Below are 57,671 nucleotides of genomic sequence, written 5' to 3'. Positions count from 1 at the left end.
AACTTCGGATCGGAGCTTCCGAAGCTCGGCCAGGATCTCGGCGTTGCCGGATACCGTGGCAGGAGGAATTAAGGGCGCCGGGGCCGTCGGAATGGCAGGTGTTTGGGCCGTAGCCGAATCGGGCCGGCCGCTCGCGATGAGGGCGACGACGAGTCCTCCTAGGATCCCGAATCCACGAAACGTCCTCATCCCCGCCTCCCCGGAGCCTCCACGGCGGCACGGTCGTCCGACCTTAATCCTATATTTCGGTCGGGCGCGGAACTGTCTGGAATAAATGGGTTTGAATAAAGATAACGATTCGCGAGGAGGGGTTGATTTATGGCGGCTTGCCCTGGATAGTCTAGCCATTCAGGGGGCAACCCGCAGGGTTCCGATGGGGCGGGACCCGTCGTCCGGAGTGGTTCGCGCATGGCCGATGCACACAGCGCCACTCGAGGCGCCGTCCTGGTCGTTTTGCGGGGTGTCGGGCAGATCATGTTTCAAGGGCACGCCGGGACCGGCGCCTGCTTCCTGGCGGGTATTGCGCTCGCATCGCCCTGGATGTTGCTCGGGGCCATTCTCGGAGCGATCATCGGCCCGCTGACGGCTCGACTTGGCGCGTTCGGCCGAGACGAGATCGGACAAGGTCTCTACGGCTTCAATGCGACTCTCGTGGGCCTGGCGACCCTGGTCTTCCTCCGCCCGAGCGTTCCGACTTGGGTCCTCCTCGCCCTCGGTTGTGCCGCGTCGAGCGTCGTGACTTTTGCCTGTCGGCGGTTCTTGAGCTTCCCGACTTATACGGGCCCGTTCGTCGTGGTCACCTGGGCCGTCCTGACGATCGCCCGCGCGGCGAGCGGGTCGATCGAGGTCGCGTCGGCTCCCCCCGAGCTCTCTGCGTTCGGTTTCCCGTTCGACGTGCTTCGCGGTCTTGCCGAGGTCATGCTCGGGGCCGGGGTGCCCACGGGCGTCTTGTTCCTCGTCGGCATCGCGCTCAGCGATCGGCGGCACGCCGGGATGGCCCTGCTCGGCTCGGTCGTCGGGACGGCGGCTGCGCACTATCACGGGGATGAAACGAAGGCGATCGCCCTCGGCCTCTACGGGTATAACGGGGCGCTCGCCTCCATGGCGCTCTCTCTGCGGAAGCGCTCCGTCATCGCGCCGATCGCCGCCGCGCTCGTCGCGACCGTCCTCACCGAATACTTCCCGAAGTCGTGGGGCGTCCCCGCGCTCACGGCGCCATTCGTGGCCGCCTCGTGGCTCCTGCTTGCGGTCGTCCTCGCGGAGGAACGACTCTTCCGCGACGGACGTTGACCCTCCCGACAATTCCCAAGGAGGTTCGCTCGTATGCACCTGACCCCTCGCGAGCTGGAAAAACTGATCATCCACCAGATGTCCGACATCGCGTTGAGGCGGAAGGCCAAGGGGCTGAAGCTCAACCATCCCGAGTCGATGGCCGTGATCTGCGCAGCCGCATTGGAAGGGGCGCGCGAGGGAAAGACCGTCGAGGAGGTGATGAAGGACGCGGCGACCGTCCTGACCCGGGAGGACGTGATGGAGGGAGTGGTCGAGCTGATCCCCTTCGTCCAACTCGAGGCGATCTTCACCGACGGCAGCCGCCTCGTCACCGTCCACGATCCGATCAAGTGAACCCCGAGCACGTACCCGGAGGCGATCATGTCCGAATCCGAGCATGAGGGCGAGATCCACGGCGTCGGCGACTGGAAGGGGCACCCGGACGCCTCGCCGCACGTTTCCCCGAGGACCAGGAAGGTCCCGGTGGGCGGGGTCGTCGTCGCCAACGGCGAGATCGAGCTCAACGCCGGCCGACCCAGGACCACGCTGAAGGTCCGAAACACCGGCGATCGACCGATCCAGGTCGGCTCGCACTTTCATTTCTTCGAGGTCAATCGATACCTGGAGTTCGACCGCAGGGCGGCCTTCGGCAAACGACTCGACATCCCCGCGACCACCGCCATCCGCTTCGAGCCCGGGGACGAGAAGGAGATCACGCTCGTCCCGATGGGGGGCAAGCAGTTTTGCTACGGGTTCAATAACCTCGTGGACGGTTGGACGGGCGAAGGTCCCACCCCGGACTACCATCCGAATTTCGACGCGGCGATGAGGCGGGCGAAAGAGAACGGTTTCAAGTCGACCGACTATTGACCGAAGGGGACCGACGCATGTCGAGGATTTCGCGGAAGCAATATGCGGACCTGTTCGGCGCGACCGTCGGCGACAAGATCCGCCTTGGCGACACCAGCCTCTTCATCGAGATCGAGAAGGACCTCCGCGTCTACGGCGACGAGCTCGTCTGCGGCGGCGGCAAGACGCTCCGCGAAGGGATGGGCTCGGACAACATGCTCACCCAGGAGTCGGGCTGCCTCGACCTGGTGATCACGAACGTTACGGTCCTCGACCCGATCCAGGGGGTGGTCAAGGCCGACGTCGGGATTCGCAACGGGAAGATCGTGGGCATCGGCAAGGCGGGCAACCCCAGCACGATGGACGGCGTGACCCCCGGCCTGAGCACCGGGGCCTCGACCGACGCGATCTCGGGCGAGCACCTGATCCTGACCGCCGCCGGCTTCGACACTCACGTCCATTACATCTGCCCGCAGCAGATCTGGTCCGGCCTCTCGAACGGCACCACCACGTTCTGGGGCGGAGGCATCGGGCCGACCGACGGGAGTAACGGCGTCACCAGCACGAACGGCCCCTGGAACCTCGAGATGATGCTCCGGGCGGTCGAGGGACTGCCGGGCAACTTCGGATTCCACGGGAAAGGAAACGTGAGCTCCCCCGGCCCCTTGATCGAGCAGATCCGCGCCGGTGCCTCGAGCTTCAAGATCCACGAAGACTACGGGACCACGCCGGCCGCGATCCGCTCCTGCCTGAGCGTCGCCGACGAATACGACGTCAGCGTCTCGGTCCACACCGACACCCTGAACGAGTCGGGCTTCGTCGAGGACACGATCGCCGCGTTCGACGGGCGCACCATCCACACGTACCACTCCGAAGGGGCCGGCGGCGGTCACGCACCCGACCTCCTCAAAGTCGTGGGCCAGCCGAATGTGCTCCCGAGCTCGACCAACCCGACGCTCCCGGTGGGCGTCAACTCGGTGGCCGAGCTGTTCGACATGATCATGGTCTGCCACAACCTGAACCCGAAAATCCCCTCCGACGTCGCCTTCGCCGAGAGTCGCGTCCGGGCCGAGACGATCGTGGCCGAGAACGTCCTGCACGACATGGGCGCCATCTCGATGCTCGGCAGCGACTCGCAGGCGATGGGCCGCATCGGCGAGAACTTCCTCCGCACGATCCAGACGGCCGATTCGATGAAGAAGGCTCGCGGCCCCCTGCCCGAGGACGCCCACGGCAATGACAACTTCCGAGTCCTCCGCTACCTCGCCAAGGTGACCATCAATCCGTGCATCGCGGCCGGCATCAGCGATACGCTCGGCTCGATCGAGCCGGGCAAGATGGCGGACCTCGTCCTCTGGGAGCCGGCCTTCTTCGGCGCGAAGCCGAAGCTGGTCCTCAAGGGGGGCTTCATCGTCTGGGCCAACATGGGAGATCCCAACGCCTCGCTCCCGACACCCCAGCCGATGATGTACCGCCCCATGTTCGGCGCATACGGCTCGGCCCTGGCGAAGACGAGCATCACCTTCGTCTCCCAGACCGCCTACGATCTCGACGTGAAGTCGAAATACGGCCTCCAGCGCATCGTCCAGCCGGTCTCCAAGACCCGGGGGCTCACCAAGCATCACATGGTCCGCAACGATTATCTTCCCAAGATCGACGTCGACTCCCAGACCTTCGCCGTGAAGGTCGACGGCGTTCACGCGACGGTCACGCCCCCCAAGTCGATCTCGCTCAACCAGCTCTATTTCTTCTGCTGATGGCGACACCCCAATTCGTCAGCAATTCGTCGGGTGGGCATCGCCCACCGGCATTGCGAAAGGCTGGTGGGCGGTGCCCACCCTTCGGGGATGGGATTCGCGGAAAAGACTCAACGATTGCGGAGACGAGCGTGATGATCCTGGTGGAGAAGCCCCTGGGCAACGCCGATGACCCGACGTGGGCCGGCCGACTCGAGGGGGCGACCGTCGACCCGCTGCCTCTCGACCAATGGCAGGCGCAGAAGAACCGCTTTCGTCTGAAGTCCGAGGGAGGGGTCGAGATCGCCGCGGCCCTGGACCGGAACACCCACCTCCGCGATGGCGATATCCTCGTCTGGGACGAGGCCACGCGAACGGCGGTCGTTGCCAGGGTCAGCCTCAACGACGTGATGCGCCTCCACCTGGACGAGTTGCTTGCGAAGTCTCCCGAGGACCTCGCCCGCGCCTGCGTCGAGCTGGGCCATGCGTTGGGCAACCAGCACTGGCCGGCCGTGATGAAAGGAATGACGGTTTACGTCCCATTGACCGTCGACATCAAGGTCATGGCCTCGGTGATGAGGACGCATGCGTTCGAGGGGGTCACGGTCGAGTTCGTCCCCGGCTCCGAGGTGATCCCCTACCTCGCCCCGCACGAGTCCCGCCGGCTCTTCGGCGGGGCCGAGGCGTCGACCCATTCCCACGCCCGTGCATTGGCCGCGAACGGCGCAAGCGAGACGACGGAGTAAGCCCCTTGGCGACGATTGCGGAGCTCATGCGCGTCCTCCAGTTCGGCGACTCGCTCCTGCCGGTGGGGGCGTTCTCGTTCTCCAACGGGCTCGAGTCGGCCGTGCAGCTCGGGGTCGTGAGCGACCTGACCACCCTCCGCGAGTTCGTGAGGTCCGCCGTCGAGCAGGCGGCCACGTCCGACGGTGTTGCGGTCCTCTCGGCCTTCCGGGCCTCGGAGGCGGGGGACATCCTAGGGGTCGCTCGCGCCGATCACGCCGTATTCGACCGAAAGCTGAACGAGGAGATGCGGACGATGTCGGTGCGGATGGGGAAGAAGCTCGCCGAGACGGCCGTCCGCGTCATCGGGCCTTCGTCCTCGACCCTGGCCGATTGGCTCAGGAGGATCGCCGCCGGGACGACTCCGGGGTGTTTCCCCGTGGGCCAGGCCCTGGTCTTCTCGGCCCTCGGGCTATCGGAGCGCGACGCCTTCGCCGTTCACCAGTACGGCGTGGCCGCGATGATGCTCAACGCCGCCTTGCGGCTGATGAAACTGCATTACCTGGACGCCCAGGCGGTCCTCTATGAGGTCAACGCGGCCGCCGAAGCGGACTACGGACGTATCACGGGCCGATCGCTCGACGACATGGCGGCGTTCGCCCCGGTCTTCGACGTCCTGGCCTCGCTCCACGTCCGGGCCCACGTCCGGATGTTCATGAATTGAAAGGCACGTCATGGCCAAGAAGATCACCCGGATCGGCGTCGGCGGCCCGGTCGGGTCGGGGAAGACGGCGATCATCGAGGCGATCACGCCCAAGCTCCTCGGCCTGGGCACGCGCATCCTCATCATCACCAACGACGTCGTCACCACGGAGGACGCCAACCACGTCCGTCGTGCGCTCAAAGGCGTGCTGGTCGAAGAGCGGATCATCGGCGTCGAGACCGGCGCCTGCCCGCACACGGCGATCCGGGAAGACCCGAGCATGAACCTCGCCGCCGTCGAGGACATGGAGGCGCGGTTCCCCGACACCGACGTCGTCCTGATCGAGAGCGGCGGCGACAACCTCACGCTCACCTTCAGCCCGGCCCTGGTCGACTTCTTCGTCTACGTTATCGACGTCGCCGCCGGCGACAAGATCCCCCGCAAAAACGGGCCTGGCATCACGCAGTCCGACATCCTCGTCATCAACAAGACCGACCTCGCCCCGTATGTGGGAGCGAGCCTCGAGGTCATGGATCGCGACTCCCGGATGATGCGCAAGGATAAGCCGTTCGTATTCACCAACTGCAAGACCGGCGAGGGGATCGACCGCCTGATCGACTTGATTCGCGAGAACGTCCTCTTCGACCTCGCTTTCGAGGTGGCCCCCCGGTGAGCGACACCCGCGTTCCCATCGAGCTGGCCCCGTACCTCGACGAGACTCCCCAGCACCCCAGCGGGGCGTTCGGCAAGGACGCCCGATTGCGCCTCCGGTTCGAGCGTCGGGGCGACCGCTCGATCCTCGCCACGATGGAGCGTCGGGCCCCCCTGCTCGTCCAGAAGGCTCTTTATTGCGACGAGGGGATGCCCGACCTCCCGGTCGTGTTCATCATCACGAACTCCGGCGGGATCATCCAGGGCGACCGCTATACGATCGACATCGCCGCCGGCCCTGACGCGTCCGGCCACGTCACGACCCAGGCGGCGACCAAAATCCACGAAATGGACGTCAACCACGCGAGCCAGTCCCAGGAGATCACCCTCGAAGAGGGCGCTTATCTCGAGTATCTTCCCGAGGCCGCGATCCCGTTCGCCCGGTCCCGGTTCCTGAGCCGCACCCGCATCCGGATCGCCCCCTCCGCGACCCTCCTCTACGCCGAGACCCTCGCCGGCGGCCGGAAATACTACGGTGACGGCGAGCGGTTCCAGTACGATCTCTTCTCCTCGACGGTCGCCGCCGAGCGTCCCGATGGTACGTCCCTCTTCGTCGAGAAGTTCCGCGTCGAGCCGCATCACTCTCCCGTCTCCCGGCCCGGCGTCATGGATGACTTCGACGTCTTCGGCAACGTCCTCCTCTTGACCCCTCCCCCCGTCGCCGACGTGGTCGCCTCCCAGGCCGTGTCGGCCTGGAACCGCGACGAGGGGTGGGCCTCGGGCGTCGGACGCCTCCCCAACGGCGCCGGGCTCGTGTTCAAGATCGTGGCACGGGAGACGAGCCAGGTCCGGGAACGCATCCGCGAATTCTGGTCCATCGTCCGTCCCGCGGTCAACGGGTGCCCGGTTCCCCCGGAATTCGCCTGGCGATAAACCATCGCAGGCTTGTCGCCGCTTAAATATTTGGTGATGACTTCCGGAGCAGGGCGTCGACACCGCCGGCGATCAGGTGTTGCACCAGGTTGTAGACGATGATCGGGAGCATCACCAGCGGCTGGGAGCCCATCGCCATCGAGGCGAGAACGAGCCCGGTTCCATTGTTGTTCATACCTAGTCCGAACATCAGGGCGACGCGCTGGCCGCGATCGGCGCCGACAATTCGGCCGACGGCGTGACCCGCGGCGAACGTCAGCAGGCAGAGGCCCGAGACGAAGACCATGACAATGCCGAGGAAGTCCCAGTCGGGATTCCCCAGGGCCTGGGGCAAGCACGACGAAGCGTTCGCGTAGCAGAGCACCAGCAGCACGATCGGCGCGACGACCTTGAGCCGGGACTCCACCGCCTGGGATCGGGCTTCTCCCAAGGCCGAACGCGCGGCGATGCCAAGTGCCGAGGGGATCAGGACCCAGGCGAGGAGGAATGACCCCGTGTCGCCGCCGGCGAGTTGGTGGAGTCGTTCACCGTAATGCCCGGGGGCCAGGAGCCCCAGGGCGTGGAGCGATGCGGGGGTCGTGAGCGGGCTCAGGAAGGTGGAGCCCAGGACCAGCCCGAGGCTCAGGGCCATATCTCCATCGGCGGCCTGGGCCCAACCGGTCGAGGATCCGGCGATCGGCATCGACGTGACGAGGGCTAGGCCCACGAGCACGAGCGCAGCCTCGTCGGGGTTGTGCCAGATCCGAAGAGCCGGCACCATCAAGGCGAGGAATGCCAGCGGGACCACCAAATTGGCCGCCAGGCCGGCGAGCATCATCCCCGGCCGTCGCACGAGTTGTTCCAGCCGCCCGCCTCGGACGCGGAGCCCGGCGTTAAAGAGCAAGACCCAGAGGAGGAGCTTCGGCGCGGTGACCGAGGAGAATCCCGCGAGGCCGACCAGGTCGAGGATCGCGCACTCCTTGAGCCAAAGCCCTGGGCCGGGGAAAACGGCGGCGAGACCGTAGCTCAGGATGATGAGTTTGAGAAGGTGGCGGTGGAGGAAATGCGACACATGGGACATCGTGTCCTGGACCGTGGTCATCGTCCCGTCCCTCGAGCTGGCATCGGTATTCGTCGAGCGAGAGCCCTACGTTGGCTCCCGACCGTCGAAGCATACGAGCCAACCCTGAGTTCCTCGTGAGGGCCGGCTAAGATCGTTCTTATCGCGGTCTCACGCTCCCCTCATGGTCGTCCGGATACGATGCCCAACGCCCTCGGAGAACCCCGGCCATCGCGGATGCCGCCGGGCGAGATTTCATTGTCGAAGGAGGATCGTCATGAAGGTTGCCATCCTGTCGCTGGGATTGCTCGTCGCTGCCGGAGTCGTCGCCCGCGCTGACGATGAGGAGACGATCGCCGTCAAGGACCTGCCCAAAGCCGTGACCGACGCCGTCCATGCCAAGTTTCCCAAGGCGAAACTGACCGAAGCTTCCAAAGAGAAGGAAGACGGCAAGACCGTGTACGAGGTCGGCCTCGAAGACAACGGGGTCAAAATCGACGTCGCCGTCTCCGCCAAGGGCAAGATCCTCGAGATCGAGAAGACCATCGCCAAGGACTCCCTACCCCCCGCCGTCCTCGCCGCGATCCAGGCGAAATATCCCAAGGCCCAGGTCAAATCTGCCGAGGAGATCGCCGAGTTCGAGGAAGGTGAGGAGGGCGAAGGCCCTGAGACGTTCTACGAAGTCGACCTCTCGATCGCCGGCAAGCCCAACGTTGAAGTGAAGCTGACGCCCAAGGGGAAGATCGTCGAGGACGAGGAGGACGAGGAGGACGACGAAGACGAGAAGGACGAGAAGGACGAGAAGGGCAAGGCCGACAAGGATTGAGCATCGCCGAGTCGAACCGCGTTGGTTCAAGGGGCGAATTCGATGATGGAAGCGGCGTATCAGGGGTCGCACCGGTTGGAACATCCGGTGCGACCCGGATGACGCACGGGCGATACCACACGGCCGACGCAGGTGACAGCACCGATCTCGGTTCGTGAGCCAACCCGGTCTTCACGAAAGGCCGGGTTTCAAGTTCTTGCAGAAGTGACGGGACGGCCCCTGCCCTGCTCTCGGGACTGGGATCGACGACCCGAGATCGCTACCCTTCGAATGGGCCAGCCAAGTGAAACTCGGCGCAAGTTCAGCGGCCGGGGTGCGATGACGAGGGGGTGTCCGCGATGGGGATCCGGGTCCTGGTGATTGAGGATGACGCGGAGATCGCCGACTTCATCGTGCGCGGTCTGCGCGAAGAAGGGTTCACGACCGAGCGTGCCGCGGACGGCGTCGAGGGGGAGCATGCCCTGGAGCACGGGTCCTGGGACGTCATCGTGCTCGACTGGTGGCTGCCGGGCGCCGACGGCCTGACCTTGCTTCGCCGATTCCGGAGAATGGGGAATATCACCCCGGTCCTCTTCCTGACCGCCCGAGACGCCGTCTCGGACCGGGTCCGCGGACTCGACGGCGGCGCGGATGATTATCTGTGCAAACCTTTCGATTTCGAGGAACTGCTGGCCCGGGTCCGCGCACTGTCGCGGCGGCAGATCAGCGCGGTGTCCAACGTCCTGAGTTACTCCGACGTCCGCGTCGATCTGGTCTCGCATCGGGTCGAACGCGCCGGCCACCGGCTCGAGCTCACGGCGAAGGAACAGGCCCTGCTCGTCTTCTTCATCCGCCACCCGAATGAGGTCCTCTCGCGCACACGCATCTATGAGCACGTCTGGGACGAGCGGTACGACGGGATCTCGAACACGCTCGAATTCCACGTCATGCAGTTGCGCAAGACGCTGGAGTCGCGAGGCCCTCGGCTCATTCACACCCTCCGGGGCCGAGGCTACCTCTTCGGCACGGATCCCGTCGAGAGACTCGACTGATGCCCATGCGACTCGGGACCCGGCTGGTCATTTCCTACGTGACCGCGATGGCCTTGGTCCTCGTGGGATTCTCGACCGCACTCTATGTGCTCGCCGACAAGCACCTCCATCGCCAGGTCGACGAACGGCTCGAGGGGGCCGTCCATACCCTGGTCGCCGCGGCCGAAGTCGGGCCGTTGGGGGTCGAGTGGGAGCCCGAGGAACGGAGCCTCTCCTTCGGCCGGGAAGCGATCCAGGGACAATTCGCCTGGCGCGTCGGCAACGAGAACGGCACTCGCGTGGATGGGTCCGCGACGGGCGTCATCGACGAGCTCCTTGCCAAGCTCGGGACGCGAGTTGCCCCGGCGCGGGATGTGGCGTCGGTCGTGGACGAGTCGGGCACACCGTGGCGTGCGATGAGTCGTCGCCTCGCACGGCCGACCCCCGATGCCAAAGCCGGACTCCCCGTCACCAGCCCTCGTCCCGGCCGTTACGAGGCACTCGTCCTGGGTGCCGCGACATCGCTCGAAGGGGTCAGGGCCACGCTCCGCAACCTGGCCCTGGCGTTGGGCGGACTCTCGCTGGCCATCTGGACGCTCGCGCTCGTCACCGGCCGACGGCTCTGTCGGATGGCACTCCGGCCACTCTCCGAGATGGCGGAGGCCGCCCATTCGATCGGAGGCGACGAGCCAGGCCGGCGCTTGCCGGTCCCCTTGAGCGACGACGAGCTCGGCGAACTCGGCCGCTCCTTCAACGGGCTGCTCAATCGTCTCGGCGAATCGTTGGAGCGGCAGCAACGGTTCACGGGCGATGCCTCGCACCAACTCCGCACCCCACTCACCGCGCTCCAGGGGCACGTCGACCTCGCCCTTCGGCAGGAACGATCCCCGGACGAGTATCGACGAGTCCTCGCCTTGGTGCAGTCGAAGACGAGGCACGTCCGCCAGATCGTCGAAGGGCTGCTATTCCTCTCCCGGGCCGACGCCGAATCGCGCCGCCCTGCCCTGGAAGAAATCGCCCTCGACGCCTGGGCCCGCGAGCATCTCGACTCCTGGCCCGACTCTCGCCGAGCCGACGTCGACTTCGAGCCGGAGACTCTCAATCGTGAGGGCTATCGAGTCTTCGCCCATTCGCCGTTGCTCGGCGAGTTATTCGGGAACCTGCTCGACAACGCCGCGAAGTACAGCCCGGTATCGACCCCGATCCATGTCCGGCTTAGGCACCAGGACGGCGAGGTTCAACTGTCGGTGACGGACCATGGACCGGGGATCGATCGCACCGACCTCCCTCGTCTTTTCGACCCCTTCTTTCGCACGGAGGCGGCCCGGACCCGAGGGCATCAGGGGGTCGGCCTGGGCCTCTCTGTCGCGGCTCGGATTGCCGCGGTCTTCGGCGGCCGAATCACGGCGGAGAGCACCCCAGGGCTCGGGGCGACGTTCACGATCCATCTCCCGGCGTGTGTCGAGTGAGGGGCCACTGCCTCGACCACTTCGGCGGGTTGACCCGCCAGGACCAGGTCGGGACGCCGGCTTACCCAGTCACGACTCGCGGATCGTCATCGGGCTCGATCGTGCCCATCGTGCGATCTCGTCTTTGCGGGCGAACCAGACTCCCTTGTGCTTCGAGGCGTAGGTCAGGAACTCGCCGAGCACACGGACGATCTGCGGCGTGCCGCCGATCCGGTCGTGGGTGCTGATCGACATCAGCCGACGCCGGCTGCCGGCCTCCTCGTAGAGCTGGTCGAACTCGTCCTTGAGCTGCTGGGCGAAGTCGGCCGTCGAGAAGTGCCGGCCTTCGACCAGGAGGATGTCATTGCAGCGGAGTGTATACGGCACGACGACGAAATCGCGGCCGTCGACCGGGACGAGAAACGGCTCATCGCGGCTCACGTCGTCGATGTGGTAGAGGAAGCCGAGCTCCTGGAGGATCGAGAGTGTGTTGACGCCTCGGCGGAGCCAGTTGCAGTTGTATCCGATGGGCGTCTGTCCCGTGGCCTCCTTCACCGCCGCCACGCCTTCGGCGATGAATGCCTTCTCCTGGTCTCGAGGGAGGGCGTATTGCGGCTGCCAGGTCATGCCGTGCGCCGCGGCCTCATGGCCTCGTTGGACGATCTCCTTGGCGAGCGCCGGGTTCTTGCGGACAGCCGCACCGACCATGTGCGACGTCACCTTCACCTTGTGCTTGTCCCAAAGGTCGAGCAGTCGAGGGATCCCCTCCTTGTAGCCGTACTGGAACCACGTCGAGGCCGGGAGGTCGGGGTATCCCTTCGGAAGTGGATTGCCGGAGAACGGGCTGTCGGCCCCTTCATCAGGCTGGCCCCCGGCTTCGAATTGCATCGACACCGAGACGGCCAGGCGTGCCCCGTCGGGCCAGAACGCGGTTGCGGGCCCTCCAGTTCCCGAGTCCCGGGCCTCGGCCAGTCCGGTCGTCGCACCAAGGGCGGCGCCGGCGACCAGCCCGCTCTCGAGGAATCGTCGTCGAGTTGTCATCATTCCCAAGTCCCTTCCTAAAAGTCGGCAGGCATGACTTTCAAGGCTGCGTCGCGAAGGAGTCCGCGTGTTCCTTGAGCAGTCGACCCGCGGCCTCGCCATCTCCGACCTCGAGCGCGTCGACGACGGCGACATGCCAGTCGGCGAGCGTCACCAGGTCGTGCGTCCCTTGAGCAAGGACCAGGCGGGTCCTCGTCTCGAACGCGAGTGATTCCCAGGCGTGGAGCAACGTCCGGTTTCCGGCCGCGGTGACGATCGCACGGTGGAGATCCAGGTCGTGCCGGGCGTATCCTTCGCGGTCTCCGGATCGGGCGGCTTTTCGGAGACCGGAGAGCGATCGCCGAAGCCCGGCGACATTGCCCTTGAAGACATGGGCCGCGATCTCCGCCGCCATCCGCTCGAGCACGCCTCGGACCGCATAAGCCTCGCCCATCTCGGCCACGCCGACCTCGCGGACTCGGGTCCCTCGATAGGGCTCGGACTCGATTAGGCGGAGTGACTCCAGCTCACGTAACGCCTCGCGCACGGGGGTCTGGCTGGCGCCGAACTCGCGGGCGATCTTGAGCTCAACGAGTCGCTCGCCGGGTTGCAACGCACCGCTGATGATCCGCTCGGCGAGGGCCTTTCGGATCTGGTCGCTCAGACAGTCTCGATCCAGGTCCAAGAGGCCTCCTGTGGGAACACGACGTCGTCGTTGAGGATCGTCTCGCGGTCGAGCAAGGAGTCATCGTCCAGGCCACGAGCGAATCCTATATAATCGATTATGCAGGGTCAAGGGTCGCGGCGATCCGATGTTCTTGGGGATTAACGTATGGCGGAGCTGCGGACGAGAGGAGGGAGCCTCCTGGCGAGGCCGTGTTCGCCGTCCACCAGTGATGGCATTACGCGGCGTAACACGGGATGGAGGCGAGGTCCAAGTCGGGTGAATTACGCCGCGTAACACGAGATCGGGGTGGGGTCTCGATCCGGTGTTACGCCGCGTAACAGGGAGCACGGGTGGGGTCTCGATCCGGTGTTACGCCGCGTAACAGGGGGCACGGGTGTGGTCCGAATCCTGGATGTTACGCCGCGCAACAGGGGGCAGGGGTAGGGTTCAGGCTCGGTGTGTTACGCCGCGTAACGGGTGAGTTTCGCGGTCGCACGTGTCGCGAGACGAGGGCCTCCCCCGGGGTTGTTGGCCGGGGTTTGCTGACTCATGTTACGCGGCGTAACGCGCCGATAGAGGGAGCGCAGTAACGCCGAGTAACGCCCAACTCAACGGGGGCATGGCCGTGCGAACGATCGCGTTCTTGAATAAGAAGGGGGGGGTCGGCAAGACGTCGACCTGCCACCACCTGGCGGGCACACTCGCCCGACGAAACCTGCGGATCCTCCTGGTGGACGCCGACCCTCAGGCGTCGCTGACCCAGGGGTTGCTCGGCCCGGAAGTGGCTCGAGTGCTCAAGCCCCGAGAGACGATCGCGGGGCTCTTCGACGAGTCGTGCGACGTCGAGATGGCCGACCTGATCCGGCCGGCCACGATCCCCGGCGTGTCGCTCGTGGCGGGTTCGGGCCGTATGGATCGGTTCAACGCCCTCGAGCCCTGGACGACGGGCGAGTCGCAGTACATCCTCCGCGACGCCCTCGGCGAAGTCGCCGGCGACTATGACCTCGCGCTCCTCGACTGCCCTCCCCATATCTACCTCTGTGCCTGGTCGGCGATGGTCGCGGCCCAGGGGATCGTGGTCCCGCTCCAGGCCGAGGACTACGGGGCGCAAGGCGTCGCCGCGATCCAGGACTCGATCGACCACGTCCGCGCCGGGGCCAACCCCCGACTGACCGTCCTGGGTTTCTTGCTCACGATGTTCAACAAGTCACTCGCGGTCCACACCAACTACGCGGGCGACCTCCGGGCGATCTACGGCGACGACGTCTTCGAGACGAGCGTCCCCCTCGCCAAGGACTTCAAGGAAGCGGTCATGCTCCGGAAGCCCGTGGTCGACTACAAACCTCGCTCGGCCGCCGCGAAGGCGATCGAAGCCCTCGCCGATGAGCTCCTGGCAAGGCTGGACGCTCGGGTCCCGTCGAAGCCGAGGAGCGGGGCAGGGGCGGTCTCCGAGGACGGTCCTGAGGATGAACCTCAGGATGGATCCGACACCGACGATTCGAGGAGGGTGGCCTGATGAGCCGGGCGAATCTGACGGAGGAAGCGAGGAATAACCGCCTCGCGTCGATGACCCGGACCGCGGCCCCTGCCGACGTTGAAGGGGTCGGCTCGGACCCGGACGCCCGGCTCTTCGAAGGACGCTCACGGCTCAAGGCGGCATGCGAGATCCGGCTCGACCGGATCGTCGCCGACCCGAACCAGCCCCGCGTCGAGTTCGAGCCCGACGCCCTCCAACGCCTCGCGGCGAGCCTGACCCAGCGCGGCCAGCTCCAGCCGATCCGGGTGCGTTGGGACGACTCGTTGGACCGCTACATCGTGGTCGTCGGCGAGCGACGATTTCGGGCGGCCAAGCTCGCCGGGATGACGTCCATCGCCTGCGTCGTTGCGTCCGGGAACGCGGCCCCGGAAGACATCCTCGAAGATCAACTTATCGAGAATTGCCTTCGCGAAGACCTCCGGCCGATCGAGCAGGCCAGGGCCTTCCGCGCCCTCCTGTCGCGACTCGAGATCTCGCAGCGCCAACTCGCCGAGCGGCTCCAGGTCAGCCCGCCCACGATCACCCGGGCCCTGGCCCTCCTCGAGCTCCCCGACGCGATCCAGACCTCGGTCGACGCCGGCGACATCGCACCCCAGACTGCCTACGAGATCTCGAAGATCGAGGACCCGACGACCCAGGCCGAAGCGGCTTCGAAGGCCGCCCAGGGGCAGCTGCGTCGCGACGACATGCGATCTCTCGTGACCAAAGCCCCGAGGTCGAGCAGGGCAGGGGCGCCCAAGCCCTGGGTCCACGAGGTCGGCGGCCGGGTCAAGGTCACCGTCACGTCGCTCGTCGACGAGGTCGGCCAGGACGAATTGGTCGAGGCCGTCCGCGCCGCCCTGGCCGCCCTCCGCAAGAAGGGGAAGGGCCAGGCGGCCTGATCGGTCGGAGCACGGCTTGGGGCACGCACCCAACACAAGCCCGAATCGCCGGCGAGTGAATGTTCCTCGATCCTTTGCGAGGAGGATCCACTCGCCGGCGATTCGGGCTTGTCTCAGGAGTACGGGGCGCTCACGAATCGGGAAAGAGGGTCTTTTGGGCGGCGGCCTTGCTCCCCGACGCGAGCTGCTCCTCGAGCGCCGAGAGGCAGAGGGGCTCGAGCATGGTTTTCCAGCGGGTCAGGCCGGGATTGGCGGCCCGGACCGAGGCGCGGATCGCGTCGCGTTCCGCCTCGGGCAACTGCTCCCAGGCCTTTCTCAGCGCCTCCTCGCGGGCTTCGGCGCGGGCTGACTCTTCCTTGGCCCGCTTCTTGTCGAGGACCTTGGCCGCTTCGGCCTCGCGGTTCCCCTCGGCGGCCTTAGCCACCGCGTCGGCCTGGGCGAAGTCGCCGGGGGCCTGGTAGTCGGCCCGAATCGAGGCCACGAGATATCCCGCCGGGTTCTTGCCGATTCGCTTGTCCTCGTTCTTCAAGAGCCAGTCGAAGACGTCGAGCTTGGTGCGAATCCGGGCGTGCGCATGGGCCTCAACCAGCTCGGTCGCCACCTTGACCGTCACGCCACGCGTCTTGAGGGCTTCGACCAGGTCCGAGGTCTCCTGGGACGTCGCCTGTGCCGTCGCGGGGGCTGACTCGGCTTGCGGGCCGCGCCCTCGGATCAGGATGATGCGCCAGCACCCTCGTTTGACATAGGAATAACGCTCCTCGGGCGAGAGCGGCTCGAGGAACCCGAGCTGCTCGAGCTCCTCTAGCGCCGGCTTGAGCCGTCGCTTCAGCTCGGTCGGGGCATATGAACGACTCATCCCGATATGTTCACAAGCGAGAATTTTCAAGTCGAATTCGAGGCGGCTTCGGCGGTAGAACCGCTTGTCGAGGAACCGGAACATCCGTTTGGTCGTCGGCAGGCGGAGCCGCAGGTAGAACTCGAGGTCGAGCTGCTTGAGGTTCCCGCTCTGGAAGCTCTGGAAGATCACCTCGTTCCAGCGGAAGCTCGAGAGGGGCAGGGGGGTCTTGCCCGGCTTCGGGGCCTTGCTCGATCGGGCGGCCAGCTCTCGCCGCTCGCGATCGTAGAGCGTGACGTTGTCGAGGACGTGGAAGTTCTCGTCGACCCAGCTCTTCGCCGCGTTGTCCCACCAGGCGTTCTCGTACATCAAGACCACGCCGACCCAGCGGTGCAACGCCTCTTCGATCCGGCGATAACTCTGCCCGCTCCTCGGCCAGCCGAGCAGTTCGATCAGTTCGTAGCGCGAGAACTGGACCTTCTGGTCGGTGAAGTTGCTCCGACGCTTGGTGAGCTGAATCAGGCCAACCAGGACCTCGTCGTCCATCGAGGTCGGCAGTCCGTGCTTCGGGGTCCCCATGATCGTCAGCCGGCGGACGATGGGCGCGCTGTCGCGCCGCTCCATCTTGTCCTCGAAGACCAGGGTCGTCTGGCCGTCCGGGATCCGGTCGGTCAGCGCCGCGATCGGGAACTCGGCAAGGTTGAGCTCGTCTTTCCAGCCGCCGTCGACCGCAAGTCCGTTCTCTTCCGTCAGCGTCAAGCCTCCGGACTCCTCCATCGGCTCGTCCCATTCGTCCATAGTGGTCCCCGGTGCGAGGGTGACGATCGAGGTTGGACTCTTTCTTCCGGTCGAAACAAGAATAACACCAACAAAACGTCCGAGTCGCTGTTGTTGTCTTTCTAGTCTAAACAAGAGTCTAATACAAATTCTCTGCGCCGCAAGTGGTTTGAAAATCAGAAGTTACGAGGGCTAAATATGTCCCGTTAATCGGTAGTGGTATGTCCGGTTAATCCTGAGTGCAGGCCCGAAGTATGTCCGGTGCATCGGTAGGAGTATGTCCGGGCAATCGGTAAAACGCCCCCAAACCATGTCCGGTGCATCGGTATGGACAAAAAGGCACTACGGGCGGAAAATCGCTAGCCAAACGCTCACCGATTTGGCCTCGATCTACCTATGTCCGGTGAATCGGTATGTCCGTCCGTTCACGGTAACCAATCCAGACTCAAGGTCGACCGACTCGACCATTCCCAAAGGCCCGCACGGACCCTCGAATGTCGGGTGATCGAGGCCTACGAACCCCTCGCTTGACTATGTCCAGGGAATCTCTGTATACTCATGTTCACTGGATAGGTTGCGGGAGTATCACGGCCGGAGTATGTCCGGTTAATCGGTAGTTTTCGCGGCCGTGGGTGGAGGACGGTGTTAGGCGAGAGGAACTATGTCCGGTTAATCGGTATGGGGACGCATTTGGGGTTCACCCAGGCTCGTTTGCCTGACTATTTCACCCAATTTCCATTAGAGAATGCCTTCCGCCCCTTGGTCGGGAGGGGGTGGGAGTGATTGTTGGCGCATGGTGGGAGGGGAGACGCGACCTCGGGGTTACCGATCGTTTTTCGGGAGTGCCCCGATGCGGTTGATCAGGTCTCTCCAGGCGGAGTGATTCTCTTCTTCGAGGCGGCCGACCCGATCGAGCAGCCAGGTTGCGGCGGCGTTGGGATCGACGTTCTGGGGGATGTTCCGAGGGATCCGCAGTGGTGCGACCTCGGGAGGTGCCGGCAGCGAGGCGGGGGAGGGGGGAGGGGCCGGCAACCGGGTCGGGAAATGCCGGGAGAACTCGGCGCGTAGGGAGGCCAGCTCGTGGTCGATCTTTTCGATTCGCTCGAGATGGGCCTCGAGAATGGCGGCGTTGCCCTGCTGGATCTGGCGGACGACCTCGCCGAAGAGGTCACGCATCTCCTCACGCTGACGTTGCGCCGAGATCTGGGCCTCGCGGACCGTGTCGATCATCCAGGCGATCATCTCATGCCTAGGCTCGGCGGGGACGTTCGCCAGATCGCTGGACGTCTCCACCGGCACTCGGTCATCGACCTCGGAGCTGACATCGACATCGACATCGACCTCAACTTCGACGTCGGTTTCGGGATGGATGACGCGGGCCACGAGGTTGGGAGCGTCGTCATGGCCGGTATCCTTGGCCTTGCGAGTCTTCGGGGGGACGACCCGTACGGTGAACTTGGTCGAGCCGATCGCCAGCGTCTGGCCATCCGCGAGAATCGAGGCACCCGGGACCTGGCGACCGTCAAGGCGGGTCCGTCGACCGCAGAAGTCGACGAGGTAGGCCGCGTCGGCCGTCCTGACGAAGGCGCAATGGATCTTCGAGGCCGCCTCGTCCTTGACCTGGATCCCGCAGGAGCCGGACCAGCCGACGAAGACGAGGGGCGAGCCAAGTTCCCAGGGTTCGCTGCCGGGCGTCGCAATTGGCTCCAGAGCCACCGAGACGAAGTGACCCGACTCAGCGTCGCCCAGCAGGTCGTCGTCGCAAGGGGGGGGCGTGATGGATTTCCCAGCGATCTCGGCGCGGACGAGCTCGATGGTTCGCCCGGCGACCTGGAGGGTGTCGCCGGGGGCGAGCCACCCGGAGGGCGTGCCCCGCCCGCCGACCGCGGTCCCTGCGCGGGTCGCAAGGTCGACGGCGAAGACCCCCCGGCGATCGAGGTGGAGGTAGGTGTGCCGAGCGTTGACGTTCGGGTCGTTGATGCGGATGTCCGAGTCGTTCGCGAGGCCGATGAGCCCGAATGGACGGCGGATCGAGACGACTCGATCCGGTTCAGGGCCGAATCCTCGGACCCGAAACGTCATGCCGCCGACGACCCAGAGCGGGTCGTCGGCGTCCTCGAACGCGATGTCGGTCGCGGGGCCCGATCTCGTCATTTCTCCATGACCTGTTCCCAATCGGCGAGCTCCGAGGGTTGAAGTTGCTCGGGACGTAGACCCGCGTCCTTGGCCCGCGCCCGGACCTTCCGGAAGTCGTCTTCCCTCCCCTTCAAACGATACGCTCTCGCGAGGTGGTAGAGATACGGCCCCGTCGGGATCGCCTTGGCGGCGATCTCGAGGTCGGCGATCGCCTCGTCGAGCTTCCCGAGCCGGATGAGGATGACCCCACGTGTGTCGAGCAGGTTGGGCTGCCGCCCGACCTTTCCGACCATCTCGTCGGCACGCTCGAGGCCCTCCTTGGGCCGGTCGAGGTTCTCCGAGAGGGTCCACGCCATCTCGTTGAGGAACGTGACGTCGGCCGGCTTCTGGTCGATGATGGCGTGGTAGATCGAGATCTGGTCGTCGTAGCGACCCTGGAGGTACCGGACACGGGCCTGTTGCTGGAGCACGTCGGAGGATTCCGGCATGCTCTTGGCGGCCCTGGCCAGCAAGCGGTCGGCGATCCCGAGCCACCTCGGGTCGTTCTTGGTTTGATAGGCGAGCGTGAGGGCGGCGTTGCCGGCGTCGAGGTCATCGCCCGCCTTGGATGCGGCCTCGATCTTCGCGGCCGCCTCGTCGTGTCGACCTCGGCCGCCGAGGAACATCGCCTGGATGCACAACCCCTTGGGGCTGAGGGCCCCCACCTTGGCGGCGACCCGTTCGGCGGCCTCGGGCTGCTTCAGGCGAAGGAGGAGGCCGATCATCTTCTCCCCGACGGCGAGGGCGTCCGGCGTCTTGGAGATCTCGGCGTACGACTTCTCGAGCACGGCCCCGGCCTCTTTCTCCTTGCCCTGGGCGATGAGGAGCTTGGCGCGCAGCTCGGCGACGGCGGGGTTACTGGGATTCACCGTCTCGAGTCGCCGGACCTGCTTCTCGGCCTCGTCGTTCGATTTGGTGTCGAGCAACAATCCGGCGTAGACCAGGACGGCGTCGGGCGTTGCGTTGTTGCCGGCGGCCTTGGCCGCGTGCGGCAAGGCCTTCTCGAGCTGGCCCGTGGTGCGGAGGAGCCTGGCGAGCTGCTCCTGGACCGTCGCCGAGTTCGGGGCGTCGGCGGCGAGTCCTTCGAGGATCTCGACCGCCTTCTCCCGATCCTTCGGGTCGGGGCTCTTGCCGTAGATGCCCGCACGAGTCAGGCGGTCGTCGGGGGTGTCGTCCGAGCTGGTCGCGGGGCCGATCAGGGCGATGGCCTCGTCCCAGGCGGCCCGGTCGTTCTCGTGGCTGGACAGGCTCAGGGCGAGGGCCCGCGTGGCCCAGCCGAGCGCGGGGTCGAGCTTCCGGACGTGGCGGAGCGTCGCCTCGGCCTCGGCACGCTGGCCGGTCTGCTCAAAGTAGGTGATTGCGGAGGAGAGGACGGCGATGTCGTCGGGCCAGCGCTTGAGGGCGTCACGGAAGCAGACATCGGCCCGAGCCTTGTTGCCCGCGACTCGGTAACACTGCGCCCACATGAGCTCGGGTCGATCCGACTTGACCTGAGTGCGAATCTGCTCGACGGTCTCGGAGGCGTCTTTGATCTGGTTGCGTCCGACCTGGAACATCAGGAGTCGGACGAGCGGGGCGGCCTCGCCGGGGCGTTGTCGGACCAGGAGCCGGAGCGCGGCCTCGGCTTCCTTGGGCTTGCCGAGCTGGTTGAGGACCTCGGCCTGCCAGACTCTGGCATCGAGCCCCCGGGGGTTGCCCTTGACCATCATCGCGGCGAGCTGCTCGGCGCGGTCCTTATCGCCGACCTCGATGGCCTTGACCGTGGCGAGGCGCTCGACCTCGGCGGGGATCGTCACCTGATCCTGGCGGAGTCTGGCGAGCTCGTCGTCACGCCCTTCCCGGACCAGCAAGCCCATCAGCGGGACGAGGGCCGCGCGGCCGCCGCGCTGGGCGAGCGCCTTTTCATAGGCGGTGATCGCCTTGTCGACCCGCTTCCGTTTCTCTTCGAGCCGGCCTTCCAGGAGATAAGGGGTGGGAGAGTGGGGCTGGAGGTTCTGGAGCTCGCGGACCAGCCGTGCGGCTTCGTCGAAGCGAGCGGACTCCTTGGTCTTGTCGGCCTCGGCCGGCCGGTCGCGGAGGAGCTCCTCGACGCGGGCCATGCGCCAGAAGGGGGCCTGTGTACCGCCGATCCCCTTCATCGCCTCGACGTCGGCACGGATGAGCTTGTCGTCGCCGGCGGCCATGGAAAGGGCCAGCAGCGCCGAACGAGGTTCGGGGCTGTCGGGCCGGAGGCGGGCCCACTCGCCATAGGCGGAGCGCGCCGCCGCGTAATTCGACTGCCCCTGGTAGAACTCGCCGAGCGCTTTCCAGATCAGCGGTTGTTGATCGCGGGGGACTTGGGCGAGGGCGTCGAGGAGCGAGGTGCGTGCCTCCTTCACGTGCCCCTGGGCGATCATGCCCGCGGCCCTCGGGATGATGAGGCTGGATTGGGGATCGGCCCTGATCGCACGGTCGAGGAGGGCGGTCGCTTCGGGGGTCCGGCCGAGGCGTTGCAAAAGGTTGGCCCTGGCGAGCACGAGCGAGGTCGACTTCGGATTGATCTTCGAGGCCTTCTCGAGCACCTGGAGGGAATCGGCCGACTTGTTGATGCCGGCCAGGTAGTCGGCCTCCACCAGGGCGAGCTCGACCGAGTTGGGGGCCACCTTGCGGGCCTTAGCGAGGACGTCTTCCAGCTTCGTCCAGGACCGTTTGCCCGCCTCGAGCTGGGCCTGCTGCCGCCAGAGGATCAGGGCGAGGTTGACGAGGAGCTTCGCCTCCTCGGGGTTCGCGGCGATCCCTTCCTCGAGGACCCGGACCGCGTCGTCGAGGTTCTCCGGCCCCTGGAGGTTGGCGATCTCGACCCAGGGGGAGACCCACCGGGAATTTGCCTTCGTGGCCAGGCGGTACGCGGCCAAGGCCCTCGACGTATCTCCGACACGCTGATAGCACTTGCCCAGCACGTCGTAGAGGTGCGGCTCGAGCCCTTTGGGCACCTTGAAACGGAGCGCCTCGAGCGTCTGGATCGCCTCGGAGGGGTGGTCGTCCTTCAGGGCCGAGAAGCCGGTCAGATAGCGATAGTAGACGTCGGGCTCTTCGCCGCCGACGAGCCGACGATACTGGGCGATGAGGGGCTCGGCCTCTCGGGTCCGCCCCATGTCGAGGAGGACCTGGGCGAGCCTCCAGGTGAGCTCGGCGTTGTTGCCACCGGCCTTCACCAGTCCGGCCCGCCAGCTCTCGACCGCGGCGTCGGGGCGTTGCTCGTTGAGTTCGATCATCCCCTCGATGAGCTTGATGATGAGGTCCCCCCGCTGGTCGGCGGGGATGGCCTCGAGGAACTTCCTGGCCGCGGCGGTGTCGCCCTTCTGATTGGCGGACTCGGCCGCGGCGAGGACGACTTCGCGGTCGCGTGGGTCGGCGACGACGGCCTTGTCGATCTCGGCGGAAGACGGCTCGAGCTGCCCGGCGATCGCGAAGTATCGGGCCCGTGCGAGGTGCGAGGCCGCCAATTTCTGGGGGGATTTCTGATTGGTCGCCACGAGCCGATCGAGCACCTGGAGCGCCTTCTCGGGCTCCTTGAGCTTGTCGCGGTAGAGCAGGGCGAGCCGCTCATTGCCCCGGACGTCGCCGGGCTCGATCGCCTCGGCGGCGTCGTATTCGCGGCCCGCCTCTTCGTAGGCCTTGGGGTCGCCCCCCTCGCCGGCGCGCTCGAGCGCCTGCGCGAGGAGCCGATGCGCTTCGGCGTCCTTCGCACCTCGCTTGATCAGGTCGCGAGCGAGCGCCACGGTCGTGGTGGCCTTCTCGCCGACGTCGAGCTCGAGCTTGAGCAGGCGTCGACGCGTCTCCTGACGCTTCGGTCCGTCCGGGTCGCGGCCGAGGACCTGGTTGTGGAGCTTCAGGGCGTCGAGCGCCTGTTCGGCCGTCCGGACCTCTTCGGCGAGGATCTTGGACTTCAGGTCGAGCGCGTCGATGTCGTCCGGGACGAGCGCCAAGTATCGGTTCAAGAACTGGAGCGCGAGGTTCGGCTGCTTCTGCTCGAGGCGTTGTTCGGCCTCGCGCAAGAAGAGGGCATTGTTCTGTCGGCCTCGAGAGGATTTGAGGACGACGATGGAGGCGACGGTGATGAGCAGGCCGGCTCCGAGGATGATCCAGGCCCGTCGATTCAGGCGACGACCGCCCAAGGCCCCGCTCCGCTGGCTCATTTCCAGGTCCTCCAGGGCGGGTCTTGGAACCCTACCCGACCAATTTGCGCTAAGAAAGGGATGGAATCGATTCTGGGGACTATACTAGGCATGTGTTCCGAGGTGCTGCAATCCGACTCATCCCCTCATGCGAGCGTTGTGGAAAATCAACCATCGGGCCCGAACGCGGGGGGATTTCTGGAATTTGGGATGGGTGGGGTAGGGGGTTGGATTTCACCCTTGTAATCGTCGACCCGGGCCGCCCATGATACCAGAAAGGATCGTCGTGATTATTGCGCCTCGGTGTTCCCCCTCCTTGCGACGGCCTCCCACGGCCGGCCTCTGTCAAGCTTACGTCAGCCTTGACCGCTCTCGGTCGGATTTCGGGTCGATACCCGGTGAGGTGTACGTGGCATCGGCCGGTGACCGAAGGGGTAGAGCCTCGCGACGACAGGTGTTGTCATGAGCACCATCCAAGTGCCTGCCAAGCCCGAACAACCCGCGCCGACCTCGGCGACTCGGCCGGCGTCGAGCTCGAAGACCTGGGCCCGCGTGGCGATCGCCTGCCTGATCCTGGCCGCGTCGGGTGGGATCCGGTGGTGGCAGTCGCTCCGGGTCGAGACGTTCCTCCGGGACGCCAGGACCGCGCCGTTCCCGCTCAAAGACCTCCCGATGAATGTCGGTTCCTGGAAGGGGGAGGTGGCGACGCTCGACCCCGAGATCGTCAAGGCGACGGGGGCGACCGACCTCATCACCCGGCGCTACGTCGACCAGAAGACGGGCGCGGCGATCGAGGCCATCGTGCTCTACGGCCCCGCGGCCGAGATCAGCCTGCACCGCCCCGAAGTCTGCTACCGCAACGCCGGCTACGACCTGGTCGGCGGGGGGAACACTCGGATGGTGAAGTCTGGCTCGCTCGAGACGCCGTTCCGGACCCTCGTCTATTCCAAGCGTGGAGGACTGGCCAACCTCCAGGAAGTCTACTATTCCTGGCGCTTCAACCGGCATTGGTCCCCCGAGCTCGATATTCACAAACAACTGGAACGAACCCCCGGGATGTTCAAGGTCCACCTCGCTCGTCAATTGACCGAACGCGAGCGTCGCGACGTCGGCAACCCGTTCGAGTCGTTCCTCGAGTCGATGATCCCCGAGATCGAGTCCCGTCTGGCCCTCGCGGCGGCCCCCGCCCCCGCTGCGGCCGCGCGTCCGACGGGAGGAGCCGCGCGATGAGTACCCTTCCCGAACCGGTGGGAGGCCCCTTGGGCGGGCCCCTCTATCCGAAGAATGGTCGGTTTCCCGGCGAGTTGGAAATCGACCTCGAGGACGGCCAGAAGCCGAAGCAGGAGAAGTTCTCGCCCCAACTGATCTGGCGTGCCTTCCGTCGGCACTGGTGGCAGGTCCTCGCGGCCTGGGCCGTGGGGTCGGTCGGCATTGTTTACATGGCGAATCAACGGATCAAGACGGCTTACGACGTCACCGCCCGCGTGCGCGTCGAGCCCGGCGATCAGCCGTTGCACGTGAACAAGAGCATCATGGGCGGCAGCGACCTCGCCGAGTTCCGCGAGGTCCAGATTTCGACGGTCACCAGCCCCGTCGTATTGAACCTGGCACTCTCCGACCACCCCGAGCTCTACCGGTTCGGCAGGCTCCAGAATACCGACGATGCCGAGGGAGCCCTTCGAGGCTCGATCAAGGTCGCGCCCGTCATCAAGACGCCGCTCATCGAGATCTCGATGACGTCGAATTCTCCCGACGAGGCCGTGGGCATCGTCAACGCCGTCGTCGACGCCTACCTCAAGAACGCCGCGAGCATCACCAGCGACGAGACGAAGCAACGCATCGAACAGCTCCGCAAGGGTGAAGAAGATTACACGCGTGAGCTCGAGGAGAAGCGTCGCGAATCGGTCAGGTTGAGCGAACAGTTCGGTGCCGCCGACATCGAAGGGGCCAAGGACAGCAACTCGATCACGTCCGAAGACTACCGCATGTTGAGCGACCAACTCGCCAAGGTCGAAGTCGAACGGGTCACCCTGGAGGCCGAGCTCGAGCACTACAGACGACAGAAGCTGACACCTCCCCCGACGGCGGTCGACAACGGACAGCTCAACGAGGCGGTCGAAGACGCCCTGAAGAGCCACCCGTCCATCCAGGACATTCAGAGTCAGATCGATCGAATCGTGACCCAGCTCGAACACATGGGGAGGACGGCCCGGACTCGATCCGACCCGGCGGGGATGGCGCTGCAACGCAAGCTAATCGCTTTCAGGAAGCAGCTTGCGGCCAAACGGACCGAGCTCAGGCCGAAACTTGCGCGTCAGCTTCGGCCACCGGTCGTGGAAGAGGGTGAGGATGAGGCCGTCAACTCGAGCGAGGCGAGGCTCGCCGCAATCAAGGTGCACGAGGAATATCTTCGGGACAAGCTGAAGGTGATGAAGGTCCGGACCCAGAAGGCCGGGTCCGAGGCGATGCGGTTGCAGTTCGCGAACTTCGATACCAACCGCGCCGCGGAAGTCCTCCACAAGGTCCAGGACTCCCTCCATCAGCTCGAGCACGAGTCGAGGAATCCGCTGGCGCGGGTCCGTCTGGAGTACCCGGCGCGGATGCCCAAGCGTCCCAATCCGAACAGCAAAGGCCGCGTGATCATGATGGGGCCGATCGCCGTCTTCGGGATGGTCCTCGGCCTGTTCGTCCTCCTCGAGCGGCGATCCGCCCGCGTGGCGAACCCCGAAGATCTCCCCGGTCGCGCCCGGCTCCAGGTGCTCGGCGTCGTCCCCCCGTTGCCGACGCTCCGGCAGCCGGCCTGGGCCTCGATCCGAGGCGAAGGGCGGGGCCAACGCCTGCTCGACGAATTCGTCCAGAGCCTCGACCATCTCCGAGTCACCCTCTGCGCCAAGCCTGACCCGTGGGGGCGCGATCGCCACTGCCTGCTCATCACCAGCGCCTGCGGGAGCGAGGGGAAGACGACGCTCGCCGCCCAGCTGGCCGAGCGGTGCGTCAATGCGGGCCTGATGACCCTCCTGATCGACGCCGACCTCCGCAACCCGACGCTCACACGGATGTTCGACTTTGAATCTTCCGATGGACTCGTCAACGTCCTCAGGGGCGACGTCGAAGCCGAGGACGCGATCCGGGTGGTCAGCGAGGCGGGCGGGTTCCACTTCCTCGGCGCCGGGTCTCCTCGGACGGATCCCTCGAGGGTCCTCCAGGGCGAGGCGTTGGGCAAGTTCCTGGCACGGGCCCGCGAGAGCTTCGAGATGATCATCGTCGACGCGCCGCCGGTGTTGCCCGTCCCCGACGCCCTGACGATCGGTCGGTGGACCGACGGGGCCGTGCTCGCGGTCCGGTACGACACGAGCCGCTTCCCGTTCGTCGAGCGGGCCCAGCGCCGGCTCTCCAGCGTCGGCGTCCCGGTCCTGGGCGCGGTCGTCAACGGCGTGCGATCGGGCGAGGCGAACTACGGCGGTTATGCTTACGGCAACATCCCGAGCTCGTCGTCCGCGACCGAGGGTTGAGCTCGGCGGTCGAGCCGAAGATGGCTCGCTCGCTTCGTTGATATCCGGCGAAAATGGCAAGGCTGTAGAAGAAAAGCCACGACCGGTCCGTCGAGCTAAAGTAATCTAGAATGGTGCCGCGACCGTCCCTAGAATGGACGCGGCCGACGCTCATATAAAAGTATCCGTCGCATGTGACTCAATGCCGGACCTTGCGTCGCGCCCTCGGGGCGTGACCGGTCCGCATGATGTGGACTCGTGCCGGGTGTCGTGCGATCGAAGGGGAGTATCCGAAGGTGGCAAGTCAGCCGTTACCTCGTGCGGGACACTGGCGGCCTCGGGCGTCGGACATCGCCGCGGTCGTCCTGGTCGCTGCGACCCTGGGGATCTCCTATGCGACCCCGATCGCGATCCTGGTCGATCGTTGGGTCCGCGACGCGAACTATTCGTACGGCTTCCTCGTCATCCCGATCGCCGCAGCAATCTTCTGGGGGCGGCGGAATCTCCTCGATCGCGACAAGATGAAGCCGAAATGGTGGGGCTTCCTGCCGTTATTCGCCCTGCTGGCGCTGCGCGTCCGGCTCTATGAGCTGAACGAGCAGTACTTCGAATCCGTCACCCTCCCGCTGGTCATCGCATCGCTCGCCCTGGCGATCGGCGGCTGGCACCTGCTACGCGTGGCCTTCCCGGCGATCATATTCCTGTTCTTCATGTTGCCGCTCCCGCCTCGGATCAACTCGTTCCTGGCCAACCCCTTGCAACGACTGGCGACCATCGGCAGCGTGGCGACGCTCCAGTTCATGGGCTTGCCCGTCCTCGCCGAAGGGAACGTGATCACGGTCGGGTCGGAACCGCTGGAAGTTGCCCAGGCCTGCAACGGCCTATCGATGCTCTTGAGCTTCGTGACCCTGATCACCGCGATGGTGATCCTGATCCCTCGGCCGCTCTGGGAGCGGATCGTCTTGATGCTCAGCGCGATCCCGATCGCGCTGGCGTCGAACATCATTCGGATCGTCGTCACGGCCTGGTGCTATCATCGCCTTGGACACAAGGCGGGCGACAAGGTGGCGCACGACCTCGCGGGGCTGGCCATGCCGGTCATCGCGCTGGGGTTGGCCTTCCTCGAACTCAAGTTGATGTCGTGGCTGGTCATCACGGAGCCGGAGCCCGAACCGCCGAGCAAGCCGCTCGCCTCCCTCGCGCCCCGATGACGGGGACCTCCACGCCGGGCACCGCCGGCAGACAAGGCCGCATCGATTGAAAATCGTCTACTTGAACCCTGTTGGGACGATCGGCGGGGCCGAGATGTGCCTGCTCGACATCCTGGCAACGCTCCGGTCGGCGCGGCCGGATTGGGAGCTCGCCGCGATCCTCGGGGATGATGGGCCGCTCGCGACGGCGATCGAAGACCTCGGCGTCCGCTGTTCGGTACTCCCGCTCCCGAAGGCGTTGGCCCGTATGGGAGACTCGGGAGCCCCGAAGGGGAAGGGGGGCCGGGTCGCCGGGCTCGCGAAGCGAGGACCCGCCGCGGCCCTGGCGTCGGCCGCGTACCTATCGCAGCTCCGCCGCCGGTTCCGCGCCGAACGACCGGACCGGATCCAGACGAACGGCATGAAGGCCCACGTGCTGGGGACGTGGGCGGCCCCTCGACACGTCCCCGTCACGTGGCACGTCCACGACTTCATCGGGTCGCGGCCCGTGATGGCCCGGATGCTCCGCGCCACCGCCCGACGTCGGGTCACGGCGGTCGCGGTCTCGCGGTCCGTGGCCGAGGACGCCGGGAAGGTCCTGGGCGATCGGGCCGAGATCCGCACGATTTATAACGCGGTCGACCTGGAACGGTTCGCCCCCGGACCCGAGGACGGTCGATGGCTCGACGAGGCGGCCGGGCTGCCGCCGGCGCCGGAGGGGACGGTCCGGGTCGGGCTCGTGGCCACCTTCGCGGTCTGGAAGGGGCACGACGTCTTCCTCGAGGCCGCGTCGAGAATTTCCAACGACCGTCCATGTCGGTTCTATATTGTAGGTGGCCCTATCTACCAGTCGCAGGGGTCGCAGGTCACGCTCGAGGACCTGCGGGCCCGCGCCGAGGGGTTGGGCCTCGGGGCCGGAAATCGGCTCGGGTTCGTCGGGCACCAGTCCGACCCGGTCCGGGCGTTCCGCTCCCTCGACGTTGTCGTTCATGCGAGCATCCGTCCGGAGCCGTTCGGAAGGGTGATCGTCGAGGGGATGGCCTGCGGCCGAGCGGTCGTCGCGATCGCCGATGGCGGGTCGGCCGAACTGTTCGAGGACGGGGTTTCGGCCCTCGGCTGTCCCCCCCGCGACCCCGCCGCACTCTCCCGGGCGATCGACCGACTGGTCGCCGATCCCGAACTACGCCGCCGGCTCGGTCACGCCGGCCGGCAAGCCGCGCTGGTCCATTTCGATCGCCGGCGACTGGCCGAGCAATGGAGTCAGGTGTATGAAGCCGTCGGGCGCTAAACGCAAGTGGGTCATCACCGGGGGTGCCGGCTTCATCGGCAGCCATGCCGCGGCGCGGTTCCATGAGGCGGGCGACCACGTCGTGCTCGTCGACAACCTCAGCCGACGAGGGGCCGATACCAACCTCGAGTGGCTCCGCCAGCAAGGCATCAACGACTTCATCAAGGCCGACGTCCGCGACGCCGAGGCGATGCGCGAGATCATCGGCCGGCACGCCGACGCCGACGTGGTGCTCCACCTCGCGGCCCAGGTCGCCGTCACGACCAGCGTCGTCGATCCGCGCAACGACTTCGAGATCAACGCCCTGGGAACGTTCAACGTCCTCGAGGCGGTCCGCACCGCCGCCGAGGGCGGACCCGCGGTCTTCTACAGCTCGACCAACAAGGTCTACGGCAACCTCGAACACGTCAACGTCGTCGAGCGTAACGGTCGGTATGCGTATGAAGACCGACCTTTCGGCGTCGACGAATCCGAGCCCCTCGACTTCCACAGCCCTTACGGCTGCTCGAAGGGGGCAGGTGACCAGTACGTCCGAGACTATGCGCGGATCTACGACCTCAAGACGGTCGCCTTCCGCCAATCCTGCATCTATGGCACCCGCCAGTTCGGTATCGAAGACCAAGGGTGGATCGCCTGGTTCTGCGTCGCCGTCACGCTCGGCAAGCCGTTCTCGATCTTCGGCGACGGCAAGCAGATCCGCGACACGCTCTGGGTCGGCGACCTCGTCGAGGGTTACGCACGGGCCTACGAGCGGATCGACGTGGCCGCGGGCGAAGTTTTCAACTTCGGCGGCGGGCCTTCGAACACGCTGAGCCTGCTCGAGCTGGTCGCCATCCTCGAGAAGGCCTTCGGCCGGTCGCTCAACCCGGCCTTCGCCGACTGGCGGCCCGGCGATCAGCGAGTCTTCGTCGCCGACATTCGGAAAGCGGAACGCGTTCTGGGATGGACGCCCAAGGTCTCGACCCATGAGGGAGTCGAGCAACTCCTGCGTTGGGTCCGCGACAACCGCGAGCTCTTCCGGGCCGTGGGCCTCGGTTGAGCTCGGGCCGATCCTCGAGTTCTCAAGGGCGAGTCTCCATACCAATGAGCCGGATCCGCGTCTGCCACCTCGGTAAGTATTATCCCCCGGCCGCCGGGGGGATCGAGTCGAACGTCCGGACCCTGGCCCTGGCTCAGGCCGACCTCGGCCTGGAGGTGCAGGTGTGCTGCATCAACCACCGTCCCGGTCCGACCGTCACCGAAGACGACGGGCCGGTGCACGTGACGCGGTTCAGCCGATCGGCCTCGATCGCCAAGCTCGACCTCTCCCCCACGCTGACTTCGGGCCTGGCGCGGATCGACGCCGACATCCTCCACCTGCACGTGCCGAACCCGACGATGATCCTGGGGATCCTCCTCTCCCGGACCACGATCCCGGTGGTCGTGACTTACCACAGCGACCTGATCAAGCAACGATTTATCGGTCCAGCCTTCCGCCCGATCGAGCGCCTCGCCTATCGCAAGGTCCGCGCGATCCTGACGACGAGCCCCAACTATCCGGGGGGCTCGACGTTCCTCCGCCCCTATGCCGACCGAACCCACCTCTTGCCGCTCGGGATCGACCTGGCCGCCTACCTCGAACCTTCGCCCGAGAGCCGGGAGCAAGGCCTTCGGATCCGCGAGGAGCACGCCAAAGGGGGCCCGCTCTGGCTCTGTGCAGGCCGGCAGGTCTACTACAAGGGATTCATCAACGCGATCCGGGCGCTCTCGCGGGTCCCTGGCCGATTGCTCCTCATCGGCGATGGCCCCGACCAGCCCGAGCTCCGCGCCGAGGCCGAGCGGCTCGGCGTCGCCGACCGGGTGGTCTTCCAGGGCTATTTGAAGCATTACATGGACCTGGTCCCTTACTATCTCGCCGCCGACGCCTTCTGGTTCCCCTCCAACGCCCGGAGCGAGGCCTTCGGGCTCGTCCAGCTCGAGGCGATGGCGAGCGGGTGCCCCGTGATCAACACCCACATCCCCTATAGCGGCGTCGATTGGGTGAGCCGCCACGAGGAGTCGGGCCTTACGGTACCGATCGACGACCCGGTGGCCCTGGCCGACGCCGCCTATCGACTCCTTCGAGAGCCCGGACTCCGCGATCGGCTCGCGATCGGTGCCCGAGAACGGGCCGTGAACGAGTTCGACCACCGCGTCATGGCCGATCGGAGCGTCGCGATTTACCAGCACGTCCTCTCGGGCGAGCCGATCCCCAAGGCCGCCGAGCACGCGACCCTGAGTACCAGCCCAACCACATGATCGCCACCCCCTCATCCCGAGTCGTGGGGTCGCGACGATGAGCATCGATCGCCAGCACCTGGTCACCGGCGAATACCCGCCGCAGCCCGGCGGTGTGGCCGACTACACGTCGCTTCTCGCCAAGGGGCTCTCGGCGGCGGGAGTCGACGTCCACGTGTGGACGTCCGAAGGGCCCGAGGACGCGACGACTTTCGAAGGAATCACCCTCCACCGGATCGCCGGCCGTTGGTCGCCGACCGACCTCCGCCGGCTCGATGACGCCCTCGATGCGTTCGCCCCTCCGCGCAAGATCCTCGTGCAGTACGCGCCGAACGCCTGGGGCTATAAGGGCATGAACCTCCCTTTCTGCCGATGGGTGGCCGGCCGGAAGGCCCGAGGGGACGAGGCCCGGGTGATGTTCCACGAGGTCCGGTATTCGCTCGAGCCCTGGGACAAGCCCGCCCGTTGGCTGCTCGTGGCGGTGCAGTACCTGATGGCCAGGACCCTGGTCGGGGCGTGCAAGACAGTTTACATCTCGATCCCGTATTGGGAAAAGATCCTCCGCAGAGTCGAGCCCTCGGTACGCCGGCCGATCACCTGGCTCCCGGTGCCGAGCAACATCGGCGTGGTCGACGACCCCTCGGCCGTGGAAGAAGTCCGCCGCCGCGTCGCACCCCAAGGCCAGGCCATCGTCGGCAGCTTCGGGACGTTCGGCGGGACGATCGGCCCCATGCTCGAGGAGACGCTTCCGAAGATCCTGGCGCAAGGCGACGATCGCGTTGTCCTCCTCCTCGGTCGGGGGAGCGAACGCTTCGCGGCCCGCTTCGTCACAGCCCATCCCAATCTTGCCGGCCGGGTCGTTGCCTCGGGCGGCTTGCCTCCGTCCGCAACTTCGGCGCATCTCCAGGCCTGCGACGTCATGATCCAACCCTACCCGGACGGCCTGACCAGCCGACGCGGCAGTCTTATGGCCGCCCTGGCGCATGGCAAGCCGGTGGTGTCGAACCCGGGACGATACAGCGAGACGATCTGGGCCGACGAAGGGTGCGTCGCCCTCGCACCAAATCCTGATCCAGGGGCCCTTGCCGGGCTCGTCGGCTCGTTGATCGAGCGGCCCGAGCCACGAGCCAAGCTTGGTGAGGCGGCCCTGGCTACCTACCGACGGCACTTTGCCATCGAGCGGACTGTCGAAACCGTCCTGCGCGATGTAGCACCTTCGGCCGCTCCAATGGCAACCCTTTTACAAGCCCGAAGCGTAAGCGAGTGAATTTTCGTCGCGGGAAAGCGAAAACGATTCACTCGCTTGCGCTTCGGGCCTGCAAGAGGTCGCACTGGATGGCCGCTGATATCTGTAAATCACGTGTGATTGACTCGTAGAACGACCACGACCCGGACATCCCACCGAATCGACGGCCGATCAACATGAAGCGATTCCTGCTCGTCAGCGGAGATTTCGTCAAGACCGGTGGCATGGACCGGGCCAACTATGCGTTGGCCCTCCACCTGGCCCGGCAAGGGCACGAGCTCCACCTCGTCGCGTACAGGGCCGCACCGGACCTCCTCGAGTTCCCCAACGTGACGCTGCACGAGGTGCGTCGGCCGTTCAACTCGTATCTGCTCGGCCATCCCGTCCTCGCCAAGGCCGGCCGTGCCCAGGCCCGGAAGTTCGGCGAGGAAACCCGGGTGATCGTCAACGGCGGCAATTGTCGCTGGGGCGACGTCAACTGGCTCCACCACCTGAACGTGCTCGACGCGCCCCCGGCCATGGGGAGCCCCGCGCGTCGGATCCACCGGCAACTGGGTTACTGGATGTATTCCCGGGACGACCGTGCGTCGTTGAACATGGCCCGGGTCATCATCACGACCTGCGAGCGGAACAAGACCGACCTGGTCAACTGGCTCGGGACCGATCCGAACAAGGTCCATGTGATCTATTACGGGACCGACCCCGACGTTTTTCGCCCGGCCGTCCCCGGCGAGCGCGAGACGCTCCGGGCCAAGTTCGGTTGGCCGACCGATCGGCCGATGTTCGCCTTCGTCGGGGCGCTCGGCGACCGCCGAAAGGGCTTCGACACCCTGTTCAAGTCCTGGGAGTCGCTCTGCCGCGACTCGAACTGGAACGCCGACCTCGTCGTCGTCGGGACGGGTGCCGAGTTGCCTGCCTGGCAGTCCCGGGCGGTCGAGGCGGGGATCGACTCGCGGATCCAATTCCTCGGATTCCGTCGCGATGTCCCGGATATCTTCCGCGCGTGCGACGCCCACGTCCTACCCTCGAGATATGAGGGCTATTCGCTGGTGACCCAGGAGGCCCTCTGCTGCGGCCGACCGGCGCTGATCACGAAGACGGCCGGGATCGCCGAGCGGTTCCCGAGCGACCTCCAGGACCTGTTGATCCCCAACCCGGACGACTCCGTGGACCTGGCCGACCGACTGCGGTCGTGCCGCTCCCTGATCGAGCGACCGAGCCCCGCACTCCAGGCGTTCTCGGACCAGCTCCGATCCGCGAGCTGGGACCAGATGGCGGAGCAGTTCACGGGGGTCGTGGCGGCTACGGCGCCCGGGCGATAAACTCCAGGGACGCCTGCAACGCAACTAGTTCGAGGCCCGACCGTGTCGTCCCCGTACCTCCCACCTCGCCCACCGACGCCCCCGCCCAGGCCGGTCGCCTCGCGACCGACCCCGGCGGACGCCGAGGCTCCCGGAGGCAAGGTGCCCTGGGGGTGGCTGGAGTGGATCGCGATCTCCCAGACATTCCTCCCGGCGCTCCTGTTCGTGCCGGGGTCGTCCCCGCTGCGGACGCCGATCCGGATCGCGGCCTACATGGTCGCGCCGATGGCCTGGTACTTCGTCGCCAAGAAGGGGAAGTTGCAGCCGGGGAGCACCACGTTCCCCGCGATCCCCTGGCTCACGGGATGCTCGATCTGGCTCGCGCTCTCGATCTTCCACCCGAACTCTTACTCGCTCGTGGCCGCGTCCGCGCAGGTCATGCTTTATATCTCGGTCCTGTCGCCCGCGTTCTGGGCCCCCGCGGCGATGACGTCGGGCACTCAGGTCCGTCGCCTGATGGCCATCTTCCTGATCTGCAACGCCCTCAGCGCGATCGTCGGGATCTTGCAGGTCTTCAAGCCGGGGACGTTCAACCCGCCGGTGATCCCGGCGATGAACAACCAGTTCAACGGCGAAGACCTGATGTACGAGAGCGGGGGCATGAAGATCATGCGCCCCTGCGGCCTGACCGACTCCCCGGGAGGCGCCGCCCCGGCGGGCATGGCCGCGGCGCTGATCGGGCTCTGCTGGGCCCTGCTGCCGATCAAGATCTGGCTCCGTGCCGGGTGCGTCTTCCTCGCGCTCGCGGGCGTGGCGGTCATCTTCTACACGCAGGTGCGGTTCACCCTCGTCATGCTCGCGATCTGCGTGATGGCGCTGACCGGGCTCCTGCTCATGCAGCGCGACGTCCGCAAGGCGAGCTTGCTCACCTCGCTCGGGGGCGGCCTCCTGGTCCTCGCCATCTCCTGGGTGGCGATGTCGGGCGGCGACGTCGTGACCAAGCGCTTCATGTCCCTGGTCGAGGAAGACCCGGGGAGCGTCTACAAGAACAGCCGCGGCGGCTTCATCCAGGAGGCGTTCGAAGTCGTCCTCTGGGAAAACCCCGTCGGCTACGGCCTGGGATGGTGGGGGATGATGTACGCCATCTTCGGCAGCCCCAGCCAGCCCTCGCCGATCTGGTGCGAGGTCATGATCCCCGCCTGGATGTACGACGGCGGGATCCCGCTCTTCGTCGGCTACGTCGGAGCCCTCGCCGTCACGATGATGGACCTCCTGCGGGTCGCGTTCGGGTGCCCGGATAAGGAGCTCGCCTACTGGGCGGCCGTCGTCTTCGCGTTCAACCTGAGCATCCTGGCCTCGTGTTTCAGCTTCGTCGCGTTCCTCTCCCCGTTCGGGATCCCTTACTGGCTCCTCGCCGCGTCGGTCCACGCGGCCGACGCCCGGGTCCGCCTCGCCAAGAAGGGGGCGGTCGCCCCGGCCTGACGCCTCCGAGGATGGCACTCGAAGGCCTTCTCCCGGACCTTTAATCGTTCCCGCACCCGAAGCGACCTCACCTTTGCGAACTCGCAACGCCTTATTGAATTTCGGAACGATGTTGTCGTTCACCCTGGTCACCACGGTGGTGGGCCTCTTCGTCACGCGATTACTCGTCGAATGGCTGGGGGAAGACAAGTTCGGAGCCTTCCGGGTCGTCCTCGACTGGCAAGCGTTCCTGAACCTGCTCGAGCTCGGATTGGGGGGCGCGATCGCCCCGCTCCTCGCCCGGGCCTTCGCGCACAATGATGAGCCGAACTTGCGGGGGACGATGGCGGCCGCGACGTGGGCCTACCTCCGCGTCTCGGTCGTGGCCGTCGCGGTCGGCGCGGCGTTGACGATGATCCTCCCCAGGCTTGTCACCAAGCTCTCGCCCGGCGACATTGTCGACCTTCGGACGGCCTGGCTCGTCGGCTTGCTCGGGTTCCTCGCGCTGAGCTTGACCCCATTCCGCGCGGTGCTCGAGGCCAGGCAGCTCGGCTACAGGGTCAATCTCCTCCTCACGGCGCAGGCCCTGCTCATCGCCGGGGTATCTCTCGCGTTCGCCAGCGCCGGTTGGGGGATTACCGGTCAGGCGATGTCCTACGTGATCGGGACCTGGACATTCGCACTCGCCGTGACGTTCCTGGTCTTCCGGAGCCATCCCACGCTCGTCCGGTGCTGGTCGGTCCGGGCCGATCTCGGCACCCATCGAACCCTCTGGACCCTGAGTGCGGCGACCTTCCTCTTCAACGTCAGCGGGCGGGTGAGCCTGATGGCCGACAACTCGATCGTCGGCTCGATGCTGGGGGCGAGCATGGTCACCTCGCTCGTCAACACCCAGAAGCTGACCGTGCTCTCCCAGTCGCTCTTGCAGGGGATCGGTGGGGCGACGTGGGCCCCCTTGGCCGAGCTCCACGCCAGGGGCGAGCATGAGGCGTTCAACCGTCGGCTCATCGAGCTCGTTCGCCTGGTCGCGATCATGAGCCTCGCCAGCCTGGGGCCGATCGTGGCGTTCAACCGACACTTCGTCGGGTTCTGGATGCCCCCCACGTTCCACTACGGCGGCGATGCGGTCGTGATCATCTCCGCCGTCAACGCGTTCCTGCTCTCGCAGCTCTCGCTCTGGGGCTGGTGCTTCGGGGCGACGGGAAAGACGGCGGTCCTCGTCCCGCTCGCAATGACCTCGGCGGTCGTGAACGTCTTCGCGAGCATCACGCTGACCCGACACTTCGGCCTGATCGGCCCGCTCCTAGGCACACTGACCGCGTTCCTCGCGGTGAACCTGTGGTGGCTCCCCCGGCTCATGCGACAGGTTTTCGGGACGTCACGGCTTGAACTGCTCCGGGCCGCGGCCGTGCCGCTGCTCTTCGGGATCCCGCCGACGCTCGGCCTCTGGTGGTTCACCCAGCATCATCGGCCGCCGGGATTCCTGGCGGTCGTGGCCGAGATGGGCGTGGCCGCCGTGGGCGTGGCCATCGTGAGCGGGGCGCCGGTCCTCCTGGATGTGAACGAGCGGCTCCTCTGGCGACATCGCCTGCGGATCGCCTTCTCGAGGGGTTGACGAGACTCGTGCGAGAAACCGACACGACATGAAAGTCTTGATGATTGGGCACTCCTACGTCGTCTCCCTGAATCGGCGCCTTTGCCGGGAACTGGCCCTGGCGGGCGGCTCCGAAGTCGACGTCACCGTGGCTGCACCCGCCACTTTCCAGGGCGACCTCGGGCCGATCCAGCTCGAGGAGGGCCAGGAGGAACCGTACCGACTCGAAGGGATCCCGGTCCGGGCCTCGAAGTCGCCGCACCTTTTCTTCTACTCGAACACGCTCCGACGGCTGCTCCGGGACGGGCATTTTGACGTCGTCCATGCCTGGGAGGAGCCTTTCATCCTTTCGGGCGGCCAGATCGCCTACTGGACGCCCGCGGAGAGCGCGCTCGTCTACTCGAGCTTCCAGAACCAACCCAAGACCTATCCCCCACCTTTCAACCTCATCGAACGCTACTGCCTCCGCCGAGCGTCCGCCTGGCTGGCGTTCGGCAAGACCGTGGCCGAGAACCTCCGCGATCGCGCCGGGTACCGCGATCGCCCCACCAGGACGATCCCCGTCGGGGTCGACCTGGACGTCTTCCGACCCGACCCCGACGCGGGCCGTCGCATCCTCGTGGGACTTGGGTGGAAGGAGCCTGGGCCGGCGGTCGTGGGCTATCTGGGCCGGTTCGTCCCGCAGAAGGGGATAGCCATGCTCATGCGAGCCCTCGACCGCCTCGAACCGGGCACCTGGCGAGCCCTCTGGGTCGGCGGAGGGCCCATGGAGGGCGAGGTCCGGGAATGGTCCGCAAAGCATGGCGACCGGTCGAAGGTGGTGACGGGCGTCGGACACGATGCCGTCCCCGAGTACCTCAACGCCATGGACATCCTCGCCGCGCCAAGCCAGACGACCCCCGCGTGGCGAGAGCAATTCGGCCGGATGCTCGTCGAGGCCATGGGATGTGGCCTCCCGGTCGTCGCCAGCGACTCGGGCGAGATCCCGCACGTCGTCGCCGACGCAGGCGTCATCTTGCCCGAGGCCGACGAGACGGCCTGGGTCGATTCGTTCCGGGGCCTGCTCGCCAGCGGCGAACGCCGGCACGACCTCCGCGACCGCGGCCTCGCACGCGCCCGAGACGAGTTCGCATGGCCGGTCGTGGCTCGGAAGACCCTGGATTTTTACGGATCCTTGTTGAAGTCGAAATCTCACGCACGCGTCTGAAGTCCTCCGCTCCATTGGTATCGGGGACTCGACGGTCCTACGAAATGAATGCCGATGAACTTCGATTCGAATCAAGGTCATGAGTTTCCCGGACCGGCCGAGACTGCGTCTCCCCGGGCGGGGCTAACGCGTGGCTGGATCGGTCTCGCCGTGTTGATGGCGGCCTACGCGGTACTCTTCGCGGCCTTCTATCCCCCGCTCGCGGGGATCGAGGACGAGGTGGGGTTCCTGAATCAGGCGATCGTCTGGTCGCACGGGGCGGTTTCCTCCGAAGGGGCCGGGCTCCAGGTCCCGCACGACTTCATCGAAGTACACGGCCGGCACGTCCCCGCGAGGCACCCGGGACGTTCGCTGGTGACCTTGCCGTTCTTGTTGGCCGGCGGGGTCCGAGCGACCTTCGCCTCGGGGTTAGTGCTCCAACTTGCGACGACGGCCCTCGCGGGCCTGGTTCTCGCCAGGCTCGGGCATTCTCCGCTCTGGGCTGTCCTTGTCCTTTTCCACCCGACCCTTGCGACGTACAGCCGTACCATCACCGCCGACTCGTCGGCCGGCGGGATGTTGTTGCTATCGGCACTCGCCTTAACCTCGACCTCGGCGTTGGCCGGTCCCTTGGCCGGACTCGGCGTCGGGGTCGCGGCCATGATGCGCTACCACGCCGCCCTGGCATTGCCCGTCGTGGCCGCCTCGTTCTTGCTCCCGCCGGCTCGGCCTCGCGCCTGGCGCGACGCGATCCTGTGCGTGGTCACGGCCGCGGCCTGCGGGAGCCTCATCGTCGGCTACAACTTCGTGGTCTACGGCACCGCCACCGAGCCGTTCACCGGAGGACGGGGGACATTCCAGCTCGACGTCTTCGTCCCCCACCTCGTCTTTTACAGCACGGCCCTGGCGGTCCTGTGGCCTGGCATGATCGTCGCCCCGGTCCTGGATCGGTCCCGCTTGCGTTGGATGGTCCGAGGGCTTTGCGGCGTCTTCTTCGGCTTCCTGACGTTCTACTACTTTCACGATAGTGGTTCGAGCTGGGCCGAGACCCTCGTGGTGGGCCAGCGACTGCTCCAGGTTGCGTTGCCGATCTGGATCGTCAGCTACGCAGGCGTCCTCGATGACTGGATCGTCACCCCGATCCGGCGGGCCCTGGGCGGACGCGTCTGGAACGCGCTCGTCGTGGTTTCGTGCGTAGTCCTGCTCGGGGCGATCGGCGTGGTCTTCAAGAAGCATCAAGGACACCTCAGGACCTTGCTCGAAGCCCGCGAGGCGGTCGTCGCGAACGTCCCGCCGAACTCGTTGATCGTCTATGCCGGAGCCTTCTTCAAGCTCGTCGACTTGCCCGGCGAGACGCCAGCCTATCGGATCAGGGAACTCATGTATCAGGATCGACCGAAGGAAGACCCGAAGATCCTCATGGAGGATCTCGGCCGAGAAACCGACTCGTGGTATCTCGCGGCGCTCGGACATCGGAATCGGGCCGAGACTCTATCCGACTATCCTCGGTCGTTGGTCGAACGGTTTGCGATGGTGGAAGTCCCGACGCATTCGTCCTCGCTTTTGCTCTACGTCCATCGAAAGGGGGGCCCGGTGCCGGGCTCCACGCCGAAGCCATGACGCCGACCCGCCTGGCCCTGGTTTGCGACTACGCCGAAGAAGGCTGGCCGAGCATGGACCTGATGGGGGAGATGCTCTTCGCCTACCTCGGTAGGGAGCACTCGGCCGAGCTCTCGGTCACCCCGGTCTGCCCGCCTTACCGACATCGCATGACCCGCGTGCCGATCGTACGAGGTCGAGGAGCCGCGCGGAATGCGGACCGGCTCCTGAACCGATTCTGGGACTACCCAAGGTCGCTCGGCCGACGAGCCAGGCAAGGCGAGTTCGACCTGTACCATCTCGTCGATCATAGCTACTCGCAGCTCGTCCACGCGTTGCCCGACGACCGGACGATCGTCACCTGCCACGACCTCGACACCTTCCGCTGTCTGCTCGATCCCGCCCGAGAACCGCGCCCGGCCTGGTTCCGAGCGTTCGCCCGACGAACCCTGGAAGGGATGCAGAAGGCCGCGGCGGTCGTCTGCGACAGCGAAGCGACTCGGGATGCGATCCTCGCCCATGACTTGTTGCCGGCCTCGCGACTCCACGTCGTCTACCTAGGGACGCACCCCGAATGCTCGGCGGAGCCGAACGCCTCGGCGTTCGACGAGGCCGCGACATGGCTAGGCCCCATCGACCCGCAGGGGCCCCCGGACATCCTCCACGTCGGGTCGACGATCCCTCGGAAGCGGATCGACGTTCTGCTCGACGTCTTCGCCGCGATTCGTCAGGCCCATCCGGGGGCGCGCCTGATCCGGGTCGGGGGCCGGATGACCTCGACCCAGGAGGAGAGGGCACGGGAACTCGGCATCCTCGACGCGGTCGTCTCATTGCCATTCTGCTCGCGAGCGACTCTGGCGGCCGTCTATCGGCGTGCCACTCTCGTCCTCCTGCCGAGCGAGGCCGAAGGCTTCGGCTTGCCCGTGGCCGAGGCGCTGGCGAGCGGCGTCCCCCTCCTGGCCAGCGACCTCCCGGTCCTCCGCGAGGTCGGTGGCGATGCTCCCGTCTACCGTCCGGTCGCCGACGTCCCCGCATGGACCGAGGCCGCGCTCTCCCTCCTCGAGGAACGCCGGGCCAACGATCCGGTTTCGCGTTCGCGACGGGACGCCGGACTCGCCCGGGCCAAGATTTTCAACTGGTCCCACCACGCCGATCAACTCGCCGCGATCTATCGCCAGGTCCTCGGCAATCGCCCGAGGTGAAGTACGCCTCTCGGTCGAAGGGCCGACTCGTAACCGCGACCCCTCAGCGTGTCTGAACCGGGGCAGGGGAGGGGGCCTTCGATTGGAGGCGATAGAAGTTCGCGAGCCCCGGGTTCCCCGACCGCTCGTGGTAATCGGCCACCAGGCGGCAGGCCTCGGGTTGTCCGGGGGTCGCCCTCAGGATCTTCTCGGTCCAGCGCTCCCCTTCGGGACCATGGCCGTGGGCGAACATCCAACCGGCGACCTCGAGTTGGATCGCGACATCGTGGGGGGCGTGGACGAGCTTTTCCTTGATCTTGTTCAGTTCTTCGTTGTCGGCACGCAAGCGTTTGACGATGTCGAGCTCGTCCTTCGACTCCTCCTGACGCCCGAGCCGACCGAGGACCAGGACCCGATCGTATCGCGCGTCGAGGTCGAAGGGGTCGAGCGCGATCGCCCGGCCCAGTCGCTCGAGGGCCGGCTCGAACCGGTCTTGCTTGAGGTCGATCTCGGCGCGTTCGCGTAAGGCTTCGACGTTCTTCGGGGAAAGCGCGATGGCCCGGTCGAAGTGGAGGATCGAGGAGGCGGTGTCTCCGAGCTCCGACGCATTGTTGCCCGCCCCGACGTGGGCCTCGGCATCGTCCGGGCAAAGGGCGAGATAGGCGTCGAATTCCTTCGCGGCCTCCTGGTTGCGATGGAGCTTCAGGAGTTCCTTGGCCAGCCCGATCCGGGCCTTCGTAAGCGTCGGGTCGAGGGCGACGGCCTTGCGATAGTCCGCCAGCAGCCTCGAGCTCTCGCCTGGGACGCGGTTGTCGATCTCGACGCGCCAAAAGTAGGCCTTGGCACTCCCGGGAGCGTCCGCGATCCAACGGTCGATGACCGCCATCGCCTTCTCCAGCTCGAAGTACTCGAGATAGATCCTGGCGACGGCCTCCTTGAGCATGGGGTCGGGCGTCTTCCTCGACTCGTACTCGCGGATCAGGACGGGCCAGGCGTCTCGATAGCGGCTCTGCCGGACCTGGAGCAGGGCCACGACCAGCTCGACCTCGGACTCCGGGGCACCGAGTTCCTTGGCTCGCTTAAAGCTCGACGTGAACTCGTCGACCCGATCGAGCGCGAGCATGGCCCTCGCCTTGGTCAGGTGGGCTTCGGCCGAGCGCGGGGAGGCCTGCAACCAGGAGTCGATGGATGGCAATGCCTTGGTGAACTGTCCGGACGCCATCGCCTTGCGGGCGAGGAGGGCTGCCGGAGGGACGGACTCGGTTCGCAACCAGGAGAGGGCCGAACCTACAGCCGCCACGATGGTTGTCAAGACGAGGACTCGCACCAACGTGAGCCGAGGGGGGGACGCCGGTACCGCCCGGGACGTCTCGGAAGACGACGGTGCCGCCATTGTTGGGATGACCCCTTTGAAACCTTCGCGGGCCGCTTCGCCCGCCCTGCGACCTTAAATACCGACCTCGCCGGACGGGAACCCGCAATGAGGTGATTATATCGATCGGACGATTTCGGAATCCATCCCGGACCGGGACGACGCTCATCGATAATCGATTTGAAGCAGAAATTTATGAATAGCTTAAGCACGTAGGAGGTCGGAGTTCCCGAAGATCGTTTCCTGGGGGTCGTGGCGTGCTAGTCCGACCATGATCCGTCGCGGGGGGTCTGCGGATAGAGGAAATCAACCGGTCGAGTGCACGACAACCTTGTCAAATCACGCACGATTCGAGCTGGTTAACCGAATTCGTTAAAATGTGTAAATCCAAAAGGATGAATTCGGGACGCCGTACTTTTACGGACTTCGTTGACCGAATTTCATAGGGCGGTCCAATGTTCTTATTTGACAAGAGTTACCGGAAATAGCTTGGACGCACGCGGAAATATGGCAAAAATGTGTTGCGCGACTGCGATCTCTATTGTGACGACTATCTCTGCGCCTCACTGATCCGAGGAGGCGTCCAGACCGGCAACCATCCATGAATTCGTTCGAGGTCCACCGCTCCTCATCCCGGGTGACGGCCGAGCGTCGGTACAGTCATCCCTGTCGTGGGGATGGTGCCGGTGGATTTCCCTTGTTCGGATCGATCGATCGGCCGGTGGTGGTTCAGGAGGGGGTGCTCACGCGGCCCCGACGTTGTGGCCGGGGGGCCGGGAGGCGTTACCTGCAGTCCTCCGGGACGTCACCCGTTCCCACTGAAGCTGTCTGATGTGAGGTTGCAGGTCCTGTTTGCGGTCGTGTCCGTCTTTCGAAGAGTCTGGTCGAGGTCGATGTTCGACGTCGGTCATGCCGGAGGCGGCAAGGCCGAGGGATGTTAATCGGCTTATGTATTATTGATCAAACACGGTGCCGTCCGTAGGACGTCATCGGGCCGAGAACCCCACCAGAGCCGGTCGAGGCCGACCGGTTGCCGTAGAACGAATCGTTTTCCCCCTCAAGTACTCAAGGAGTCATCCGATGGTTTTGTCTCGACTTCGGAAGCCCCGCTCGGGCTTCACTCTCATCGAACTCTTGGTGGTCATTGCCATCATCGCCGTCCTGATCGCGCTCCTCTTGCCCGCCGTGCAGTCGGCCCGCGAAGCCGCCCGACGCGCCCAGTGCGTGAACAACCTGAAGCAGATCGGGTTGGCCATCCACAATTATCATGACTCGTTCGACATCTTCGTCCCGGGTGCCATGGCGACCAACCCGAGCCAGGGGTGGGGTGCGTGGTCGAACAACGGGATGTCGTGGCGGGTCCTGATCCTGCCCCAGATGGAACAGAACCCCATCTTCAACTCGATCAACTTCGGCCTGCACGAAGGGGGCGACTCGAGCGCGGCGATGGCCACCGCCTGGTACACGACCGTCAGCGTGTTCCTCTGCCCTTCGGACGGCAAGCATAACAACGGCTTCCTTCCCGCCAACACCTCGACCGGCGTCTACCCGATGTACGGCCCGCCGGCGAAACCGGGCGGAGGCGCGGCGGCCTGCCCGGTCGTGAACTACTACTTGAGCTTCGGCGACAATTACGCCATCGGTGGCCTGACCGGAACCCAGAATCCCTGGGAAACCCCCTGCGGCGCCACCCTCGCCCCCGGCCAGGCGACGATCGGCTTCGCCGGATTCTGGGGCACCAGCTATGACTGCGCGGTCTCGAACGCCAACGGTGGCGGCGTGATGCGAGGCTTCTCCGACTACCGGACGATGCACACGACCAACATGGCCGGCGTCACCGACGGAACGAGCAACACCATCCTCGGGGGTGAAGGCCTCCCGGCCGAAGACCCCAACAGCGAAATGTGGACCGCCACCGGTGCCGCGCTCGGCACGACGATCCCGCTCAACTGGAAGACCGAGGACCCCAACGGCGGCTTCGGGTCCGACGTCTGGACCTCGCGCTTCAGCTACGCGGCCCGTGGTTTCAAGAGCCGACACCCCGGCGGTGCCAACTTCCTGTTCGCCGACGGTTCGGTCCACTTCCTGAAGAACTCGATCAACAAGGTGACCTACGTCAACCTCGGCAGCCGCAACGGCGGCGAGGTCGTCAGCTCCGACGCCTATTGATCGCGACCGTGGAAGGGGAGGGGCCGGTCTCGAATGGCCGACCCCTTTCCTTTCGCACACCGAATCCAATCGACCACACCGGGCCGCCTCGGCGATTGAACGTCCGAGGCGGCTTTCTTTCGATCCATCCCACGGCGGCAACTCCGGAGGGTGCGCGGCGTCGGATCGCCGCTCTCCTCCGTCGCCGCTCCCGAGTTTTCAAGATGACCCACGATATTCCGGCCATGCACGACGTTTCGAATCGGATGCGGCGTCTCGGCCTTCTGGCCACGATCGCCGTCGTCATTTCCGGCTGTTACGACGATGGGCTCTCGAAACGATATCCCGTTTCGGGTACCGTTTCCTATAACGGAAAGCCCGTCGAGAAAGGCGTCATCACCTTCATCTCGGACGGTGGCGATGGTCGTTCGGCCACCGGCACCATCGAGGGAGGGTCGTACTCGCTCACAACCCTGACTCCCGGCGACGGCGCGTTCCCTGGCAAGTACAAGGTCACCGTCGACTCTCGATCGCCCGACATGGCGGCCGCCGAGGCGGCCGGCAAGGCCAAGGGGGCGACGAGCGTGATGATCCCCCAGGACTTCGTCGCCAAGGCTTATAAAAAGGCCAAGAGTGCGGTCCCCAGCAAGTACAACAGCGTCGGTAAGACGGACTTGACCGCGGAAGTGAAGGAAGGGAACAACACTTTTCCGTTCGACCTGAAAGACTGACACCGGGACGGCCGATTCACCTCGCCGGGGCGTCTCACGCCCCCGGCCGAGCCCGGGAGGACTCGGCGTACTCGTTCGACGGCCCGTTCGGAGGACCCTCAGACATGTCCCATCACCATCCCTGCGGCGGTATGAATCGTCGCCACTTCCTGGCGGGCGCGGCGGCCGCTCTCCCCATCCTCTCCGCCAAACGGGTCTCGGCCCAGGAGCCCAAGGCTGCCGCGGCCGATCCCAAGTCGTTCAAGGACAAGCTTGGTGCACCGGGGCCCTTTCCCGGACGGGTCGTCGAGGTCCGCAACAAGGGCATGATCAAATCCGGCGTCAAGAGCCGCGAGGCGATCCGCAAGACCCTCGACAAGGGCATGAAGCAACTGACCGGGGCCGATGAGGCTGTCGACGCCTGGCGTTCGTTCTTCGAACCCGGCGACGTCGTCGGCGTCAAGGTCGTCCCGAACGGCTATCCCCTGGCCGAGAGCTCGCCCGAGTTGATGCTCGAGGTGATCGAGGGCCTCAAGGCCGCCGGGGTCAAGACCTCCGACATCTTCGTCTATGATCGCTACCGCAGCGAGTTCATGGGCGGGAAGATGCACGAGCACGTGCCCCAAGGAATCCGCTGGGGCGGCCTGACCCCCGAGGACGACGGCTCCCAGCTCCTGCTCGATTGGCCGGGCTTCCGTAACGACCCGCTCGCCGGATACGACCGCGACGAGTTCGTTGAGATGAACCTCGTCAGCCGGGGGAACGACATCAAGGACGACCGGAACTTCCGGTCCCACCTCGGACTCTTCCTCACGAAGCGGGTCAACAAGCTCGTCATGCTCCCCGTGCTCAAGGACCACGGCTCCGCCGGGGTCACCGGTGCGCTCAAGAACATGAGCCACGGCTCGGTGAACAACGTCGCCCGTTCGCACAGCACGCCGGATACGAACGCGTGTAACATGTTCATCCCCGAGGTCGTCAGCCACCCGATCATCCGCAAGAAGGCCGTCCTCCAGATCATGGACGGCATCCGAGGCGTCTTCCAGGGCGGCCCGTTCGCTCACAACGTCAAATTCACCTGGGAATACAACGCCCTCTTCTTCGCGACCGACCCCGTGGCGCTCGACCACGTGGAATGGACGATCATCGACGCCAAGCGCAAGTTGCAGAAGCTCCCGCCCGTCGCGGGCACCGGCAAGCTCGCCGGAGACCCGCTCGGCACCGAAGGGTTCGATGTGCGGCAGCCGCAGCACATCACGCTCGCGTCGTCGCTCGGGATGGGCTACTTCGACTTCAAGTCCCCCCTCGGCCGTCGATTCTCGATCGACCACCGCATCGTCCAGGCCTGAGTCGAAACATTCGGAAACAAGTCGCCGCGCCTCTTCGAGGGTGCGGCGATTTCATGCGCAGGATTAATACAGGGGGGGGCACCACGAAGGACACAAAGGGAATATTGGAAATCGAGTTTAGGCTTTAATTATCCTTTGTGTCCATTGTGGTGAACCCTCCTCGCTTGCTACGGCAAGCCCTTCAAAGTTGGAGTTTCCGTCGGGATCTTGGGGATATTGTGGAGCGTCCTCGAGGTGTGGGCGACGTCGACCACGGTCGACTTCGGCATGTGGCAAGACACGCAGTCGTCGAGGGGGTTGAGAGAGAGCCGCTCGGGCTTCGGCAGCGAGCATCCTCGCTTTTCGTGGCACTCGAGGCAACGGCCACGGTAGAATGCAACCTTCTCGCCGGCGTCGGGAAGTCGATGCGGGTCGTGACACGAGAGGCAACCGAGACGGCTGTTGCTCTTTTGATAGCACCGGCTCTCGCGCATCTGTTCAACCTGCCCGACGGCATTTTTGCGACTGAGAGGGTCGCCGGCCGAAGAGCTGACGGACACGAATTCGTCGAACGCCAGACCTGGGCGATAGTCGAACGGGGAACGGCCCGGCCGGTTGACGCGCCTGCCCCCTTGATGATGGCACTGCTCGCAGACCGCCTCTCGGAGCGGGGGGGAGAGGTCGGCGGGATTGACGATCGTGGGATCGTCGTGGCTGACGAATTCACGACGATTGGCATGCCGCTCCCCAGGCCCGTGACAGCGCTCGCAGCCGATGGACAGTCCGAGGAAGATCAGGGGTTGTCCCGGCGATTCAACGACCCGGTCCGCATGGCAGTAAAGACATTCGGATGTGACGAGCCTGTCGAAGTGATAATTCTTGCCGCGGTATCCCGGCGCGAGGTCCCATCGTCGCGTCTCGGAGTACCACGAGAGGGGAGATTGATACATCTTCCCCCCTCGCTCGAGCAGGAAAGCGATCCCATGCGTCCCCGAGCCGAGGGCGTACTGGACTTCGGCTTCGGTCGTCTGCAGCACCCGCCCGGCCGAGTCGCGACGCTCCTCTCGGTGGAAGACACGCCCGTCCCGGCGTTCGATGGAATAACGGAGGTCGTCCACGTCGAGGACTTGGCCGACGGATTTCGGTTCGACCTCGGCGGCGGGTGACATCGAACGGCCCATCGGGTGTTGATGGTACGTCTTCGCCAGCCCGGCATGGCAGCGGCTGCACACCGCGTCTCCCACGTAGGCCACGCCGGCCTGAGTATTCTCGTAGACGCGGCTTCCAGCTTCGACAGCGACTCGTGTGCTCTCGGGCTTGAGGGCCTCGCCTCGGGGCCAGACGGCCCACGAGAGGCCGGCCGACACCAGGACGAGGACGAGGACCGCCGGGATTGGTCGTCGAGCGAGGCGCATCGGTTGGTCCTGGGGGGAACAGCGAACCGTCCAAAGGGCACCTTCCGGCTCGGTCGAGTCCTTTGTCGGGATCAGGAAGTCCGTGCCTGGTCGTCATCATCGACGAGGTTCCGAGAGGCTGGTTCCAGGCTATCAACGGTGTCCTTCCACGACTAGACGCGTCCTTGCCGACCAGGGGGTTCTCCCGATAGCATGGCCCTCGGCGAACTCGCCGAAAGTCCACCGGGCCGTTGGGGTTCAGATTGCGATGGAAGACCAGGCGGAGGCGCCCAAGGGGATCATCCTGGCCGGGGGCTCGGGGACCAGGCTCTACCCGCTGACGCGGGCGATCAGCAAACAACTGTTGCCCGTCTACGACAAGCCGATGATCTATTATCCCCTGTCGGCCCTGATGCTGGCGGGGATCCGCGAGGTTTTGCTCATATCGACCGCCGAAGATATCGGCAACTTCGAGCGTGTCCTCGGCGACGGTCAGCATCTCGGGATGTCGATCCGATACGCAGTGCAGCCCCATCCGGGAGGCCTGGCGCAGGCATTCCTGATCGGTCGAGAGTTCGTCGGGACGTCGAACGTCGCCCTGATCCTTGGGGACAACATCTTCTACGGCCAGGGGTTCCAGAAGATGCTCGCCCGCGCCCGTCAGCAACGGTCGGGGGCGACCGTCTTCGCCTACTTCGTCAAGGATGCGCGGCGTTACGGAGTCGTCGAATTCGACTCCCTCGGCCAGGCGGTCTCCATCGAGGAGAAGCCGGCCAGGCCCCGATCGAACTTCGCGGTGACGGGCCTTTATTTCTACGACAATCAGGTGATCGATATCGCCGCGAACCTGGAGCCGTCCCCTCGGGGTGAACTCGAGATCACGGACGTCAACCGCGAGTATCTCGCCCGTGGCCAACTCCGCGTCGAGCGCTTCAGCAGGGGGTTCGCCTGGCTCGACACCGGCACGATCGAAGCCTTGATCCAGGCCGCCAACTACGTCGAGACCATCGAGTCGAGGCAGGGGCTGAAGATCGCCTGCATCGAAGAAGTCGCCTATCGGATGGGTTACATCAGCGCCGACCAACTCGTGGAGCTCGCTCGCCGGATTCCCAACGACTATGGGCGATACCTCCTCGACCTCCTCCGGTTCGAGGATCAGCCGGATCCTTGAGGACTGGGACGATTATTTCTCGACACCGAGGCGACTCGCTTCGGCGAAGTCTTCCTCGGCGTGCGCCTTGTCGCCCAGCTTTTGGTAGGCCACGCCTCGATTCGTGTAGGCGCCGGCGAGTTTCGGGTCGAGAGCAATCGCGGCGGTCAGGTCCTGGACGGCGCCCGCGTGGTCGAACATGGCGATTCGAGCGGTCCCTCGGTTGAACAGGGCCTGGGCATCCTGGGGGCGGAGCTTGATGGCGCGGTCGAAGTCTTCGATCGCGGCGTCGTGCAGGCCCATGTTGGAGTACGTCCCGCCGCGATTATTGAGGGCGGGCACGTTGTCCGGGTCGACCGCCAGGACCTCGCTGTAGGCGACGAGGGCCGAGACATAATCGCCGGCCTTGAAGGCGTCGTTGCCGACCTCGATGAAGGACTTGGGGCGGGTTGGCGGAGGGACTGTGGCGGTTTCCTTGACGACCGGCGGCGAAGGCTCGATCGGAGGACTTTGGACCTTGGTGATGACCGACGGGCTGACGCGTTCAGGCTCCTCGAGCACGGTGACGATCGGCTTCGGGACGACCGAAGGAGTGGAGGGGGCCTCGCCCGAGCGCGAGGGGATGGGCTCAGGGACAGGTAGCGGCTTGGTCCTGGTGCGAGCGGCGTCGGGCAACTGGATGTGCGTGAGCACAAAGGTAAGAGCGGCCAATCCCAGCACCGTCGCAGCCAGGGTTGCCCGAAGCCTCCAGGGACTCTTCGGTTTCACCGCCTCCCGCACGGCTTGAATGAACGTCCGGCAGTCGGGCCAACGTTTGGCCGGATCCTTGGCGAGGGCACGCCTCACGATGGCCCGTTCGCGAGGAGGGAGCATCGAAAGGTCCGGCGGTTCCATCAGGTGGCCATGCATGAGCGCTTCCGCGGTACCTCGGAATGGGGGACGACCTCCGCGGAGCTGGCAATACGCCACGGCGAGCGAGTACTGATCGGACCGGCTCGACGTCTCGCCTCGGAAGAACTCCGGCGCCGAGTAGACCGGTGTTAATGCACCCGAGTGAGCCGTTGCCGACGTCTCCAACAATCGAGCGAGTCCGAAGTCGGCAATCTTCACGCCACCACCGACCAGCAGGATGTTTTGCGGCTTCACGTCGCGATGCTGAACGCTCATCGACTTGCCGTCGAACAGGTGCCGTCGCTCGTTGAGGAAGTCGATCCCCTTCGCGGCTTCTTCGAGATACCCCACGAGCTCGTCCGCCGGGATCCCGACCAGGCCTTGGGCGTTGGCCTGGTTCAGGCGGTCCATCAAGGTCCCTTCCGCCAGCTCCATGCCGATGACCAGGTTGCCATCGACCTGCCATGCCGCGAACGGTGACATCAAGTTCGGGTGTCGGATCCCCTTCGTCGTCTCGAAGGCGCGAAACTCGATCGTTCCCTGGGTCGCGTCGAGCCGGACGAATTTCAGGGCGACCTGAACTCCCCCGGGGGCTTCCGCCTTCCAGACCTCGCCGAAGCCTCCCCGGCCGAGGAGCTCGGTCAGCCGGAATCCCTCGAACTCCGCGAGGCTTCGCGGCAAACGAGGGCTTGGCCCTCGGGCCGCCCCGCCCATGTTCCGGAAGGTCGACTCGACCGAATCGATCTCCAGGGCGGGGAAACGCGTTTGGTACTCCTCGAGTGTTGGCGATTCTCCTCCCTCTCGCCGCAGCGTGGCTTCGGTGACGATGAGGACCGAGAGCAGGCTCGATCGCTCCGCCTCGTCGACCCGGCCGAGCATATCCTCGATCCGAGGACGACCGCCTCGCCGCCACTCCGACGCGAACTCGGAGCCGTAGCGGCCGGTGCGATCGCCCCTCGCGAATCTTCCCTGGTCTCGGTCGATGCTCATGACGGTCGGAGCCCTCCGCAGTCGGCCTGAGAGATCCATCGATCGCACGCCTCAAAGGGGCCGTCCAAGTGGGTTCTCGCACCCTCAAGAACGCAAGACGGCGACAGTCCGGACACAATCCAAAAACATTCTAAATCCTTGGCCTGCAAGCGTCACCGAGAATTGCTTCCTCACGTAAGGCGACGTGTTCAGCGAGCCGGGGCGAGTCGACGCATGACCGGCGAGATCTTCTCAAACACGTATCGATGGAGCCTTGATCGATGACGTTTGCCAAAGCCCTGAGCATCCTCGCCATCGTCGTTTCACTGGCCATCCCCACCCTGTCGAGAGGCCAATCAACCGGCCCGTTGACCGAAGACGGGATGACTCGCCTCGTGAAAACGTTGAAGATCAAGCCCGAGGCCGTCGCCGGCATGGTTCGCAACCGGGGGATTGGCTTCGAGGCCGATGCGGCGACCCTCGGTCGCCTAACGAAGGCGGGTGTCCCTGAACTCGTCCTCGATGCGATCACCGAGGCCGGCAAGAAGGCCGAAGAGTCGAAGGCCGCCCCCGGTGCCGAACAGGCGGTGACGTTCGACGAGCTCGCCGAGATGGTCCGATTCAAAATCCCCGACGACGCGATCCTCGAGCGGATCAAGGGGAGCGTCTTCACTCTCGGCATCGACCAGGCCGCGGAGCTCAAGAAGCTCGGCGCGTCCGAGACTCTCCTCAAAGAGCTCGGGGCCGTGAAGACCCTGGACCCTTCTCGTGAGATCGCCAACCTCGCCATCCTCGTCGATTGCTCGGGTAGCATGTCGGAGGGCACCGCCGACGGGTCGACCAAGATGGAGGCGGCCAAGCGTGCGGCGATCGAATTGATCCGGAACGCTCCCGAGGGTCTCTATCTTTCGCTGATCATTTACGGTCATGACAAGGCCCTTCGCTGCGAGGCCGTGAGGGTTGTCCGCCCGCTCGGCGCGATCGATGCCCGGGGGCGGGATTCCCTCGTCAGGTCGGTCGGGCTGTTGCAACCTTCGGGTTCGACTCCGATCGGCCTGGCGCTGAATGTGGCGGGGCGAGAACTACTACGGTCGCAGGGGCCTTCCGGTGTCGTGCTGATCAGCGACGGAAAAGAAATGTGCAACGGCGACCCGGTCGGTGAGGCCGCCCAGCTCGCCAGGAACCTGAAGTTGAAGTTCGGCGTGCAGGTCGTCGGCTTCGGCGTCCGACCCGACGAGAAGGCGTCCCTGAAGGAAGTCGCCCGAGCAGGTAAGGGGGGATACTTCGACGCACCCACCCCGCAGAAGCTCCAGGGCGTGACCTTGATGCTGGCCAAGGCCGTCGCCGAGGGAAAGAAGCCCGTCATCGTGGAAGAAGCGGGTGAGTCCGGCTTCCATCCCCTCTTCAACGGGCAGGACCTCGCCGGATGGGTCGTCGACAGCGGCGACCCCGACGCCTGGCATGTCGAGGACGGCGAGCTCGTCGTCGATGGCAGGGCTCCGAACTCGGGCTGGATCCACACCGATCGGGATTACGCCGACTTCATCCTCAAGCTCGAATTCAAGACATCGGAGGGGGCGAACAGCGGCCTGGCGTTCCGGTCAATCTCGGGCGAGAACTATATCTCGGGCAAGAGCTCAGGCCTACCTCCTCAAATCCAGATCACGGACGATTTCCACCCCGACCGCGACGCCCGCCTCCATCCGATCAAACGTTGCGGCGCCCTCTACGACCTGGCCATCAACAGGCCGGCGACCCTGAATCCGGTGGGGACGTGGAACACGATGCGGCTCGAGGTCAAAGGCCGATTCGTCCGCGTCCAGGTCAACGGCCATTCGGTCCTCGAAACGGACTTGATCAAATATCTCGGCAAGTCCAGGCAGTTCCCCGGCATCCAAAGGCAATCCGGACGGATCGGCCTCGAGAACTGGATCGGACAGGTGCGGTTCCGAAACATCGAAATCAAGGAGCTCGCCGGCCCGGTTGTTCCCGTCGAACGAGTCAAGGTCAGCAAGCCCGTGCCGGCTCCTCCTCCAGTGGCCCGCGCCGTCGAAGAAGAAGAGCCTGCGGGCGAACCGGAGCTTTACACCTTCAAGGTTCACGAGCCTGGCACGGTGCTGCTCAGGACCCTGTACGACAACAAGCGACTCGTCTCGGTCGGACGCGAGGGAACGCTCCGACTCTGGGATCTGTCGACGGGGAAGGATTCGACGATCCTGGCCGACGATGTGAAGGACGTGGTCGACATCCAAACCTCGAAGACCGACCCGTTGATCGCCGTGGCCCTGGCTAACGGGAAAGGAATCATCTGGGACGCGGACGGGAAACAGAGAGTCTTCTCCGAAAATTCCAATCACCAGATGTCATCGGTCGCATTCAGCCCCGACGGGAAGCTGGTCGCCTTCGGTGTCGGGGACGGGACTCTCAAAATCTACGATGTGGGGTCCGGGAGCGAGACCGTCGAGTGTGTCGGGCATGGCGGTGCGCTCAAGGCGAGAGAGATGGTATTCTCGCCCGATGGTCGCTGGCTCGCGACCGGCGCCGCCGACAGCAGCATTCGCATCTGGGACGTGGCGACGGGCAAACGGAAGAAAACCATCGCCGACCTGCGCGATCCCTGGTCCGTAAGCTGGACCGCCGCCGGCGATCGTCTGTTGTTCATCGACGGCGGAGAGGAACACGTTTTCGACGCGGAGGGCGGGAAGCTCCTCTTCAAGCACGAAGCACCGACGACAGGGGCCGGCCCGAGTCGGTTCCGCGAATCTCCGGACGGCCAATGGCTGGTGGCCTTCAGTTGGAGGGATGGACTGTTCGACATCCGCGACGCCAAGACCTTCAAGAGCCTCGAAGGTCGGCAATATGTCCCGGAGAATGAGTACTTCCTCCTTCGGAGCAAGCCGGCTTTACTCACGCACCAGGGGCTCCGCATCTTCACCACCAGGTTCGTTATCGCCGGCGGACAGGTCGACTCCGGCAAGATTCGGATCGTGCAAGAGCATACAAGTCCGATCGTGACATCCGCATTGACCGCCGACGAAAAGTACTTCGCCACCGCCGATGAAAAGGGCATCATCAAGGTTTGGTCGGTGGCTCGGCTCCTCAAGCCTGAATGAGCGAAAGGGCTGCGAACTTTCTGAGACGAACGCCCCGGACCGCTATCCTCGCCGATAGCGATCCGCTGCGTCTGGTCGTTCGGAATTTTCCCCCTCGGCACTCCCATCGAAGACGGCTCGCGATTCTGCTTCGGGGTCAGGTTGCTTTATAAGAGCCCTTCGATCGGTTAGCCTGCGATTACCCTCTCTTTGATACAAGCTCGAAGCGCCAGCGAGTGAATCCTCTTCAATTTCTCCCGTGGAAATTCGCTCGCTTGCGCCTCGGGCTTCTAAAAAGTCACTCTGGGGAGACATCGGGTGGTTGCGTGCCGAGCGTCGTCCGCTCCCGAGGTCGCTTTTACCCCCTTACGGCATGCGAAATGTGTGAGAAGATGACCCGTCGATACCGTCCGGAATGGTTTGACGACGAAGATCGGCGTGCGTTGAGTCTCGTCCCGGACAAAGACGCCTGTACAGAGATGGATACTTGCGGCGGACCCGGATCCGATTTTTGCGGCCAACTCGCCAAGCGATCGGGTTTTACGAAAATTGACAAATGGCGACGCGGCTCCACGGGCGAGCTGAGGTCTGCCATACCGGTGAGTGTGTTCGGCCCGATTCCTGCCTCATTCTCCCTTGGATTCGCCGATGAGCCGACCGGATACGGAGATCGACCTCTCAAATTGCGAGAACGAGCCCATCCGCATCCCGGGGGCGATCCAGCCACACGGGGCGTTGATCGCTGTGGGGGTGGCCGACATGATCGTCTCCCATGCGAGCGAGAACCTGGATGAGCTTTTCGGGATCGCGGCGACCGACGCCCTCGGTCGGCACCTGACGGATTTGGTCGATGATGTCGACTACGCACGTGTTGCGACGGGCATCGCGGCCTTGAAGGACGAGACGGCACCCAAATACCTCTACACCGTCCGCACCAAGGGGGGCATGGCCGGGTACGATGCGATTGTGCATCGGGCCGGGGACCGCATCATCCTCGAGTTCGAGCCGATGCGGAACGCGGTCGGCGCTTCGGTGGCCGACCTGTACCGGATGACCCAGGGTGCGGTCACCGGCCTGCGCAAGGCGTCGAACTTGAGCGAGATGTACGCGCTCTGCGTCCAGTGGGTCCGGAAGATCGCGGGCTTCGACCGCGTGATGGTATACCGCTTCGATGCCGAGTGGAACGGCATCGTCATCGCCGAAGCGAAGCGTGACGATTTGGAGTCGTTCCTGGGGCTCCATTACCCCGCCTCCGACATCCCCAGGCAAGCCCGAGAGCTCTACTCGCAGAACTGGCTCCGGTTCATCGCCGACCGCGAATACCAATCCGTCCCAATCCAGCCACCCGCCGGGCCCACGTCGCCCGTCCCGCTCGACTTGAGTTACGCGGTCTTGCGGAGCGTCTCGCCGATCCACATCGAGTATCTCCGCAACATGGGAGTGGGAGCCTCGATGTCGATCTCCCTGCTGAAGGATGATCGACTCTGGGGCCTCGTGGCCTGCCACCACTACACTCCGAGATATGTCCCCTACGACATCCGCACGGCCTGCGAGCTCCTGGGTCAGGTGATGTCGATGCAGCTCGTCGGCCGCGAGGGGCGAGAGGAAGCCGTCTACGGCGAACGAATGGCGTCGATCCGGATGGCCCTGGCAGACCGGCTCTGGCGGATGGAACAGGTCGGGATCGCGCTGACGGATGTCGAGCCGACGATCCTGGATCTCCTCCAATCCAGCGGGGCGGCCGTCATCCACGGCGACGAGGTCACTCGCATCGGCATGACTCCCGCGGTCGAAGAGATCCTCCGAATCGCCGAACGCCTCGCCGAGCGGGAACACACCGAGCTCTTCCACACCGATGCCCTCGGCGCGATGTTCGGCCTGCACTCGATCGGTGCCGTGGCCGCCGGGCTCCTGGCGATCTCGATCCGCAAGGGGAACCGCGACTGGGTGATGTGGTTCCGACCCGAACAGGTCCGCGAGGTCGACTGGGCCGGCGACCCCTCCAAGGCGGTGGAGAAGGGGGGCGACGGGGTCCGGCTCAGCCCACGAGGGTCGTTCGCCCTCTGGAAGCAGGTCGTTAGGGGCCGGAGCCAGCCCTGGTCCTCGGCCGAAATCTCCGTCGCCTCCGACCTCAGGCGCGACTTGGCCGAGGCGATGCTCGGGAGGGCCGCCGACCTTGTGAGGCAGAACCGGGTCCTGAGGAAAGGGGACGCCGACAAGGAAGAGATGCTCGCCAGCGAACGCGCGGCCCGCAGCGAGGCCGAGCGCATGAACCGAATCAAGGACGAGTTCGTGGCAACCCTCTCCCACGAGCTCCGCACCCCTCTGAATGCCATCATCGGTTGGGCCCAGATCCTCCGCCGCGGTGGCGACATCGAGGATCTCCGCGAGGCCAGCGAGGTCATCGAGCGCAACGCCCGCGTCCAGGCGACGATGATCGAAGACTTGCTCGACGCCAGCCGCATCACCTCGGGCAAGCTCCGCCTCGACCTCCAGTCGATCGACCTCACCACGGTCGTCGAGGCGTCGATAGAGACCGTCACTCCCGCGGCCCAGGCGAAAGGATTGCGGATCGAGCGACTCCTAGACCCGCTCCACCATGTCAAGATCTCGGGCGACCCGACCCGCCTGCAGCAGGTCTTCTGGAACTTGCTCTCGAACGCCGTCAAGTTTACGCCAAAAGGGGGGAAGATCCAGGTCATCGTCGAGCGCATCGACTCCCACGTCGAGGTCAGCGTCTCCGATACGGGGCAGGGGATCGAGTCGAGTTTCCTCCCCCACGTCTTCGATAGGTTCCGCCAGCAGGATGCCGCGAGCAACCGCACACACGGCGGACTTGGGTTGGGCCTCTCGATCGTCCGGCACCTCGTCGAGTTGCACGGAGGTACCATCTACGCCCGGAGCGCCGGCGCAGGTCTCGGCGCCACGTTCGTTGTCTCGCTGCCCCTGCGGGCAGTCTCCGATACCGAGCGTCGGACCGGCGTCCATCCGACCCGAGCGACCGGGCCGATCGATGAGGAGACGCACGACCTCAAGGAAGTCCGCGTGCTCCTGGTGGATGACGAGGCGGATGCGCGGTCGATGATGCGCCGAATCCTCGAAGACTGCGGCGCCGCCGTGGTCACCGCCGGTTCCGCCGAGGAGGCCCTCACCGAGTATCGCAGCGGCTCCTTCGAGGTCATCGTCAGCGACATCGGCATGCCCGGCGTCGACGGATATGAGTTCATCAGACGACTCCGCCAGCTCGAGTCCCAAACCGGAGTTCCCCGGTGCCCGGCCGTCGCCCTGACTGCCTATGCCCGCCCCGAGGATCGTCGACGCGTCCTGTTGGCCGGTTACCAGATCCACGTCGCCAAGCCGGTCGACCCCGCCGAACTCACGGTCGTGATCGCGAATCTGGTCGGTAAACTTTAAAAGTCGATCCTTCGCATTCTAACCCTAAACCAAGCGTATCGAAGACCCTCTCACGCCCCTCCAACTTGGATTTAAGGGGTTTTGGCAACGGCACTTGCGCGAGCGTGTGCGTTTTCGAGTGAGCGCCTCTTCGATTTCCATAGTTTCGTGGCATGCCTTGTTTTATAGGGC

At 65.4% G+C, this 57,671-nt stretch carries 42 protein-coding genes (1 of these 42 running past the window's edge); 32 read left to right on the top strand and 10 right to left on the bottom strand.

The annotated features are described in order from the left end of the window. Nucleotides 1-189: the 5' end (the start) of a porin gene (locus tag ACYOEI_RS36905; RefSeq protein ID WP_462855405.1), read on the bottom strand. The gene continues 1,509 nt to the left of window position 1, outside the view; 189 of the gene's 1,698 nt are visible here — the first part of the coding sequence; it begins with the start codon at nucleotides 187-189; its stop codon lies off the left edge, out of view. Between the two features lie 219 nt (nucleotides 190-408). On the opposite strand from ACYOEI_RS36905, the gene ACYOEI_RS36900 reads away from it, so the two are divergent. The 8 genes from ACYOEI_RS36900 (at nucleotide 409) to ACYOEI_RS36865 (ending at nucleotide 6,867) form a co-directional block, all read left to right on the top strand. After that, on the top strand, nucleotides 409-1,290 hold the full coding sequence (locus ACYOEI_RS36900; protein WP_462855404.1) for an urea transporter: 882 nt from the start codon (nucleotides 409-411) through the stop codon (nucleotides 1,288-1,290). 33 nt (nucleotides 1,291-1,323) lie between these two features. Further along, nucleotides 1,324-1,626 carry an urease subunit gamma gene (locus ACYOEI_RS36895; RefSeq protein ID WP_462855402.1) on the top strand — a complete coding sequence of 101 codons (303 nt, stop codon included), beginning with the start codon at nucleotides 1,324-1,326 and terminating at the stop codon, nucleotides 1,624-1,626. Between the two features lie 27 nt (nucleotides 1,627-1,653). Continuing rightward, a complete protein-coding gene (locus tag ACYOEI_RS36890; RefSeq protein WP_462855401.1) occupies nucleotides 1,654-2,142 on the top strand; it encodes an urease subunit beta in 489 nt (162 codons plus the stop codon). 17 nt (nucleotides 2,143-2,159) lie between these two features. Further along, complete coding sequence (locus tag ACYOEI_RS36885) at nucleotides 2,160-3,878, top strand: urease subunit alpha (protein ID WP_462855399.1); 1,719 nt, start codon at nucleotides 2,160-2,162, stop codon at nucleotides 3,876-3,878. A gap of 134 nt (nucleotides 3,879-4,012) precedes the next feature. Beyond that, a complete protein-coding gene (locus tag ACYOEI_RS36880; protein WP_462855398.1) occupies nucleotides 4,013-4,603 on the top strand; it encodes an urease accessory protein UreE in 591 nt (196 codons plus the stop codon). A gap of 5 nt (nucleotides 4,604-4,608) precedes the next feature. Continuing rightward, complete coding sequence (locus tag ACYOEI_RS36875; protein WP_462855397.1) at nucleotides 4,609-5,304, top strand: urease accessory protein UreF; 696 nt, start codon at nucleotides 4,609-4,611, stop codon at nucleotides 5,302-5,304. 10 nt (nucleotides 5,305-5,314) lie between these two features. Beyond that, complete coding sequence (gene ureG / locus ACYOEI_RS36870; protein WP_462855396.1) at nucleotides 5,315-5,956, top strand: urease accessory protein UreG; 642 nt, start codon at nucleotides 5,315-5,317, stop codon at nucleotides 5,954-5,956. Then, the gene (locus tag ACYOEI_RS36865) at nucleotides 5,953-6,867 is read left to right on the top strand and encodes an urease accessory protein UreD (protein WP_462855395.1); all 915 of its coding nucleotides are present in this window, start codon (nucleotides 5,953-5,955) and stop codon (nucleotides 6,865-6,867) included. The genes ureG and ACYOEI_RS36865 overlap by 4 nt, the downstream gene beginning before the upstream one ends. A 22-nt stretch (nucleotides 6,868-6,889) precedes the next feature. On the opposite strand, the gene ACYOEI_RS36860 is transcribed toward ACYOEI_RS36865, so the two are convergent. After that, complete coding sequence (locus tag ACYOEI_RS36860) at nucleotides 6,890-7,948, bottom strand: bile acid:sodium symporter family protein (protein ID WP_462855393.1); 1,059 nt, start codon at nucleotides 7,946-7,948, stop codon at nucleotides 6,890-6,892. Between the two features lie 235 nt (nucleotides 7,949-8,183). Here ACYOEI_RS36860 and ACYOEI_RS36855 point away from each other — a divergent pair, with 235 nt between their 5' ends. From ACYOEI_RS36855 to ACYOEI_RS36845, 3 genes are all read left to right on the top strand, one after another. Next, nucleotides 8,184-8,732: a PepSY domain-containing protein gene (locus ACYOEI_RS36855; RefSeq protein WP_462855392.1), complete on the top strand. Its 549-nt coding sequence runs from the start codon at nucleotides 8,184-8,186 to the stop codon at nucleotides 8,730-8,732. Between the two features lie 338 nt (nucleotides 8,733-9,070). Continuing rightward, entirely contained in the window at nucleotides 9,071-9,763 is a 693-nt protein-coding gene (locus ACYOEI_RS36850) for a response regulator transcription factor (protein WP_462855391.1), read from the top strand. After that, nucleotides 9,763-11,211 (top strand): sensor histidine kinase, encoded by a 1,449-nt coding sequence (locus tag ACYOEI_RS36845; RefSeq protein ID WP_462855390.1) that lies wholly within the window; start codon nucleotides 9,763-9,765, stop codon nucleotides 11,209-11,211. The genes ACYOEI_RS36850 and ACYOEI_RS36845 overlap by 1 nt, the downstream gene beginning before the upstream one ends. 69 nt (nucleotides 11,212-11,280) lie before the next feature. On the opposite strand, the gene ACYOEI_RS36840 is transcribed toward ACYOEI_RS36845, so the two are convergent. After that, a complete protein-coding gene (locus ACYOEI_RS36840) occupies nucleotides 11,281-12,231 on the bottom strand; it encodes a polysaccharide deacetylase family protein (protein ID WP_462855444.1) in 951 nt (316 codons plus the stop codon). 40 nt (nucleotides 12,232-12,271) lie between these two features. Beyond that, on the bottom strand, nucleotides 12,272-12,895 hold the full coding sequence (locus ACYOEI_RS36835) for a GntR family transcriptional regulator (protein ID WP_462855389.1): 624 nt from the start codon (nucleotides 12,893-12,895) through the stop codon (nucleotides 12,272-12,274). 607 nt (nucleotides 12,896-13,502) lie between these two features. Between ACYOEI_RS36835 and ACYOEI_RS36830 the strand changes: the two genes are divergently transcribed. Next, a complete protein-coding gene (locus ACYOEI_RS36830; RefSeq protein WP_462855388.1) occupies nucleotides 13,503-14,393 on the top strand; it encodes a ParA family protein in 891 nt (296 codons plus the stop codon). Further along, nucleotides 14,393-15,295 carry a ParB/RepB/Spo0J family partition protein gene (locus ACYOEI_RS36825; protein WP_462855386.1) on the top strand — a complete coding sequence of 301 codons (903 nt, stop codon included), beginning with the start codon at nucleotides 14,393-14,395 and terminating at the stop codon, nucleotides 15,293-15,295. The genes ACYOEI_RS36830 and ACYOEI_RS36825 overlap by 1 nt, the downstream gene beginning before the upstream one ends. Nucleotides 15,296-15,425: 130 nt before the next feature. Here ACYOEI_RS36825 and ACYOEI_RS36820 read toward each other — a convergent pair whose 3' ends face one another. From ACYOEI_RS36820 to ACYOEI_RS36810, 3 genes are all read right to left on the bottom strand, one after another. Beyond that, on the bottom strand, nucleotides 15,426-16,889 hold the full coding sequence (locus tag ACYOEI_RS36820) for a replication initiator protein A (RefSeq protein ID WP_462855385.1): 1,464 nt from the start codon (nucleotides 16,887-16,889) through the stop codon (nucleotides 15,426-15,428). An 840-nt stretch (nucleotides 16,890-17,729) separates the two neighbouring features. Further along, nucleotides 17,730-19,061 carry an FHA domain-containing protein gene (locus tag ACYOEI_RS36815; protein ID WP_462855384.1) on the bottom strand — a complete coding sequence of 444 codons (1,332 nt, stop codon included), beginning with the start codon at nucleotides 19,059-19,061 and terminating at the stop codon, nucleotides 17,730-17,732. Beyond that, a complete protein-coding gene (locus ACYOEI_RS36810; protein WP_462855383.1) occupies nucleotides 19,058-23,260 on the bottom strand; it encodes a tetratricopeptide repeat protein in 4,203 nt (1,400 codons plus the stop codon). The genes ACYOEI_RS36815 and ACYOEI_RS36810 overlap by 4 nt, the downstream gene beginning before the upstream one ends. A 441-nt stretch (nucleotides 23,261-23,701) precedes the next feature. On the opposite strand from ACYOEI_RS36810, the gene ACYOEI_RS36805 reads away from it, so the two are divergent. From ACYOEI_RS36805 to ACYOEI_RS36745, 13 genes are all read left to right on the top strand, one after another. Next, nucleotides 23,702-24,469: an exosortase-associated EpsI family protein gene (locus ACYOEI_RS36805; RefSeq protein ID WP_462855382.1), complete on the top strand. Its 768-nt coding sequence runs from the start codon at nucleotides 23,702-23,704 to the stop codon at nucleotides 24,467-24,469. Further along, nucleotides 24,466-26,751 carry a GumC family protein gene (locus ACYOEI_RS36800; protein ID WP_462855381.1) on the top strand — a complete coding sequence of 762 codons (2,286 nt, stop codon included), beginning with the start codon at nucleotides 24,466-24,468 and terminating at the stop codon, nucleotides 26,749-26,751. Before ACYOEI_RS36805 ends, ACYOEI_RS36800 begins: the two co-directional genes overlap by 4 nt. Nucleotides 26,752-27,026: 275 nt before the next feature. Beyond that, the gene (locus ACYOEI_RS36795) at nucleotides 27,027-27,941 is read left to right on the top strand and encodes an exosortase/archaeosortase family protein (protein WP_462855380.1); all 915 of its coding nucleotides are present in this window, start codon (nucleotides 27,027-27,029) and stop codon (nucleotides 27,939-27,941) included. Nucleotides 27,942-27,987: 46 nt separating this feature from the next. Beyond that, entirely contained in the window at nucleotides 27,988-29,208 is a 1,221-nt protein-coding gene (locus ACYOEI_RS36790) for a glycosyltransferase family 4 protein (RefSeq protein ID WP_462855378.1), read from the top strand. Next, nucleotides 29,189-30,247 (top strand): SDR family NAD(P)-dependent oxidoreductase, encoded by a 1,059-nt coding sequence (locus ACYOEI_RS36785; RefSeq protein WP_462855377.1) that lies wholly within the window; start codon nucleotides 29,189-29,191, stop codon nucleotides 30,245-30,247. Before ACYOEI_RS36790 ends, ACYOEI_RS36785 begins: the two co-directional genes overlap by 20 nt. Before the next feature lie 44 nt (nucleotides 30,248-30,291). Further along, on the top strand, nucleotides 30,292-31,485 hold the full coding sequence (locus ACYOEI_RS36780) for a glycosyltransferase (RefSeq protein WP_462855376.1): 1,194 nt from the start codon (nucleotides 30,292-30,294) through the stop codon (nucleotides 31,483-31,485). A 37-nt stretch (nucleotides 31,486-31,522) separates the two neighbouring features. Further along, a complete protein-coding gene (locus ACYOEI_RS36775) occupies nucleotides 31,523-32,731 on the top strand; it encodes a glycosyltransferase family 4 protein (protein ID WP_462855375.1) in 1,209 nt (402 codons plus the stop codon). Nucleotides 32,732-32,886: 155 nt separating this feature from the next. Then, nucleotides 32,887-34,032, top strand: a complete 1,146-nt coding sequence (locus ACYOEI_RS36770) for a glycosyltransferase family 4 protein (protein ID WP_462855374.1) — start codon at nucleotides 32,887-32,889, stop codon at nucleotides 34,030-34,032. Nucleotides 34,033-34,074: 42 nt separating this feature from the next. Beyond that, entirely contained in the window at nucleotides 34,075-35,493 is a 1,419-nt protein-coding gene (locus ACYOEI_RS36765) for a hypothetical protein (protein ID WP_462855373.1), read from the top strand. Between the two features lie 109 nt (nucleotides 35,494-35,602). Continuing rightward, the gene (locus ACYOEI_RS36760) at nucleotides 35,603-37,087 is read left to right on the top strand and encodes a lipopolysaccharide biosynthesis protein (protein ID WP_462855372.1); all 1,485 of its coding nucleotides are present in this window, start codon (nucleotides 35,603-35,605) and stop codon (nucleotides 37,085-37,087) included. A 28-nt stretch (nucleotides 37,088-37,115) separates the two neighbouring features. Further along, nucleotides 37,116-38,273, top strand: a complete 1,158-nt coding sequence (locus ACYOEI_RS36755; protein ID WP_462855371.1) for a glycosyltransferase family 4 protein — start codon at nucleotides 37,116-37,118, stop codon at nucleotides 38,271-38,273. Nucleotides 38,274-38,327: 54 nt separating this feature from the next. Beyond that, complete coding sequence (locus ACYOEI_RS36750; protein WP_462855370.1) at nucleotides 38,328-39,872, top strand: hypothetical protein; 1,545 nt, start codon at nucleotides 38,328-38,330, stop codon at nucleotides 39,870-39,872. Then, entirely contained in the window at nucleotides 39,869-41,053 is a 1,185-nt protein-coding gene (locus tag ACYOEI_RS36745; protein WP_462855369.1) for a glycosyltransferase family 4 protein, read from the top strand. The genes ACYOEI_RS36750 and ACYOEI_RS36745 overlap by 4 nt, the downstream gene beginning before the upstream one ends. A 43-nt stretch (nucleotides 41,054-41,096) precedes the next feature. Here the strand turns inward: ACYOEI_RS36745 and ACYOEI_RS36740 are convergent, their stop codons facing one another. Continuing rightward, nucleotides 41,097-42,344, bottom strand: a complete 1,248-nt coding sequence (locus ACYOEI_RS36740; protein WP_462855368.1) for a tetratricopeptide repeat protein — start codon at nucleotides 42,342-42,344, stop codon at nucleotides 41,097-41,099. A gap of 1,140 nt (nucleotides 42,345-43,484) precedes the next feature. Between ACYOEI_RS36740 and ACYOEI_RS36735 the strand changes: the two genes are divergently transcribed. The 3 genes from ACYOEI_RS36735 to ACYOEI_RS36725 all read left to right on the top strand — a co-directional run bounded on the left by ACYOEI_RS36735 (nucleotide 43,485) and on the right by ACYOEI_RS36725 (nucleotide 46,611). After that, nucleotides 43,485-44,573: a DUF1559 family PulG-like putative transporter gene (locus tag ACYOEI_RS36735; protein ID WP_462855367.1), complete on the top strand. Its 1,089-nt coding sequence runs from the start codon at nucleotides 43,485-43,487 to the stop codon at nucleotides 44,571-44,573. 224 nt (nucleotides 44,574-44,797) lie between these two features. After that, a complete protein-coding gene (locus tag ACYOEI_RS36730) occupies nucleotides 44,798-45,283 on the top strand; it encodes a hypothetical protein (RefSeq protein WP_462855365.1) in 486 nt (161 codons plus the stop codon). A gap of 104 nt (nucleotides 45,284-45,387) precedes the next feature. After that, nucleotides 45,388-46,611, top strand: a complete 1,224-nt coding sequence (locus ACYOEI_RS36725; protein ID WP_462855363.1) for a DUF362 domain-containing protein — start codon at nucleotides 45,388-45,390, stop codon at nucleotides 46,609-46,611. Nucleotides 46,612-46,778: 167 nt separating this feature from the next. Here the strand turns inward: ACYOEI_RS36725 and ACYOEI_RS36720 are convergent, their stop codons facing one another. Then, nucleotides 46,779-48,005: a cytochrome c3 family protein gene (locus ACYOEI_RS36720; protein ID WP_462855362.1), complete on the bottom strand. Its 1,227-nt coding sequence runs from the start codon at nucleotides 48,003-48,005 to the stop codon at nucleotides 46,779-46,781. Between the two features lie 247 nt (nucleotides 48,006-48,252). Here ACYOEI_RS36720 and rfbA point away from each other — a divergent pair, with 247 nt between their 5' ends. After that, the gene (gene rfbA / locus ACYOEI_RS36715) at nucleotides 48,253-49,155 is read left to right on the top strand and encodes a glucose-1-phosphate thymidylyltransferase RfbA (RefSeq protein ID WP_462855361.1); all 903 of its coding nucleotides are present in this window, start codon (nucleotides 48,253-48,255) and stop codon (nucleotides 49,153-49,155) included. Between the two features lie 12 nt (nucleotides 49,156-49,167). Here rfbA and ACYOEI_RS36710 read toward each other — a convergent pair whose 3' ends face one another. Further along, nucleotides 49,168-51,015: a protein kinase domain-containing protein gene (locus ACYOEI_RS36710; protein WP_462855360.1), complete on the bottom strand. Its 1,848-nt coding sequence runs from the start codon at nucleotides 51,013-51,015 to the stop codon at nucleotides 49,168-49,170. A gap of 260 nt (nucleotides 51,016-51,275) precedes the next feature. Between ACYOEI_RS36710 and ACYOEI_RS36705 the strand changes: the two genes are divergently transcribed. Together ACYOEI_RS36705 and ACYOEI_RS36700 are read left to right on the top strand one after the other, a co-directional pair. Next, complete coding sequence (locus ACYOEI_RS36705; RefSeq protein WP_462855358.1) at nucleotides 51,276-54,107, top strand: 3-keto-alpha-glucoside-1,2-lyase-like domain-containing protein; 2,832 nt, start codon at nucleotides 51,276-51,278, stop codon at nucleotides 54,105-54,107. Between the two features lie 627 nt (nucleotides 54,108-54,734). Then, nucleotides 54,735-57,500 (top strand): ATP-binding protein, encoded by a 2,766-nt coding sequence (locus ACYOEI_RS36700; protein ID WP_462855356.1) that lies wholly within the window; start codon nucleotides 54,735-54,737, stop codon nucleotides 57,498-57,500. Nucleotides 57,501-57,671: the final 171 nt, after the last annotated feature.

The organism is Singulisphaera rosea (assembly GCF_054877945.1).
Note: the sequence above shows the minus strand (reverse complement) of the source record. Positions and strands in the feature narration are given on the sequence as shown.

Excerpts from the sequence above, each read along its gene's own strand:
- ACYOEI_RS36725 (WP_462855363.1), top strand. The coding sequence starts at position 45,388 with ATGTCCCATCACCATCCCTGCGGCGGTATGAATCGTCGCCACTTCCTG.
- ACYOEI_RS36720 (WP_462855362.1), bottom strand. The coding sequence starts at position 48,005 with ATGCGCCTCGCTCGACGACCAATCCCGGCGGTCCTCGTCCTCGTCCTG.
- ACYOEI_RS36855 (WP_462855392.1), top strand. The coding sequence starts at position 8,184 with ATGAAGGTTGCCATCCTGTCGCTGGGATTGCTCGTCGCTGCCGGAGTC.
- ACYOEI_RS36840 (WP_462855444.1), bottom strand. The coding sequence starts at position 12,231 with ATGACAACTCGACGACGATTCCTCGAGAGCGGGCTGGTCGCCGGCGCC.
- ureG (WP_462855396.1), top strand. The coding sequence starts at position 5,315 with ATGGCCAAGAAGATCACCCGGATCGGCGTCGGCGGCCCGGTCGGGTCG.
- ACYOEI_RS36755 (WP_462855371.1), top strand. The coding sequence starts at position 37,116 with ATGAAAGTCTTGATGATTGGGCACTCCTACGTCGTCTCCCTGAATCGG.
- ACYOEI_RS36880 (WP_462855398.1), top strand. The coding sequence starts at position 4,013 with ATGATCCTGGTGGAGAAGCCCCTGGGCAACGCCGATGACCCGACGTGG.
- ACYOEI_RS36805 (WP_462855382.1), top strand. The coding sequence starts at position 23,702 with ATGAGCACCATCCAAGTGCCTGCCAAGCCCGAACAACCCGCGCCGACC.
- ACYOEI_RS36750 (WP_462855370.1), top strand. The coding sequence starts at position 38,328 with ATGAACTTCGATTCGAATCAAGGTCATGAGTTTCCCGGACCGGCCGAG.
- ACYOEI_RS36890 (WP_462855401.1), top strand. The coding sequence starts at position 1,654 with ATGTCCGAATCCGAGCATGAGGGCGAGATCCACGGCGTCGGCGACTGG.
- ACYOEI_RS36850 (WP_462855391.1), top strand. The coding sequence starts at position 9,071 with ATGGGGATCCGGGTCCTGGTGATTGAGGATGACGCGGAGATCGCCGAC.
- ACYOEI_RS36730 (WP_462855365.1), top strand. The coding sequence starts at position 44,798 with ATGCACGACGTTTCGAATCGGATGCGGCGTCTCGGCCTTCTGGCCACG.
- ACYOEI_RS36785 (WP_462855377.1), top strand. The coding sequence starts at position 29,189 with ATGAAGCCGTCGGGCGCTAAACGCAAGTGGGTCATCACCGGGGGTGCC.
- ACYOEI_RS36705 (WP_462855358.1), top strand. The coding sequence starts at position 51,276 with ATGACGTTTGCCAAAGCCCTGAGCATCCTCGCCATCGTCGTTTCACTG.
- ACYOEI_RS36825 (WP_462855386.1), top strand. The coding sequence starts at position 14,393 with ATGAGCCGGGCGAATCTGACGGAGGAAGCGAGGAATAACCGCCTCGCG.
- ACYOEI_RS36775 (WP_462855375.1), top strand. The coding sequence starts at position 31,523 with ATGAGCATCGATCGCCAGCACCTGGTCACCGGCGAATACCCGCCGCAG.
- ACYOEI_RS36900 (WP_462855404.1), top strand. The coding sequence starts at position 409 with ATGGCCGATGCACACAGCGCCACTCGAGGCGCCGTCCTGGTCGTTTTG.
- ACYOEI_RS36735 (WP_462855367.1), top strand. The coding sequence starts at position 43,485 with ATGGTTTTGTCTCGACTTCGGAAGCCCCGCTCGGGCTTCACTCTCATC.
- rfbA (WP_462855361.1), top strand. The coding sequence starts at position 48,253 with ATGGAAGACCAGGCGGAGGCGCCCAAGGGGATCATCCTGGCCGGGGGC.
- ACYOEI_RS36760 (WP_462855372.1), top strand. The coding sequence starts at position 35,603 with ATGTTGTCGTTCACCCTGGTCACCACGGTGGTGGGCCTCTTCGTCACG.
- ACYOEI_RS36895 (WP_462855402.1), top strand. The coding sequence starts at position 1,324 with ATGCACCTGACCCCTCGCGAGCTGGAAAAACTGATCATCCACCAGATG.
- ACYOEI_RS36770 (WP_462855374.1), top strand. The coding sequence starts at position 32,887 with ATGAAGCGATTCCTGCTCGTCAGCGGAGATTTCGTCAAGACCGGTGGC.
- ACYOEI_RS36780 (WP_462855376.1), top strand. The coding sequence starts at position 30,292 with ATGAGCCGGATCCGCGTCTGCCACCTCGGTAAGTATTATCCCCCGGCC.
- ACYOEI_RS36700 (WP_462855356.1), top strand. The coding sequence starts at position 54,735 with ATGAGCCGACCGGATACGGAGATCGACCTCTCAAATTGCGAGAACGAG.
- ACYOEI_RS36710 (WP_462855360.1), bottom strand. The coding sequence starts at position 51,015 with ATGAGCATCGACCGAGACCAGGGAAGATTCGCGAGGGGCGATCGCACC.
- ACYOEI_RS36810 (WP_462855383.1), bottom strand. The coding sequence starts at position 23,260 with ATGAGCCAGCGGAGCGGGGCCTTGGGCGGTCGTCGCCTGAATCGACGG.
- ACYOEI_RS36845 (WP_462855390.1), top strand. The coding sequence starts at position 9,763 with ATGCCCATGCGACTCGGGACCCGGCTGGTCATTTCCTACGTGACCGCG.
- ACYOEI_RS36860 (WP_462855393.1), bottom strand. The coding sequence starts at position 7,948 with ATGACCACGGTCCAGGACACGATGTCCCATGTGTCGCATTTCCTCCAC.
- ACYOEI_RS36885 (WP_462855399.1), top strand. The coding sequence starts at position 2,160 with ATGTCGAGGATTTCGCGGAAGCAATATGCGGACCTGTTCGGCGCGACC.
- ACYOEI_RS36800 (WP_462855381.1), top strand. The coding sequence starts at position 24,466 with ATGAGTACCCTTCCCGAACCGGTGGGAGGCCCCTTGGGCGGGCCCCTC.
- ACYOEI_RS36745 (WP_462855369.1), top strand. The coding sequence starts at position 39,869 with ATGACGCCGACCCGCCTGGCCCTGGTTTGCGACTACGCCGAAGAAGGC.
- ACYOEI_RS36815 (WP_462855384.1), bottom strand. The coding sequence starts at position 19,061 with ATGACGAGATCGGGCCCCGCGACCGACATCGCGTTCGAGGACGCCGAC.